The sequence below is a fragment of the Bacillus sp. LQ01 genome, from assembly GCF_057624735.1.
In genome coordinates, this window is sequence record NZ_JBYEZL010000001.1 from 1034930 (window position 1) to 1092600 (window position 57671).

At 33.9% G+C, this 57671-nt stretch carries 55 protein-coding genes and 1 pseudogene; 44 read left to right on the plus strand and 12 right to left on the minus strand.

What is annotated here, in order from left to right:
• The first annotated feature begins 88 nt into the window (after positions 1-88).
• The 5 genes from AC22L0_RS05530 (at position 89) to AC22L0_RS05550 (ending at position 4076) form a co-directional block, all read left to right on the plus strand.
• Positions 89-1270: a NupC/NupG family nucleoside CNT transporter gene (locus AC22L0_RS05530; RefSeq protein ID WP_000876173.1), complete on the plus strand. Its 1182-nt coding sequence runs from the start codon at positions 89-91 to the stop codon at positions 1268-1270.
• Positions 1271-1306: 36 nt separating this feature from the next.
• On the plus strand, positions 1307-2608 hold the full coding sequence (locus AC22L0_RS05535; RefSeq protein WP_001983022.1) for a pyrimidine-nucleoside phosphorylase: 1302 nt from the start codon (positions 1307-1309) through the stop codon (positions 2606-2608).
• 33 nt (positions 2609-2641) lie between these two features.
• A complete protein-coding gene (locus AC22L0_RS05540) occupies positions 2642-3037 on the plus strand; it encodes a cytidine deaminase (protein ID WP_000516778.1) in 396 nt (131 codons plus the stop codon).
• Between the two features lie 146 nt (positions 3038-3183).
• Positions 3184-3579, plus strand: a complete 396-nt coding sequence (locus tag AC22L0_RS05545) for a DUF2871 domain-containing protein (protein WP_000737863.1) — start codon at positions 3184-3186, stop codon at positions 3577-3579.
• 17 nt (positions 3580-3596) lie between these two features.
• Entirely contained in the window at positions 3597-4076 is a 480-nt protein-coding gene (locus tag AC22L0_RS05550) for a CcdC family protein (protein WP_000561046.1), read from the plus strand.
• A 47-nt stretch (positions 4077-4123) separates the two neighbouring features.
• Here AC22L0_RS05550 and AC22L0_RS05555 read toward each other — a convergent pair whose 3' ends face one another.
• Complete coding sequence (locus AC22L0_RS05555; protein WP_000789773.1) at positions 4124-4354, minus strand: DUF896 domain-containing protein; 231 nt, start codon at positions 4352-4354, stop codon at positions 4124-4126.
• Between the two features lie 245 nt (positions 4355-4599).
• Between AC22L0_RS05555 and AC22L0_RS05560 the strand changes: the two genes are divergently transcribed.
• Positions 4600-5508, plus strand: coding sequence for an HPP family protein (locus tag AC22L0_RS05560; RefSeq protein WP_000994719.1), 909 nt, complete (start codon positions 4600-4602; stop codon positions 5506-5508).
• 65 nt (positions 5509-5573) lie between these two features.
• Here the strand turns inward: AC22L0_RS05560 and AC22L0_RS05565 are convergent, their stop codons facing one another.
• Together AC22L0_RS05565 and AC22L0_RS05570 are read right to left on the minus strand one after the other, a co-directional pair.
• Entirely contained in the window at positions 5574-6302 is a 729-nt protein-coding gene (locus tag AC22L0_RS05565) for an urease accessory protein UreH domain-containing protein (RefSeq protein WP_002061125.1), read from the minus strand.
• A gap of 15 nt (positions 6303-6317) precedes the next feature.
• Positions 6318-7301: a F510_1955 family glycosylhydrolase gene (locus AC22L0_RS05570; protein ID WP_061654543.1), complete on the minus strand. Its 984-nt coding sequence runs from the start codon at positions 7299-7301 to the stop codon at positions 6318-6320.
• Between the two features lie 220 nt (positions 7302-7521).
• Between AC22L0_RS05570 and AC22L0_RS05575 the strand changes: the two genes are divergently transcribed.
• Entirely contained in the window at positions 7522-8805 is a 1284-nt protein-coding gene (locus tag AC22L0_RS05575) for an aminopeptidase P family protein (protein ID WP_087968050.1), read from the plus strand.
• Positions 8806-8899: 94 nt separating this feature from the next.
• Here AC22L0_RS05575 and AC22L0_RS05580 read toward each other — a convergent pair whose 3' ends face one another.
• Positions 8900-9535: a pentapeptide repeat-containing protein gene (locus tag AC22L0_RS05580; RefSeq protein WP_000687271.1), complete on the minus strand. Its 636-nt coding sequence runs from the start codon at positions 9533-9535 to the stop codon at positions 8900-8902.
• Positions 9536-9897: 362 nt separating this feature from the next.
• Here AC22L0_RS05580 and AC22L0_RS05585 point away from each other — a divergent pair, with 362 nt between their 5' ends.
• On the plus strand, positions 9898-11538 hold the full coding sequence (locus AC22L0_RS05585) for a multicopper oxidase family protein (RefSeq protein ID WP_087968047.1): 1641 nt from the start codon (positions 9898-9900) through the stop codon (positions 11536-11538).
• A 51-nt stretch (positions 11539-11589) separates the two neighbouring features.
• On the opposite strand, the gene AC22L0_RS05590 is transcribed toward AC22L0_RS05585, so the two are convergent.
• Positions 11590-12141: a hypothetical protein gene (locus tag AC22L0_RS05590; RefSeq protein ID WP_087968045.1), complete on the minus strand. Its 552-nt coding sequence runs from the start codon at positions 12139-12141 to the stop codon at positions 11590-11592.
• Between the two features lie 322 nt (positions 12142-12463).
• Here AC22L0_RS05590 and topB point away from each other — a divergent pair, with 322 nt between their 5' ends.
• Together topB and AC22L0_RS05600 are read left to right on the plus strand one after the other, a co-directional pair.
• A complete protein-coding gene (topB, locus tag AC22L0_RS05595; RefSeq protein WP_000766766.1) occupies positions 12464-14608 on the plus strand; it encodes a DNA topoisomerase III in 2145 nt (714 codons plus the stop codon).
• Positions 14609-14807: 199 nt separating this feature from the next.
• The gene (locus tag AC22L0_RS05600) at positions 14808-16055 is read left to right on the plus strand and encodes a DUF4153 domain-containing protein (protein ID WP_001087654.1); all 1248 of its coding nucleotides are present in this window, start codon (positions 14808-14810) and stop codon (positions 16053-16055) included.
• Between the two features lie 187 nt (positions 16056-16242).
• On the opposite strand, the gene AC22L0_RS05605 is transcribed toward AC22L0_RS05600, so the two are convergent.
• Complete coding sequence (locus AC22L0_RS05605) at positions 16243-17208, minus strand: arsenic resistance protein (protein ID WP_087968041.1); 966 nt, start codon at positions 17206-17208, stop codon at positions 16243-16245.
• Positions 17209-17500: 292 nt separating this feature from the next.
• Between AC22L0_RS05605 and AC22L0_RS05610 the strand changes: the two genes are divergently transcribed.
• The 5 genes from AC22L0_RS05610 to AC22L0_RS05630 all read left to right on the plus strand — a co-directional run bounded on the left by AC22L0_RS05610 (position 17501) and on the right by AC22L0_RS05630 (position 22926).
• The gene (locus AC22L0_RS05610) at positions 17501-18193 is read left to right on the plus strand and encodes an FMN-dependent NADH-azoreductase (RefSeq protein ID WP_000522502.1); all 693 of its coding nucleotides are present in this window, start codon (positions 17501-17503) and stop codon (positions 18191-18193) included.
• A 238-nt stretch (positions 18194-18431) separates the two neighbouring features.
• Positions 18432-19790, plus strand: a complete 1359-nt coding sequence (brnQ, locus tag AC22L0_RS05615; RefSeq protein ID WP_001284783.1) for a branched-chain amino acid transport system II carrier protein — start codon at positions 18432-18434, stop codon at positions 19788-19790.
• An 83-nt stretch (positions 19791-19873) separates the two neighbouring features.
• Positions 19874-20293 (plus strand): VOC family protein, encoded by a 420-nt coding sequence (locus AC22L0_RS05620; RefSeq protein WP_087968039.1) that lies wholly within the window; start codon positions 19874-19876, stop codon positions 20291-20293.
• A 328-nt stretch (positions 20294-20621) separates the two neighbouring features.
• Positions 20622-22271, plus strand: a complete 1650-nt coding sequence (locus AC22L0_RS05625) for a copper resistance CopC/CopD family protein (protein ID WP_139894407.1) — start codon at positions 20622-20624, stop codon at positions 22269-22271.
• 34 nt (positions 22272-22305) lie between these two features.
• Positions 22306-22926 carry a YcnI family copper-binding membrane protein gene (locus AC22L0_RS05630; protein ID WP_000821400.1) on the plus strand — a complete coding sequence of 207 codons (621 nt, stop codon included), beginning with the start codon at positions 22306-22308 and terminating at the stop codon, positions 22924-22926.
• Positions 22927-22968: 42 nt separating this feature from the next.
• Here AC22L0_RS05630 and AC22L0_RS05635 read toward each other — a convergent pair whose 3' ends face one another.
• A complete protein-coding gene (locus AC22L0_RS05635) occupies positions 22969-23874 on the minus strand; it encodes a DMT family transporter (RefSeq protein WP_000192814.1) in 906 nt (301 codons plus the stop codon).
• Between the two features lie 97 nt (positions 23875-23971).
• Between AC22L0_RS05635 and AC22L0_RS05640 the strand changes: the two genes are divergently transcribed.
• The 7 genes from AC22L0_RS05640 to AC22L0_RS05670 all read left to right on the plus strand — a co-directional run bounded on the left by AC22L0_RS05640 (position 23972) and on the right by AC22L0_RS05670 (position 29913).
• On the plus strand, positions 23972-24841 hold the full coding sequence (locus AC22L0_RS05640) for a LysR family transcriptional regulator (RefSeq protein WP_000156749.1): 870 nt from the start codon (positions 23972-23974) through the stop codon (positions 24839-24841).
• A gap of 120 nt (positions 24842-24961) precedes the next feature.
• Positions 24962-25393, plus strand: a complete 432-nt coding sequence (locus tag AC22L0_RS05645) for an Rrf2 family transcriptional regulator (RefSeq protein ID WP_000704064.1) — start codon at positions 24962-24964, stop codon at positions 25391-25393.
• A 71-nt stretch (positions 25394-25464) separates the two neighbouring features.
• Positions 25465-26115, plus strand: a complete 651-nt coding sequence (locus AC22L0_RS05650) for a DsbA family oxidoreductase (RefSeq protein WP_087968037.1) — start codon at positions 25465-25467, stop codon at positions 26113-26115.
• A 57-nt stretch (positions 26116-26172) separates the two neighbouring features.
• On the plus strand, positions 26173-26775 hold the full coding sequence (locus tag AC22L0_RS05655) for a nitroreductase family protein (RefSeq protein ID WP_001277011.1): 603 nt from the start codon (positions 26173-26175) through the stop codon (positions 26773-26775).
• Between the two features lie 126 nt (positions 26776-26901).
• Complete coding sequence (locus AC22L0_RS05660; RefSeq protein ID WP_053514117.1) at positions 26902-27033, plus strand: hypothetical protein; 132 nt, start codon at positions 26902-26904, stop codon at positions 27031-27033.
• 111 nt (positions 27034-27144) lie between these two features.
• Complete coding sequence (locus tag AC22L0_RS05665) at positions 27145-28755, plus strand: amidase family protein (protein ID WP_087968035.1); 1611 nt, start codon at positions 27145-27147, stop codon at positions 28753-28755.
• A 144-nt stretch (positions 28756-28899) separates the two neighbouring features.
• On the plus strand, positions 28900-29913 hold the full coding sequence (locus AC22L0_RS05670) for an AI-2E family transporter (protein ID WP_001006597.1): 1014 nt from the start codon (positions 28900-28902) through the stop codon (positions 29911-29913).
• 86 nt (positions 29914-29999) lie between these two features.
• Here AC22L0_RS05670 and AC22L0_RS05675 read toward each other — a convergent pair whose 3' ends face one another.
• Complete coding sequence (locus AC22L0_RS05675) at positions 30000-30944, minus strand: L-lactate dehydrogenase (RefSeq protein ID WP_000715321.1); 945 nt, start codon at positions 30942-30944, stop codon at positions 30000-30002.
• 200 nt (positions 30945-31144) lie between these two features.
• On the opposite strand from AC22L0_RS05675, the gene AC22L0_RS05680 reads away from it, so the two are divergent.
• The 7 genes from AC22L0_RS05680 (at position 31145) to AC22L0_RS05710 (ending at position 38518) form a co-directional block, all read left to right on the plus strand.
• Entirely contained in the window at positions 31145-32581 is a 1437-nt protein-coding gene (locus AC22L0_RS05680; RefSeq protein ID WP_097796768.1) for a flavin monoamine oxidase family protein, read from the plus strand.
• Positions 32582-32687: 106 nt separating this feature from the next.
• Complete coding sequence (locus AC22L0_RS05685; RefSeq protein ID WP_001044941.1) at positions 32688-33611, plus strand: CobW family GTP-binding protein; 924 nt, start codon at positions 32688-32690, stop codon at positions 33609-33611.
• A gap of 262 nt (positions 33612-33873) precedes the next feature.
• On the plus strand, positions 33874-35091 hold the full coding sequence (locus AC22L0_RS05690; protein WP_000062005.1) for a substrate-binding domain-containing protein: 1218 nt from the start codon (positions 33874-33876) through the stop codon (positions 35089-35091).
• Positions 35092-35180: 89 nt separating this feature from the next.
• Positions 35181-35954: an ABC transporter ATP-binding protein gene (locus tag AC22L0_RS05695; RefSeq protein ID WP_087968031.1), complete on the plus strand. Its 774-nt coding sequence runs from the start codon at positions 35181-35183 to the stop codon at positions 35952-35954.
• Entirely contained in the window at positions 35932-36633 is a 702-nt protein-coding gene (locus tag AC22L0_RS05700) for an ABC transporter ATP-binding protein (protein ID WP_001196696.1), read from the plus strand. The genes AC22L0_RS05695 and AC22L0_RS05700 overlap by 23 nt, the downstream gene beginning before the upstream one ends.
• Positions 36634-36654: 21 nt before the next feature.
• Complete coding sequence (locus tag AC22L0_RS05705) at positions 36655-37515, plus strand: branched-chain amino acid ABC transporter permease (RefSeq protein ID WP_000382787.1); 861 nt, start codon at positions 36655-36657, stop codon at positions 37513-37515.
• 49 nt (positions 37516-37564) lie between these two features.
• A complete protein-coding gene (locus AC22L0_RS05710) occupies positions 37565-38518 on the plus strand; it encodes a branched-chain amino acid ABC transporter permease (RefSeq protein WP_002102967.1) in 954 nt (317 codons plus the stop codon).
• A 62-nt stretch (positions 38519-38580) separates the two neighbouring features.
• Here the strand turns inward: AC22L0_RS05710 and AC22L0_RS05715 are convergent, their stop codons facing one another.
• Complete coding sequence (locus tag AC22L0_RS05715) at positions 38581-39369, minus strand: LysR family transcriptional regulator (RefSeq protein WP_087968029.1); 789 nt, start codon at positions 39367-39369, stop codon at positions 38581-38583.
• 120 nt (positions 39370-39489) lie between these two features.
• On the opposite strand from AC22L0_RS05715, the gene AC22L0_RS05720 reads away from it, so the two are divergent.
• From AC22L0_RS05720 to AC22L0_RS05790, 15 genes and pseudogenes are all read left to right on the plus strand, one after another.
• Entirely contained in the window at positions 39490-40038 is a 549-nt protein-coding gene (locus AC22L0_RS05720; protein ID WP_000579894.1) for a DUF4865 family protein, read from the plus strand.
• 42 nt (positions 40039-40080) lie between these two features.
• Positions 40081-40494 (plus strand): annotated as a pseudogene (locus AC22L0_RS05725) (tautomerase family protein); the annotation flags it as partial.
• A 27-nt stretch (positions 40495-40521) separates the two neighbouring features.
• On the plus strand, positions 40522-40806 hold the full coding sequence (locus AC22L0_RS05730; RefSeq protein ID WP_223272771.1) for a carboxymuconolactone decarboxylase family protein: 285 nt from the start codon (positions 40522-40524) through the stop codon (positions 40804-40806).
• A gap of 153 nt (positions 40807-40959) precedes the next feature.
• Positions 40960-41403, plus strand: coding sequence for a MarR family winged helix-turn-helix transcriptional regulator (locus AC22L0_RS05735; protein WP_001205528.1), 444 nt, complete (start codon positions 40960-40962; stop codon positions 41401-41403).
• 119 nt (positions 41404-41522) lie between these two features.
• The gene (locus tag AC22L0_RS05740) at positions 41523-42578 is read left to right on the plus strand and encodes an LLM class flavin-dependent oxidoreductase (RefSeq protein ID WP_000417539.1); all 1056 of its coding nucleotides are present in this window, start codon (positions 41523-41525) and stop codon (positions 42576-42578) included.
• Positions 42579-43173: 595 nt separating this feature from the next.
• Positions 43174-44577 carry a cytochrome ubiquinol oxidase subunit I gene (gene cydA / locus AC22L0_RS05745; RefSeq protein ID WP_000448869.1) on the plus strand — a complete coding sequence of 468 codons (1404 nt, stop codon included), beginning with the start codon at positions 43174-43176 and terminating at the stop codon, positions 44575-44577.
• Complete coding sequence (gene cydB / locus AC22L0_RS05750; RefSeq protein WP_000950083.1) at positions 44564-45580, plus strand: cytochrome d ubiquinol oxidase subunit II; 1017 nt, start codon at positions 44564-44566, stop codon at positions 45578-45580. The genes cydA and cydB overlap by 14 nt, the downstream gene beginning before the upstream one ends.
• Positions 45580-47301, plus strand: coding sequence for a thiol reductant ABC exporter subunit CydD (cydD, locus tag AC22L0_RS05755; protein ID WP_000824027.1), 1722 nt, complete (start codon positions 45580-45582; stop codon positions 47299-47301). Before cydB ends, cydD begins: the two co-directional genes overlap by 1 nt.
• On the plus strand, positions 47298-49022 hold the full coding sequence (gene cydC, locus AC22L0_RS05760; RefSeq protein WP_087968027.1) for a thiol reductant ABC exporter subunit CydC: 1725 nt from the start codon (positions 47298-47300) through the stop codon (positions 49020-49022). Before cydD ends, cydC begins: the two co-directional genes overlap by 4 nt.
• Before the next feature lie 133 nt (positions 49023-49155).
• Entirely contained in the window at positions 49156-50304 is a 1149-nt protein-coding gene (locus AC22L0_RS05765) for a hypothetical protein (protein WP_000664247.1), read from the plus strand.
• A 107-nt stretch (positions 50305-50411) separates the two neighbouring features.
• Positions 50412-52973: a glycosyltransferase gene (locus tag AC22L0_RS05770; protein WP_087968025.1), complete on the plus strand. Its 2562-nt coding sequence runs from the start codon at positions 50412-50414 to the stop codon at positions 52971-52973.
• A gap of 19 nt (positions 52974-52992) precedes the next feature.
• Positions 52993-54123 carry a DegT/DnrJ/EryC1/StrS aminotransferase family protein gene (locus AC22L0_RS05775; RefSeq protein WP_000427968.1) on the plus strand — a complete coding sequence of 377 codons (1131 nt, stop codon included), beginning with the start codon at positions 52993-52995 and terminating at the stop codon, positions 54121-54123.
• Complete coding sequence (locus AC22L0_RS05780) at positions 54116-54682, plus strand: acyltransferase (RefSeq protein WP_087968023.1); 567 nt, start codon at positions 54116-54118, stop codon at positions 54680-54682. Before AC22L0_RS05775 ends, AC22L0_RS05780 begins: the two co-directional genes overlap by 8 nt.
• 184 nt (positions 54683-54866) lie before the next feature.
• Entirely contained in the window at positions 54867-55088 is a 222-nt protein-coding gene (locus AC22L0_RS05785; protein ID WP_000459099.1) for a hypothetical protein, read from the plus strand.
• A 90-nt stretch (positions 55089-55178) separates the two neighbouring features.
• Entirely contained in the window at positions 55179-55625 is a 447-nt protein-coding gene (locus tag AC22L0_RS05790; protein ID WP_000695229.1) for a DUF6376 family protein, read from the plus strand.
• Positions 55626-55669: 44 nt separating this feature from the next.
• Here AC22L0_RS05790 and AC22L0_RS05795 read toward each other — a convergent pair whose 3' ends face one another.
• The 3 genes from AC22L0_RS05795 to AC22L0_RS05805 all read right to left on the minus strand — a co-directional run bounded on the left by AC22L0_RS05795 (position 55670) and on the right by AC22L0_RS05805 (position 57488).
• On the minus strand, positions 55670-56008 hold the full coding sequence (locus tag AC22L0_RS05795) for an EamA family transporter (protein WP_001089876.1): 339 nt from the start codon (positions 56006-56008) through the stop codon (positions 55670-55672).
• Positions 56001-56342 carry an EamA family transporter gene (locus AC22L0_RS05800; protein ID WP_000805132.1) on the minus strand — a complete coding sequence of 114 codons (342 nt, stop codon included), beginning with the start codon at positions 56340-56342 and terminating at the stop codon, positions 56001-56003. Before AC22L0_RS05800 ends, AC22L0_RS05795 begins: the two co-directional genes overlap by 8 nt.
• Before the next feature lie 144 nt (positions 56343-56486).
• Entirely contained in the window at positions 56487-57488 is a 1002-nt protein-coding gene (locus AC22L0_RS05805) for a S66 family peptidase (RefSeq protein ID WP_087968021.1), read from the minus strand.
• Between the last annotated feature and the right edge of the window lie 183 nt (positions 57489-57671).

Sequence of the window (57671 nt, forward strand, 5' to 3'; positions counted from 1 at the left end):
AAGAGCAATAGATACACAAAGTAAAGTGTATCTATTGCTTTAATAATTGAAAAAAATGTAAGCGGATACGAATGGGAGGAGACGGCTTATGAAATACTTAATTGGTATTTTTGGCCTCGTATTGATTTTAGGTATCGCTTGGCTTGCTAGTAATAATAGAAAGAAAGTCAAATATCGCCCAATCATAACGATGGTTATATTACAATTTATTTTGGGGTTTTTATTATTAAATACAAGTGTAGGGAATATATTAATTAGCGGAATAGCAGATGGTTTTGGAGAGTTATTAAAATATGCCGCTGATGGTGTGAATTTCGTATTTGGTGGATTAGTAAATCAAAAAGAGTTTTCGTTCTTTTTAAGTGTATTAATGCCAATCGTATTTATATCAGCTTTAATAGGTATTTTGCAACACATTAAAGTATTACCTATTATTGTGAAATCTATCGGTCTAGCATTAAGTAAAGTAAATGGAATGGGGAAACTAGAATCATATAATGCAGTTGCTTCTGCGATTTTAGGACAATCTGAAGTGTTTATTTCAGTTAAGAAACAATTAGGGTTATTGCCAGAGAAAAGAATGTATACATTATGTGCATCTGCAATGTCTACCGTTTCAATGTCTATCGTCGGATCATATATGGTGTTATTAAAACCGCAATATGTTGTAACCGCTTTAGTGCTTAACTTATTCGGTGGCTTCATCATTGCTTCTATCATTAACCCGTATGAAGTTACTGAGGAAGAAGATATGTTAGAAGTACAAGAAGAAGAGAAAAAGACTTTCTTTGAAGTATTAGGGGAATACATTATTGATGGATTTAAAGTTGCGATTACAGTAGCAGCTATGTTAGTCGGTTTCGTTGCTCTTATCGCATTCATTAATGCAGTATTTAAAGGTGTAATCGGTATTTCATTCCAAGAAATTCTTGGTTATGTATTTGCACCATTTGCATTTATTATGGGTGTACCTTGGCATGAAGCAGTTAATGCCGGAAATATTATGGCAACAAAATTAGTATCGAATGAATTTGTCGCTATGACAGATTTAGCACAAGGAAACTTTAATTTCTCAGATAGAACGACAGCGATTATATCTGTATTCTTAGTTTCATTTGCAAACTTCTCTTCAATTGGGATTATTGCAGGGGCGGTTAAGAGCTTAAATGAAAAGCAAGGGAATGTAGTCGCAAGATTTGGTTTGAAATTACTATTCGGTGCAACATTAGTAAGTTTCTTATCAGCAACAATCGTTGGCTTATTATTTTAATAGATTCGTATCATATAAAAAGGAATGGTGATTGTAATGAGAATGGTAGATATTATTGCAAAAAAACGTGACGGCAAAGAATTAACGACTGAAGAAATCAAATTCTTTATTAATGGATATACAGACGGAAGTATTCCTGATTATCAAGTGAGTGCGCTTGCAATGGCAATCTTCTTTAAAGATATGACAGATCGCGAACGTGCAGATTTAACGATGGCGATGGTTGAGTCTGGTGAAACGATCGACTTGTCAGCAATTGAAGGAATTAAAGTAGATAAACATTCAACTGGCGGTGTTGGTGATACGACAACATTAGTATTAGGACCATTAGTAGCTGCTTTAGATGTACCAGTAGCAAAAATGTCTGGTCGTGGTTTAGGACATACAGGCGGAACAATTGATAAATTAGAAGCGGTAGAAGGATTCCACGTTGAAATTACGAAAGAGCAGTTCATTGATATTGTAAACCGTGACAAAGTAGCTGTTATTGGACAAACAGGAAACTTAACACCTGCAGATAAAAAGATTTATGCATTACGCGATGTAACAGGAACGGTTAACTCAATTCCTCTCATTGCAAGTTCAATTATGAGTAAAAAAATTGCAGCAGGTGCTGACGCAATCGTACTTGATGTAAAAACAGGTGCTGGTGCATTTATGAAAACAGAAGAAGATGCAAAAGAATTAGCACATGCAATGGTACGTATCGGAAATAATGTAGGACGTCAAACTATGGCTGTTATTTCAGACATGTCACAACCGCTTGGTTTTGCGATTGGTAACGCTCTAGAAGTAAAAGAAGCGATTGATACGTTAAAAGGTGAAGGTCCAGAAGATTTAACAGAATTAGTACTTGTATTAGGTAGCCAAATGGTCGTACTTGCGAAAAAAGCAAATACGTTAGAAGAAGCTCGTGAAATGCTAATTGAAGTGATGAAAAACGGAAAAGCAACTGAGAAGTTTAAAGAGTTCTTAAGCAATCAAGGCGGAGATAGCTCAATTGTAGACAATCCAGAAAAAATGCCACAGGCGAAGTATGTAATTGATGTACCTGCAAAAACTTCAGGTGTTATTTCTAACATTGTTGCAGATGAGATTGGTATTGCAGCTATGTTACTTGGTGCAGGTCGTGCAACGAAGGAAGATGAAATCGATTTAGCAGTAGGATTAATGTTACGTAAAAAAGTTGGCGATGCAGTAAAAGAAGGCGAGCCATTCGTAACAATCTACGCAAATCGTGAAAATGTAGAAGATGTAAAAGCAAAAATTTATGAGAACATCTCTATCGCTGAAACAGCAGTGGCTCCTAAATTAGTTCATACAGTTATTACTGACTAATCATCATTTCGTTTACTTTGAGGGGGAAATAATATGGGTAAGAAAAAATATATTGAAGAAGCAAACAAGATGTTATCGAAAGCGTATATTCCGTATTCTAAATTTCCTGTTGGCGCAGCGTTAGTTACGAAAGAAGGGAAAATCTATACTGGTTGTAATATAGAAAATGCTTCTTACGGTTTATGTAACTGTGCAGAAAGAACAGCAATATTTAAAGCAGTATCAGAAGGTGAGCGCGATTTTAGTTACTTAGTTATTACAGGAGAAACTGATGGACCGATTTCACCATGTGGTGCGTGTAGACAAGTAATTGCTGAATTCTGTGATCCGAAAATGCCTGTATTATTAACGAATGTAAAAGGTGATGAAAAAGAAGTGACTGTTGAGCAGTTACTGCCAGGTGCTTTCTCAATAGAAGATTTAAAATAAATTGAAAAGCCATTCTACAATTATTATTTGTGGAATGGCTTTTTTATTTTCAAAAATTGAATGTAATATTTTGTTCATACTCCGTTCATAAACTTTGCTTAAAATAATTGCAGCGAATATAGAAAGTTTACAACAGGAGGAATAGAATGAAGAAATTATATAATGCGGCATTTATTTACTTAATTATTGGTTTATTATCAGGTGTATTTGCAAGAGAGTATTCGAAAGCACAAGGAATTAAAGGATCCACAATGTTGCAATTAGTGCATACACATGTATTAGTGCTCGGTTTTGTATTCTTTTTAATTGCTTTAGCCTTATGTAAAGTGTTTCATGTACAAGAAACAAAGAGCTTTTGTGCATGGTTTGTTGTTTATAATGTAGGAGTAATCTTTACTATTGCTACAATGCTATGGAGAGGTCTTCTACAAGTAAATGGAACTGACTTTTACGGTTTAAGCCATATGGCTGGATTAGGTCATGTTATTATAAGTGTCGGGCTCGTTTGGTTTATGATTTTGCTCAAAAAGTCTTTTAAATAGATAGGAGTGGGAAGAGTATGATAGCACTTTTATCAAGTATTTTAGCGGTTTGTATGGCTGTTGGTGTCATGTTTCTGCGCTTTAAAGCAGCGAAAAAGCCGGTAACGAAAAAGAAAATTATATTGCCGCCAATTTTTATGAGTACAGGCGCAACGATGTACTTTTTACCAGAGTTTCGATTAACATCGTTAGAAATAGTTGAGGCAATTAGTATAGGGCTTATCTTTTCTATTTTTCTTATTAAAACAACTAAGTTCGAAATAAAAGGCGAACATATATTTATGAAACCGTCAAAAGCATTCATATTTATTTTAGTAGGCTTATTAGCTGTACGCGTGGCATTAAAGTCATATTTAAGCCAATCAATTGATTTGGCAGAGTTAAGCGGCATGTTTTTCTTACTTGCATTTGCGATGATTGTGTCGTGGAGAATTGCGATGTATCGCTCGTTTACTAAATTAAAAAAGACAATAAAAAGAGCTGGAATTTCTATATAGGAAATCCAGCTCTTTTTATGTTTTATTAGAATTCTTTAGCGCGGAACTCATTTGCTTAATTTTAAACGTATTTGAGCATCTTGTAATGCAGCAGGTGTAACGTTAAGACCATTTTGATCAACAATTTTTGTGTTTAATAAAATGGAATCTAAGCTTCCACGAAATGTTTGTGTATAGTTTTGGCGCAACATTTGTTGTTCTTGTTTTTCATCAACTGTTAATCCATTCGCTTTTTCTTTTTTTGACAATTCGTTAATACGGAATAAAATGTTTTTCATTTGTTTCACCTCTAGTTAGATGTAATTACATTAGCTACTTACTAATGTATAGTTATTGTAACCTATCTTTTAATAAGTGTCAATGTCTATAAAATGCTTTGTTTTGTATGTGTATGGATGAGAGAGGATGTAAATGAATACTAATACTTGAAATAGAAAAGATGCTAATATACAATACTATGGTAGGGTATAAAGAGTTGTTGTTTTACATTATGAAAGTAATAAGTAAAAAGGAGTATGCAATAATGAATGCAGTAATTTCAAAGAAAGAAACAATCATCTCATATACGATTGCTATTTTATTTATTTTAGCTATGGTAACAGCTGGTGTGTTATTAAATGATCCGGAAGTCATTTTGCCGGAAATAGCAGCGATGGCAATTGCTTTATGGGCGTATCGCGAGCCAGGATGGTTAAGACAACCAGAAAAAATCTTTATTGCACCGTCAATAACAGCTGTTATTGGTTTTGCAGTGAATCAAATGGATATTTCCTATATAGGAAAAGTTAGCTTAACACTTATATTAATGATGTTGTTTTTATGTGTTATTCAATCCAATTTAGCACCATCCATTGCGACAGGTTTATTACCGTTAGTAACAAATGCGACGGAATGGTCATTTGTTATCGCGGTATTTGCTTTAACATTTATTTTAATGATAGGTGTTCTTATATTTAAATTGAACAACGGTATTGAGCGAAAAGTGCAAATACAGTATAAATATATGACTGTATTTCTAATACTAAATTTCGTATGGATCAGTTTATGCTGGATAACTGGTTATGAACAATTAGCAGTTATTCCACCAATATTAGTTGTTGTGTATGAATCACTTCAAAAGCCGATGTATAATGAAAAAATGGCTTTTAAACAAATATTAGTATTAACTGCATCGGCAACTGTTGGAACTTTATTGTATTTTGCAATTGATTCATGGATTGTAGTCACGTTATTAAATATGATATTAATGGTTATTTTATTAAAAATCGTTGGAGTACGTATTCCAGCAGCGTATGCATTTCCATTATTGCCACTCGTATTTCCTGATGAAATGATAAAAATGTTACCAGTAGCTCCATTTGTTGCGGGAGTATTTTTATTTGGTACAGTACTACTGTATAAAAAGTGGGAGATGAAGCAAAAGGACATGTAGAAGAGTTAAATATAATTTTTAAAAAAGGTAAGTTCAAATGAATTGAACTTACCTTTTTGTATGTATTACCAATATAGAGCAGTATCATAAAGTCCGATTAAAATAAGGAGAACACCGGCTATACGTTGAATGTTTTTTCCTATTTTTCGGCTCTTTTTAAGTAGTGCCCCATTTAATCCTAGATAGGAGATGATGGACATTAATACGACGATAGGCAGAGCAGTTCCTATCGAAAAGAATGTAGGAAACAAGTACCCGTAATTATAGGGTAAAGATAAAGGGAGTAACGTTCCGAAAAATAGCACAAACATAGTCGGACAGAAAGCTAAAGAAAAGAAAAAACCAAGTAAAAATGAGCTGACTTCATTTTGTTTTCGAATAAATTTAATAGGGAAAAGGGTAGAGAAGAAATTTCTTCCTCTTATAATATCTGATAATATTAGACCTATTATTATTAATAAAGGTCCGATCAGTTTGCGTAACCATGGGAAATACAAAGTTAATGTTTGTTGAATTTCTTTTCCTAATAACCAGACTAAAAGTCCAAGTGTCGTAAAAGCTATTACTTTTCCTAAAATGAATAACAGTATATGTTTCCAGGTATGTCCCTTTTGTAAAGATTGATTTCCATAAAGTGTAATAGCGCTAATGTTTCCTGTTAATTGGCAAGGAGCAAGTGTACCTACAATGCCTAATAAAAACGCAAATAAAAGAGGTACTGATTTCGTAGCATTCGCGACATCTATTAAAGGAGACATGAGTTGATAGCTCCATTCACTAATTATTGAAAACACGTTATATTCACCCTTCTAATTAATTTGGAATGTTCCTTCTTTAGTAAGCTGCTTCCATGTTTTACCCTCATCCGTAGAAAGGAACACATTTGCTTTCATTGTAGCAAATACAATTTCAGCTGAATTTTGAGGGTTTTGTGATATATACATAATTGTATCTTTAGGATCTAAAGGTGGAATTTGTATGTTTGTCTCCTCATTTGTAGCAATTGATTTCTTCGTTACGATTTGCTTATTGATAGGCGCGTAAATAACATCTTCATTACTTAATGTAATTGCGGTCGATTCAAGTGATTTAGCGAATATTTCAAACGTATTTCCGTAATCTGTAGATAAGTAAACACCGTCTTTGGCACTTACTGCGACTACACTAGATTGATTCGGATGTACGGAAAAGGAATGAATCGTACTTGAAAGACCTTTTAACTTACTATTTTCCCAATCTTGTCCGTTGTTCGTACTGAAATAAAAACCTTGTTGTAATTTAGAATTTGGACGCTCATTGTATAAATAAATTGCTTCTGTATTATATCCGACAGCAAGGTTATGAAAATCAGATTCTCCGTAAAACGCTAGCTTTTCAAGTGTATTACCGCCATCAGAACTTTTCATTAATCCTAAAGGATTTTTTAAATCTGCTCCTGGTTCAGGATGACCGCTGGCAAAGAACCCGTTCTTCGTTGCCTGAAACCCCATATAATCATGTAATCCAGTCTTAGTTTCAAGCCATTTTCCATCTTGATAAACTTTTATCCCGCTATGAGTGGCGATAGAAACCCCAGATATATTTCCTGCATAGCCAATTCCGTGAATGTGCTCGATTTTTCCAGATGTAATTTCTTTATAGAAGTCTTGCGGACTCGTATTTGCTGTTTCTATATTTTTTGACTCAGATTGCACCGTTTCTTTCTTCACGGGTGCTGTTTCGGTGTTGCTAGAACATCCAGTAATTATGAATAAGGAAGTAATTGCTAACCCTGTTGCTACATAATGTTTCAAAGTTGTGGCTCCTTTCCTATATATGAGATTTTAAGTATATGGAATAAATGTCAAGAAATTGTGGAGTGGTATGCATAATGTAGATTAGATGGGCACTAGTAAGGGGGGATTTTCCTTTTTCTATGAGTACTATTAATTGACGAAAAATTGTAACAATAATAAAATGAATTGATTAGATCATTAGTTTTTTAATCATACATAGAACGCTAGGGGGATTATCATGAAATCAACATTTTTTGCTCAAAATAGAGAACGATTAGCAAACACATTACCAGAGGGATCTATTACGATTTTATTTGCGGGACAAGCACCGCATATGTCAGCTGATGCACATTATAAATTTGTACCGAATCGTAATTTTTACTACTTAACGGGAATCGATGAACCAAATGTTATTTTTATGCTGAAAAAGGTTGGAAGTAGTGTTGAAGAAACACTTTTCATTGAAAAGGCAGATCCAGTAATGGAAAAATGGGTCGGTAAAACAGTTTCTAACGAAGAAGCAGAGAAAATTTCAGGTATAAAGAAAGTTATATATTTAGATAGCTTTGAAAAGACAATGTCAAATATACTTTTTACAGAAAATGCGAAGCATCTATATTTAGATATAGAACGTCGTGATTGGAATGGTACGGAGACAAAAACATTAGCATTTGCTAAACATGTAAGAGAAAAATACCCACACGTAACAATTGGTAATGTATATCCGAACATTTGTGAATTACGAGTATTTAAAACAGAGGAAGAAATTGAAATTATTAAAGAAGCGATTGCTATAACGAAAGACGGTATTTACAACGTACTTAAGCATGCAAAAGCAGGCATGATGGAGTATGAATTAGAAGCACAATTTGATTTTACACTGAAGTCATCTGGCATTAAGTACCATGCGTTCAATACAATTTTGGCGAGTGGGAAAAATGCTACAGTTCTTCATTATGAAGATAATGATGCACAAATTCAAAATGGTGACTTAGTATTACTAGATTTAGGTGCTCAAAAAGACTACTATAACGCTGATATTAGTTATACATTCCCGGCAAATGGAACATTCTCTAGTCGCCAAAAACAAATTTATAATATTGTATTAAAAGCATTAAAAGAAACAACAGAGATTATTAAGCCAGGATTAAAGTTCGCTGCATTAAATGAGCATACAAAAAAGGTACTGGCAGAAGAGTGTAAAGCAATTGGTTTAATTCAAGAAGATGAAGAGTTATCAAAATACTATTATCATGGTGTCAGCCATTTCCTTGGTTTAGATACACATGATGTAGGAACATATAAAGATAGAGTGTTAGAAGAAGGTATGGTTATAACAATTGAACCTGGTCTTTATATTGAAGGAGAATCAATTGGAATTCGTATTGAAGATGACATTCTTGTAACGAAAGACGGGTATGAAAACTTGTCAAAAGATATCATTAGGGAAGTTGAAGAAATTGAAGAATTTATGAGTGTAAATAATGAACATGTAAAAGGAAACCAAGCTGTAGCTAAATAATAAAAGAGTCATCACTAATTTATTTGAACTTTATCTCGAATCGTGGACAATTAAAAAATCCATGATTCGGGATAGGGTTCTTTTCTTCGAAATACTAATCTTTAATTATTAATCCTAATAAAGTAGCAAACTGAACAGCTTGATATGTCGATACTTTACATCCTCTTAAATCGCTCACTGAAACTGTAAGTGTATCAAAGGTAGAAGAACTAATATCTATCCCCTTCAGTGATGTCTGATCAAAATTAGCTTCATCAAGACTACATAATTGGAATTCAACTTTTTTAAGTTTACAGTCAAAAAAATCTGCATTATTTAATGAAGTTTCATTGAAGATGATTTTTTCTAGTTTAGAATTTCCAAATGCCGCTAAATTCAAAATTGAATTCTCAAATTTAACATTTCCTAAGCTAGATTCTGTGAAATTTACTCCGATTAATTTACTGTTTTTAAATTCGACTCTGTGAACAGAAGAATTGCTTAAATTAACATTTGATAAATCACAGTTTTCAAAACAAACATCTGTAATATCAATATTGCTAAAGTCTGTATTAGTAAACTTACAGTTTTTTATCACCGCATCATATAACCGCACTCTATCTACAGATTCATTTTCGAAAGTGGAGTCTATAATTTCACACACTTCCAATGTTGGATCTTCTTCATAAAAAATATCTTGAAAATTCTTTGAAGATAACTCTGGTGAAATTTTTGGTCTATCAATTTTCATCGTATATCAATCCTCTTCTATTTGATATATTTGTGTAATTTGAGTCCATTGTCTGTGAGGAACATTAGTTCTTATTATACAAAAATCTAAGTTCTTTTGTGAAGAGCATTTTAGCTACATTTTTCTTATTTAATAATAGCAGTGTTATTGTTTCTTAAGAAATAACGTCAAAACAAATACGAGAACGGCTAATGTAGTCGCTACAAGGAAAGCATTTTGTATTACTAAAATATTCGTCTCTTATAATGTCTCTGCTTTTAGTAATTTTCCAATTAGCTTACGTAAGATCTAATTACATCTCCTTATTTTCTTGAAAATCAACTTCTATAATGATTTTGAAAAAGAATAAGGAGGGATTGTCCATGAAGCGAGTTGTATTAGCAGCCGTTACTGTCTCTGTAATATTTTTAATTGCTGCCTGTTCTGTGACGACAAATACAACAAATGATCATAAAAATATGAATGATAACAAAACACTACAGACTGAAACAGCTACAACACCATTGAAGGTTGAAAAAGGGCCAGAAGTTACTTTAATAGCGAAAGAAGAAAAGCAAAAATTAAGTAACGGTGTTATTGTTCCAGTCTGGACATTTAATGGCTCATCTCCTGGTCCAGAAATTCGGGTGAAAAAAGGTGAAAAGGTGAAAGTGACATTAAAAAATGAATTATCTGCACCAGTATCTATTCATTGGCATGGATATCCTGTCCCAAATAACATGGATGGAATTCCGGGCGTGACACAAGATGCAGTTGAACCAGGAAAAAGTTTCACTTACGAATTTGAAGCGAACGTACCAGGAACGTACTGGTATCACTCGCATCAAGATTCTGTAAATCAATTAGATAGAGGTTTGTATGGAGCGCTCATTGTAGAGGATACAAAGGAAAAATATGATAAAGATTACACATTACTGTTGGATGAATGGGTTACAGATAAAGAAGAAATTAAAAAGCAGTTAAAAGAAATGACAAAAGGGCAAATAGGTAATAAATCTAAAGGTGATGAAAATACGAAAAAGAATGATGATAAGAACGGCATGGATCATTCTGGTATGGACATGGGCAGTGATCAAAAAGACTCTGGCAATATGGCAGGAATGGACCATGGAAATATGAAGATGGAAGGTCATGATATGAGTATGTATGATTTATTCACAATCAATGGAAAAAGCGGTGATTTAGTAGTGCCATTGAAAGTGAATAAGGGAGATAAAGTTCGTCTTCGACTTGTTAATGCTGGTTATCTATCACATGATATACATGTTCACGGTCATGATATAAAAGTAATTGCGACAGATGGTCAACCAATAAACAATCCAAAAGTTATAAAGGATAAAGTAATTTCAATCGCACCGGGTGAACGTTATGATATTGAATTTACTGCTAATAATCCTGGGAAGTGGTATGTTGAGGACCATTCAAAAAATAAAGGTGCAAAAGGAATGAAAGCTGTTATTGAGTATGATGGCAGCAAAGAGATGAAAGATAAAACAGATGAAAAGGGAAAATTAGCGAAATTCGATATGACGAAATATGGTGCTAAAAAATTAGGTAGTTTCACGTTAAATCAAGAGTATACTGCCACATATAATATGGACTTAAATACGCAAATGAATGAAAATGAAATGGTATATACAATTAACGGAAAGGTATTTCCGGATATTGACCCAATTCAAGTGAAAAAGGGTGATTTAGTAAAAGTGAAATTGGTAAATCGTTCTAAAATGGATGATCACCCAATGCATTTACATGGTCACTTCTTCCAGGTGTTGAGTAAAGATGGAAAACCGGTAGAAGGTTCTCCAATTGTAAAAGATACATTGAACTTAAAACCAGGAGAAGAATATGAAGTAGCCTTTGTAGCAGACAATCCCGGTGAGTGGATGTTCCACTGTCACGACCTACATCATGCTTCAGCAGGGATGGTAACGGAAGTGAACTATACAGATTATAAATCTGACTATGTTCCAAACCAAAACATTCCTAATAAGCCAGAATAATAGGAAGCAGTTATCCTATGGATAGCTGCTTATTCATTTTTGTTGCAAGTACTAATGTATATGTTGATTATGCCCAGGTGAAGGTGAAGGTGCAGGAGTATGATCTGGGAATGTCGCGAATACGGCAACGATAATTACTACACTAATTGAAAGGAATAACAAAAAACGACGTTGGATAAAAGTAGAAAAGTTCTCCGATAACAATTGAATCACACAGGACATAGTAATCGTTATAGTAAGTAAAAGGCTAATGAACAATATACTATGAGCTTGTTGAGCGTTTAACATTTCTGTAATCATTGCTCCCATCATACTTGCCATTAATCCAGAGAACATTCCTTCTAAAGCAGTATATAGGTGAAAACGTAGACCCACTAAAAAACCGATAAAACCACTAATTAAAATAGCAAGTAAAGTAGAATATAGTAATTCCCCCTTAAAGAGAATGCCTAAATAAAAACCAATACTTAAACCGATACTCATACTAAAAGACATAATAAATACCATATACTCCATTAGGGTACCCTTACGTTTAGAAATATTGGATACAATAAGAATTGAGGTACAGCAAAGTGTTAAGGTAGTTAACGTATAAGCAAACATTATGATACCTCCTTGTCCTATCGTTCATTTCATCATATGTGTACTTATGATAATTTATATCTGCATATTATCTGCACAATTTCATAGATGTAAGCAAAGGAACGCTTGATTTTTTAGGGCGTCTTTTTTAATTGTAAGCATGTGAAAGAAATTGTTATATTATGAGTTTCTATTGTGAAGCCATAAAGAATAAGCGTATAATATTATAGGTCTCACATTTGCGAGACAAACCGCGAATGATAAATAAGATTGTTGTTTTATCATCGCTTCTAAACATATAGACAATGAAAGTAACACTGGAATACAGATAGGGAGTTATAAAATGAAATTAATTATTGCCGAGAAACCAGATCAAGGGTTGGCTCTTGTTTCACAGTTTAAATATCGCCGGAAAGATGGATATTTAGAAGTAGAAGCAAATGAGTTATTTCCAAATGGAGCGTACTGTACATGGGCAATTGGTCATTTGACGCAGTTATGTAATCCAGAGCATTATCACGCAGAGTGGAAAAAATGGTCACTTAATACATTACCGATGATTCCAGAGCGTTTTCAATTTGAAGTAACAAAGTCAAAGTATAAGCAATTTAACGTTGTGAAACAGCTGTTACATAATCCACAGGTAACAGAAATTATTCACGCAGGCGATGCTGGGCGTGAAGGGGAACTAATCGTACGAAATATTATTAATCTTTGTAATGTGCAAAAGCCGATGAAGCGTCTATGGATTTCGTCTTTAACGAAGCAAGCTATTTATCAAGGGTTTAAAAATTTACTTGATGAATCAGATACAATTAATACGTATTACGAAGCATACACAAGATCTTGTGCTGACTGGGTTGTTGGTATGAATGCATCACGTGTGTTTAGTATTTTGCTAAAGAAAAAAGGAATGAATGATGTATTTTCTGCTGGTCGTGTCCAAACACCAACGTTAGCATTGATTGTAAAGCGTGAGAAAGAAATTGAAAACTTTAAGTCAGAGCCTTTCTGGGAAGTGTTTGCAACCTTTAATATAGAAGGAAAGAAATATGACGGGAAATGGGAGAAGGATAATGAATCCCGCTTAAAAGACCCTGATATGGCGAATAAAATTGCGGCATTTTGCCAAGGGAAACCGGCTGTTGTGAAGGAAATGAAAACGGAGCGTAAAGAGTTTCAGCCGCCGCTTTTATTCAACTTATCATCACTGCAAGCAACGGCAAATAAAGCCTTTAAGTTTTCACCGAAAAAGACGCTTGATATAACGCAAGCACTCTATCAAAAAGGGATTGTTTCTTATCCACGTTCAGATTCTAACTATGTTACACAAGGAGAAGCAGCGACGTTCCCTGATATTTTACAGAAGTTAAGTCAATTTGATGAATATAAAGGCTTATTACCGGCGCCAATTGAATCCATTATGAACAATAAGCGTTATGTGAATGAAAAGAAAGTAACAGATCACTACGCAATTATTCCGACAGAGCAAGTTACAAACCCAAGCAGACTATCAGGTGATGAAAAGAAAATATACGATATGATCGTAAGAAGGCTTATTGCAGCTCATTATGAAGTTGCAATCTTTGACTATACAACGATTGTAACGCTTGTAGATGAACGTGCTGAATTCATTTCAAAAGGAAAACAGCAAATTCAAGAAGGTTGGCGTAAAGTTATTTTCCAAGACGATAAAGATGACGAAACCATTCTTCCAATTGTAGCTGAAGGTGAAGAAGGAAAAGTTGTAAAGGTGAAAGTGAAAGAAGGAAAAACACAGCCACCGAAGCGTTATACAGAAGGACAACTTATTACGTTAATGAAAACAGCCGGTAAGTATTTAGAGAATGAAGAGCTAGAGAAGGTATTGAAGAAAACAGAAGGTTTAGGTACGGAAGCGACCCGCGCGGGTATTATTACGATGCTGAAAGACCGTAAATATATAGATGTAAAGAAAAACCAAGTGTATGCGACTGATAAAGGAAAAGTATTAATTACCGCAATTGGTGACAAAATACTAGCTTCACCGGAAATGACTGCGAAATGGGAACAACGTCTTGCGGAAATTGGTGAAGGTACAGCTTCACCAGCTACATTTATGGAACAGACGAAAAAGCTATCAGCTAAAATTATTGAAGACGCAGTGGAAATGTCTGAGAAGTGGGATTTCACGGGACTACATGTTGAATCGATTGAACGAAAAGGATCGAAATTTACAACGGGTAAAAAGGTTGGTAGCTGTAAAAAATGTGATGGCGATGTAATTGATAAGTCAACGTTTTACGGTTGTTCTAACTATAATACAACGCAATGTGATTTCACCATTTCAAAGAAGATATTAAGTAAAACAATTTCGCAAAAGAATATGACAAAGCTCTTAAAAGGTGAAAAGACTGATTTAATTAAAGGCTTTAAAAAGGGCGAGAAAACGTTTGATGCGAAATTAGAGTGGAAAGATAATAAGATTAATTTTGTATTTGAGAATTAATTTGTTAAAAGAGCATGACATAAAACTGTCATGCTCTTTTGTTTTTTCTTTTATATAAAATTTAACAATAAAAAAAATCCTTTAAATAATAATTTTTTATTGTAAAACGATAAATTTTGTATTAAAATCATAATAAATGAGTGAAGTACTTTTGTTAAAAGGTAACAATCTTATTTTTTTAATTAGAGGAGGTATAATTATGAACAGTAACAATTTGATTGTTAAACATATGGATAACCCCCATGAGTTGGAGAAGATGTATAGAAAAGATCCGAAAGCTTTTAAAAAAGCATTCTCACAAGCATGGGACCAAAACCCTGATTCTCAAATTCTAGCTGCTTGGTATGAAAGGTTGCATTTCAAGGAGAAAGTAAATAAAGAAAAAACATCTTTGTTTCAAAAAGGTTTCTTATTCATGGGCCTTTTAGCTATTCTGGCCGGCATAAGCACCAGGATCATTTTCCACTTTGTTGAGCAGGAAGCAATTGCTCCAATAAACTTGGCTTTTGGTGTAATTCCCTTTATTGCTGCTTATTTTGTTTACAATAATAAGCCGAAAAAAAGTATTATTTATTCCCTTATAGCGTTATTCCTAGTTTCCGGGGTGTATCTTAATACGTTGCCAATAAATTATAAAGACAGTACCATACTTGCTTATTTACATCTTCCTATATTTTTATGGGTCTTAGTAGGGCTTGCGTTTACAGGAAATGAATATTCAAAAGGCGGTACAAGATTAGCCTATATTAAATTTAATTTAGAATATTGTCTTCTCTACGGGAGCATGGCAGTGAGCGGAATGATACTAGCAATATTCACCATGCGTTTGTTTAGCTTTGTTGACTTAGATATAGGAGAATTCTATTTTAGTAATGTTGTTTTATTTGGAGCAGCGGCTCTCGCTATTGTGGCTGCATACTTAGTATCAATGAATCTTAAGCTTGCTAAAAATATTACACCATACATATCTAAAATCTTTAGTCCGCTTGTCCTGGTCACATTGTTTATTTATCTTATAACGATAATTTTGGTCGGGAAAAACCCGTTCTTGGATCGTAATTTCCTAATGGCATTCAACGGAATACTGCTTGGTGTATTGGCTGTTACTATATTTTCTATCGTTGAGAGTGACTCGGACGAGAAAAAGAACATTTCAGATTATATAAATTTTTCCTTAATTGTTCTGGCGCTTATTATTGACACTGTCGCATTGTCAGCCATAGTATTCAGACTTTCTTCTTACGGGATTACACCTAATAGACTAGCTGTTTTAGGTGTAAACATACTGATCTGGGCAAATCTAATTTGGATTATGTTTTCCTATATGCGTTTCTTGCAAAACAAATCAGGACCGACAGCTATCCAAGATGCCATTACGAAGTATTTGCCAATCTACGGACTTTGGGCAGCTTTCGTTATATTTACGTTTCCTATCATTTTTAATTAGAAAGGATCTGTTAATGTAACGAAAGGTTAATTCTCTATAACATATAAAATTTTTAGAGCCCATCGATTTATAATTGGTAGTATTATGTTTGTAGTTTCGGTAATTTCATTTGTAATGATAAATAAGAAATAAGTGTTGTATGTAATCTTTCCATAATAAAAAACGTCCCAAAATGGGACGTTTTTTATTATGCGTATTGCCGTTTTTTCTTAATAAGCAACAAAACTTGTGACACACAAGCTAGTACTGGTAACTCAATCAATGGTCCAATAACGAGTGCAAGTGCGATAAGAGGCTCATCTGGAAAAGCGGTCACAGCGATAGCGAGTGCAACAGGTGAGTTTCTTGCTAACGTTGTTAAGCTTAGACTTACTGTATCTTTGTAAGATAAATGCATCATGCGCCCGATAAATTGTCCTAGTAAAAAATTAATGATGAAGAACAATAGAACAGGGACGAGTAATAATAAAACAACATTCATATTTTGTAGTAAATATTTACCTTGTGATGCAAACATCGCTACTATTGCTAAACTTAAAAATACAATTTGAGCAGAGCTAAAAAACGGAATGAGTTTATTCTCGAGAGTTTCAGTTTTTTTTATTTTATTCATAATGAATTTTGTAGCGTGTGCAAGTATAAATGGTAAGACGATTACGATAACAATACTTTCTACTAAAACAGAAACCGCTACAGTTTTCATGACACCAGCAAATAAAAATAAATAAATGGGAAGGAGTAGAACTTGCAAAATTAAATTTACAGGTAAAATTGCAGTAGAAAGTGCTACATTACCTTTCGCTATTTCAGTAAAGATTAAGTACCAATCTGTACATGGAGTAACCATTAACATTATAAATCCAACCCAAAGTGCTGGATGATCGGAAAGAAATAGTGCCCCTAACCCCCAAGCGAGTAAAGGTGTCCATAAGAAGTTAATAGTAAGACTTGTTCCAGCAAATTTTAAATTGCGAAATCCTTTTTTTATTTCTTTTAATGGGATGCTGAGGAATAATCCATATAGCATGAAAAATAAGAAGGGGACAATAAATTTGTCTGAATACGTATGTATCATATTAAATTGTCCGAGTACGATGCCGCATGTAACAGCAAAAAGAATAATAAAAGCTTGAATCTTTTCTATAGTGCTCATGAATAAATCCTTTCTATATATGAATTTTCCTCTCTAAGTTTATTATACAAGTAATAAAGATGTATTTGGTGTTCAATTGTATTTTAGTTAATATTTTTAAATTGAGATAATATTTTTTATTGAAAGCTACTTGACTAAAGTAAGTTACTATATTACAATCACTTATATAAGGTAATTAAATAACAAAAAGTTGCAATGGCGTAACTTAAGGTATCTATTGGAACTTTTTCTTAGAATAAGAATTTTTATGATGATGAATAATGAATATGAAAAGAAAGATTAGGTGAAGAAAATGGGACTATTTAGCTCATTATTTGGTAAAAAAGAAGAAAATAAGAATGTAGAGGGGAATAAAAAAATGTCAAAAGTATTATTTGTAAAAGCAAACGATCGTCCAGCGGAGCAAGCAGTTAGTTCAAAAATGTATGAAACATTTGTAAGTACTTATAAAGAAGCAAATCCAAATACAGAAATTACGGAATTAGATTTATTTGCATTAGATCTTCCTTATTACGGAAATATCGCGATTTCAGGTGGATATAAACGTAGCCAAGGCATGGAGTTAACAGCTGAAGAAGAGAAGGCAGTTGCTACAGTAGATCAATATTTAAATCAGTTTTTAGAAGCTGATAAGGTTGTATTTGCATTCCCATTATGGAACTTTACAGTACCAGCACCATTAATCACATATATTTCATACTTGTCTCAAGCTGGAAAAACGTTTAAATATACAGCAAATGGCCCAGAAGGTTTAGTTGGTGGTAAGAAAGTAGTTGTGTTAGGTGCTCGTGGTTCAGATTACTCTTCAGAACAAATGGCTCCTATGGAAATGGCAGTTAATTACGTAACAACTGTACTTGGATTCTGGGGAATTACAAATCCAGAGACAGTTGTAATTGAAGGACACAATCAATATCCAGATCGTTCACAACAAATTGTTGAAGAAGGTCTAGAAAACGTTAAAAAAGTAGCAGCAAAATTTTAATTCATGATAGTAAATGGAAAAACCAACATGGATGACCATGTTGGTTTTTTAGTCTATTTTTCATGTTAAAAAATGTATATTTATAAAATAAAAGAAAAGTTCGAAAATAGTATTGCAAAATATTATATAGCAAACTATAATGAATTCAAGAATAGTTGATACTTAAATTAAATATTCAGAAAATTCAATTAGTTAAAATTGGAAAATGAGATAAGGAAACTTGAATGGGGGTTATATTATGGCGAATAAAGTACCGTTTTCGTTCATAGTAGTTATTGGATTAATGTTATTTGCACTATTTTTTGGAGCGGGAAATTTAATTTTTCCAGCGATGCTTGGTCAATCAGCTGGAGAGAATGTATGGATTGCTAACGCTGGATTTTTAGTAACTGGTGTTGGATTACCATTACTAGGTGTGCTAGCATTTGGTTTTTCAGGTAAAGATGATTTGCAGTCGTTAGCTAGTCGTGCTCACCCAGTGTTTGGGATTGTGTTTACAACAGTTTTATACTTAGCGATTGGTCCGTTATTTGCAATACCAAGAACAGGAAATGTTTCTTATGAAATTGGTCTTAAGCCGTTTATGCCAGAAGGAGTAGGTTCTACACCTTTAATTCTTTTCACAATTATATTCTTTAGTATCACTTGTTTTTTTTCGCTAAATCCCGCGAAAATTGTCGATATTGTTGGAAAAATCTTAACGCCAATTAAGTTGACTTTCATCGGTATTTTAGTAATCGTTGCTTTTATACATCCGATTGGAGATATGCAAGCACCAGTGGAAGCTTATACATCACATGCATTCTTTAAAGGATTCCAAGAAGGATACTTAACGATGGATACGCTAGCATCATTTGTATTCGGGATTATCATTATCAATGCTATTAAAGAAAAAGGTGCGAAAACGAAAACACAAATTATGGTCGTTTGTGCAAAAGCGACAATTATTGCAGCATCTATTTTAGCAATTATCTATACAGCACTTTCTTATATGGGTGCTTCAAGTGTTGCAAAGCTTGGACATTTAGAAAACGGCGGAGAAGTATTAGCGAAAGTTTCTAACTACTATTTCGGATCATATGGCGGAGTATTATTAGGATTAATGATTACAGTAGCTTGTTTAACAACTAGTGTGGGACTTGTATCAGCATGTTCTTCATTCTTCCATAAGTTATTCCCAAATGTTCCTTACAAAGCAATTGCAATTACGCTATGTGTATTTAGTGCAATTGTTGCAAACGTAGGATTAACACAATTGATCGCAGTTTCTGTTCCAGTATTAACAGCAATTTATCCACTAGCAATCGTATTGATTTTCTTAACATTCTTCCATTCATTATTTAAAGGAAGAGCTGAAGTTTATCAAGTAAGCTTAATCGTAACATTTATCATCAGCTTATTTGATGGATTAAGTGCAGCTGGAGTTAACATTGAAGTAGTAAGCCAAGTGTTCACTAAATTCCTTCCGATGCAGGAAGTAGGATTAGGCTGGATCTTCCCAGCGATTATCGGTGGATTTATCGGATATGGCATTAGCATTTTAAAAGTGAAAAACCAAGTTCAACCAGCAACTAGAGCGGATAAGAAAATAGGTTAAATAAAAAAAGTTATAGACTTGTTTCTATAGCTTTTTTTGTTACTATTAATAATGAGAAAAAATAAAGTAGTAGGGGAAATAAAATGAAAAAAACAATTGATCATATCGGAATCGCAGTTCGAGATATAGATAGTACGATACGTTTTTATGAAAATGTGTTACTAGGAACTTTAATAGATCGTTACGTAAGTGAAGCTCCTGGTGTGGAAAGTGAAGTAGCCATTCTTGAAGTGGCTGGAGATAGAATTGAATTACTTGCACCGACAAATAATACAACATCTCCAATTGCCCGTTTTATTAAACAAAAAGGTAAAGGTGTTCATCACGTTGCGTATCGTGTCGATGATTTAGAAGTGGCTCTAGAAGAGTTAAAAGAACAAGGTATTCGGACATTAGAGCATACACTACGCATTAATAAGCACGGTAGAAGGTTAATTTATCTTAACCCAGCGGATACAGAAGGAACGATTATCGAGTATTGTGATTATCCGGAAGAGAAATAGAAGAGGGATATTTTTTTAAAGGTGTTACGTAATAACGTAATACCTTTTTATTTATGTATTTCACATTTTCTTCACAAATGATTCACGATAACTTTTCTTCTTTGATAACTTACATAAATATATTTTATGATATAATAACAATCGGCTTTAAAAATGTAAGTTGTATCTATCGTGATAGTTACTATTATATTAGAAGTTTAGAGGTGGAAGAGAAATAAGAGTTATACTTTATAGAAGTTTATATTTAATCAGGTTAATATTTCGCCCGAGAATCAAACTTCGGAAGTTAAAGTAATGAAAATAGAGCAATGAGGAAGAAAGAAGTGAAATGAGTGTGAAAGTAATGAAAAGATTAGGGACATGGCTATTACTTGTGTGTGTGCTTATCATATTGATACCGCAAAGTGCATCTGCTCATGCGTACGTTGTGAAATCAAACCCTACTGAAAATGAAACATTGAAGAAAGCACCATCTGTTGTAAAAATCGAATTCGATGAGGACATACAAGTTTCAAGTTTTAATACATTGTACGTGAGAGATACATCAGGTAAAAGGGTCGATTTAAAAGATGCTCATATTGATAAAAAAAATAAAAAGCTATTAGAAGCTGGATTAAAAGACAATCTCAAAAATGGTCTTTACTCTATTCAGTGGAAAGCTATTTCAGCTGATGGACATCCAATTCAAGGAGTTATCCCGTTCCGGGTTGGATTAGCGGAAGCGGAAACAGACGATATACAAGTGGAAGAGATGGGCTACGTCCCACAAATCGATATGATTATGGAACGTGGAATTTTATATACAAGTTTCTCACTATTTATAGGAGTGCTATTCTTTAATCTTATTATGTATAAAGGCAATGCAACCTCGGTTCGATCAAGGAGTAAGAACATAATATGGATCTCTTTATTTGGGATATTGATTAGCTTGTTATTCAATCTACCACTGCAAGCGAAAATAAATGCTGATGTTTCATGGCTAGAAGCATTCAATCCTTTACTATTAAAAGAAACATTACAGCTTTCTGTTTTTGGTTATGTATGGATTACTCAAATGGTTCTCATTAGTACGCTTATAATTGTTACGTATTTTGCGGTGAAGCATGAGAAGTTTTCGTCGTTTAAAGTATGCAGTATTCCAATACTATTGTTTATAGGGCTACTTGTTATGAAGGCCTTTAATAGTCACGCATACGGTTTAAAGTTTAAAGACATTGCTGTCGTTATGGATTTTCTACATTTATTAGCAGCTTCATTATGGGTTGGTGGTTTATCATCTATTATTCTTCTTTTATGTAAAGAGGATAATAAGTGGCATATGTATTGGGATATGATTAAGCGTTTTTCACCGTGGGCAACAGGTGCTGTCATTGTGATTTTAATAACAGGCCTTTTTAATAGTACATTTTTTATTCCAACAATCCACTCGTTATTTGATACGAAGTATGGATTGGCTTTATTAGCAAAGATACTATTATTTATTTTCATGGGGATATTGGGAATTATTCATTATGTGAAAGGGAGAATAAGAGCGCAGCAAGGATTAGGAGCTACGGTGAAAGTAGAGTTTGTCATTGGAATTATCATTTTCGTAATCGTAGCTTTTATGACAAACGTACAAACACCACCGATGCCTCCTACTGGACCATTTACAGAGAGTAAGCAATTAGATAATGGATATGAACTTACACTAAATGTAAGTCCGAATAAGGTAGGACAAAATAAATTCCATATTACACTAAAGGACGAAAAGGGACAGCCTGTTACTGATATGGAACAAATGATATTGACGACTCAATCATTAGATATGAACATGGGAAAAGGTTCATTTAAAGTTTCAGTAGTTTCACCAGGAGAATATGAAACAGAAGGTATGTATATTAATATGACAGGAAACTGGAATATACATGTTCATGGATTAACAAAATCTCTTGATAGTCTCGATACAGATTTTAAATTTATTGTCGGTGGCAGATAAAAAGAAGCTATGTATGAAAAGGAGCTAATAGAAAATGAAACGTATAAAAAAATTAGGAACAACAATGATCGCAACAATTATTGCAATGGGAATGTTTTCGTTACCTGTTAGTGCGCACGTCACTGTAAAACCAGCAACTTCTGACGTTGGTTCTTGGGAGACATATACGATAAAAGTACCAGTTGAAAAAAATGTAGCAACAACAAAAGTTACACTGAAAATACCGTCTGGAGTAGAGTTCCAGCAGTATGAACCAGTGCCAGGATGGAAAGTTGAGGAGCAAAAAGATACAGCTGGAAAAGTTAAAACTGTAGTATGGGAAGCAACAGGAGAAGGGATCTTACCCGGTCAGTTCCAGCGATTTACTTTCGTCGCTAAAAATCCGGATAAAGAGCAAAAAATAGCTTGGGACGCATATCAACAATATAAAGATGAAGAAATTGTTGAATGGACAGGCGATGAAAAAGCTGAAAAACCGCATTCACTTACTACAATTGCAAAAGGTACGTCATTAACAGGAGAACATGGTGAAGTGTCTAGTGTAGAAAAAAATGAAGGTACTAGTAATATGCAATTGATAGCAATTGTCTTATCTATTTTTGCCATAGTATCGTCGGTAAGTGCGTGTGTTTTTGTAGTACGTCGTAAAAAGTAAGACGTAAGAAAGAGCCTACAAACAGTAGGCTCTTTCTTACGTTTATTTCAATTCAACTTGCTGCCTTACAGCAAGTGTTTTCGGTTTTATATTTACAAAACAAATACTCACAACAATAAATAATAGTCCGATGAATAAGCTAATGGTAATAGCCTCATGTAAGAAAATTGAACTTACAATAATAGCTATTAGTGGAATGAGGAATGTATAAGCCCCAACTTTACTTGCTTCACCAGCTCCAACAAGTGTGAAGTATGCAAGCCACCCCATTGCAATAACAAAGAATGAAATAAAGAGAAGTACGCTAACAAATGGCATACTCCAAGCGATACTAGACCAGCTTTCAAACTCTGAACCAAATCCAATTAAGCAAAGACCACCAATAATAAGCTGAAGTGTTACCATCCAAATGGCATTAACACGGTGACCAGTCTTCTTAATGAATACTGTGCCAAGTGCCCAGCCAATAGCGCATCCTAACGCGAGAAGGATTCCAATAACAGAAATATGTCCTGTTAAACTGCTTGAGCTAATAACGCCTACACCAATAAATCCGAGAACAAGCCCGAAAATTTTCAAGCCGTACATTGATTCTTCAAGCCATATCCACGAGAAAATACCGAGTAAAACTGGTTGTAGAAATACAATGGCGGAAAATAACCCAGCAGGCATATATTGAAGGCCGACAGTTTGTAATCCGTAAAATATAATGATGTTAAGTAAGGAAGAAATAACGTATAAATGCCACGTTTCTTTTAAATGTAACTCTTTGTATTTCGGTAATGCGAACAGAAGTAAAATGAATCCTCCAATTAAAGTTCGAACGCCTGCAAATAAAACAGGTGGTGTATAATGCAGGGCAAACTTTGATAAAGGCCAATTGATTCCCCACATGAAAACGAGAAAGGTAAGGATGATGGCCGTCTTAGTTCGAGAAAGCTGTGTCACTGAAAGACCTCCTTGTTGTTATTCATTTCACTATGATATGATATCGACTGTAATAAATAAAATGAATCTTTTTTATGAGGAGTATAAGTGATTAGTTATGACCATTACACAACTGCAAGTATTAATAAAAACTGTTGATTTAGGTAGTTTTACGAAGGCTGCCAGGGTGTTAAATATGACGCAGCCAGCTGTTAGTCATGCGATTTCAAGTATTGAGTCAGAGTTAGGAGTTACGATTCTTATACGTGATAAACGAAAAGGGCTACTCGTTACGGATGTAGGAAATAGGATTCTTGTACATATTAGAGAGATTTTGAACGGTGTAGCGAAGATTGAACAAGAAGTTGCGATGGAGAAAGGACACGAAGTTGGGACGATTCGAATTGGGAGTTTTCCGAGCGCTTCTGCACATTTCTTACCCAAAATGATAAACCTTTTTAAGGAAAAGTATCCGAACTTAGAAGTAGTTCTTTGTGAAGGGACGATTAAAGAAGTTGAAGATTGGTTAGTATCGAGGGTTATTGATATAGGGATTGTTATTTTGCCTAATAAAGATATGGAGATTGTTCCATTAACGAAGGGGAAAATGGTTGCTATCTTAAGAGAGGATCATCCTCTCTGTAAGAAGGACGCTCTTACAATTTGTGATTTAGAGAATGAACCGATCATATTATGTAAGGGTGGATACGAACCACCCATTATTGATATGTTTAAACAAGCAAACGTACCACTTCGGGCCGAATATGTAATTTCGACAGTTACTACAGCTTTAAATATGATTCAAGAAGGATTGGGCATTGCAATATTAGCTGAATTATCTTTAACGAATTTACCAAAAAATGTGCAAACGAGAGAATTGGAACCACAAGTATGGAGAGAAATTGCTTTAGCTGTTCCTTCATTAAAGGATTCTTCAATCGCTGTGCAGCTATTTATTGAAGAATTTCAATCGCTATTTGCAGAATAAAAAGAGGTGTCTCATATATCATAATGGGACACTTTTTAATTTACTTATAAAAAATCTATGAAAAGGATTGACTTATTTTTTAGTTGTAACTATAATGATTACATCGAGGTGGTGATTACGATGAAAATTAGTAGCCGCTTTTCCATAGCTGTTCATATTTTATCTATTTTGAAAAACAATCCATCTTCACATTGTACTTCAGACTATATGGCTGAGAGTGTTAATACAAATCCAGTAGTCATTCGTAAAATCATGTCGTACTTGAAACAAGCTGGCTTTGTTTACGTAAATCGTGGACCGGGTGGCGCGGGATTACTAAAGGATTTATATGAAATCACATTGTTAGATGTGTATCATGCAGTGAACGTAGTCGAAGAAGACAAGCTATTTCATATTCACGAGCAACCGAATCCAGATTGTCCAATTGGGGCGAATATTCAAGCGGTGTTAGAAATCATTTTAATTCAAGCACAATCCGCGATGGAAGAAGTTTTGAGAAATATTACAATGGGGCAGTTGTTTGAAACTTTGCAAGAAAAAATGAATGCTTAAATCATATTTATATTTTTTTGTCATTAATGTAACCGATTTGATTACAACAATAAAGGTAAGGTGTAAAAGTTATGACTGTAAAAATGAAAGTATACTCAGATTTTATATGTCCGTTTTGTTTTTTAGCAAAAGGTCCATTAGATGAGGTAGCGAAAGAGAAAGATGTAGAGATTGAATGGATGCCATTTGAATTACGTCCAAGTCCATATTCAAAAATAGATCCATGGAATGAACCAGAAAAATTAGGTTCATGGGATGCTTTCATTCTTCCGACAGCGAAGAAGTTAGGAATTGATATGCGCTTGCCACGTGTTTCACCGCATCCATATACACATTTAGCTTTCGAAGGATGTCAATTTGCGAAAGAATGTGGACTAGGTAATGAGTATCATCACCGCGTATTCACAGCATTTTTCCAAGAAGAGCAAAACATTGAAGATATTGATGTGTTAACAAAATTAGCGGTAGAAGTAGGACTTCCTGAGGGGGAATTTAAAGATGCTTTAGTAACTCGTAAATATAAAGAAAAGCATCAAGAAGCAATTCAACACGCATATGATGAAGCGAATATTATGGCTGTTCCAACTGTCATGATTGGAGATGAAGTCATTCAAGGGCTTGCTAGTAAAGAAACACTAGAAAGGGTCATTGATAAAGAAATTGAAAAGGATAAAACAAATTCATTTGAAGGTATGCAATGTAATACCGATGGATATTGCTAATTCGCTTGTTATGAAATAACAAAATAAATTATAAAACAAACATTTGGAGGAATTAAAATGTCAGCAACTACAACAAACTTAAAAGAAGCGATCGTGAACCGCCGTTCAATTCGTAAAGTAGCAAAAAACGATGCAATTACGAAAGAAAGAATTGAAGAAGTGTTAAAAACAGCTTTACACGCACCAACATCTTTCAATATGCAAAGTGGTCGTATGGTTGTATTAATGGATGGAGAGCATGAAAAGTTTTGGGATATCGTTAAAGAAACACTAAGAGCCCGCGTACCAGCAGAAAACTTTGAAGCGACTGTAGAAAGACTAAAAGGCTTCCATGCAGGTGTAGGAACAGTTCTATTCTTTGAAGATCAAGCAACTGTAGAAAAAATGCAAGAAAATGCCCCATTATATAAAGATCAGTTCCCATTTTGGTCTCATCAAGGAAATGCGATGTTACAACATACTGTGTGGATGCTATTATCTGCTGAAGGAATTGGAGCGTCATTACAACATTACAACCCAATCGTAGATGCTGAAGTGAAAGAAACTTGGAACATTCCGGCAGAGTGGAGCTTAGTAGGTCAAATGCCATTTGGTGAACCAAACGAACAACCAGCAGAAAGAACGTTCTTACCTACTGAAGATGTAGTGAAATTTTATTAAGAAATACAATATGTAACGAGAAGGAAGCTGTGCTTAAAAACAGCTTCCTTTTTTGTAGTGGTGTTAATTTATGCGTATTTAGGGAAGAAATATAAGAAATAATACGGTGAGAAGGGAATTAGAAAAATGAATGATGAGAAAAAATATACAGTGGTAGGTACTGATGTTGAGGAAGTAAAGCGTTTAAATAAAAATTCAGGGTTAACGTATAATCAAGCGAAAGAAATGTTAGCAAAGCAAATGCAAAAAAAGAAGTAATTAGATTGAAATCTTTCATTTTTTCATTTAGCATTTTGATTGGAGAGAGTTAAGTAAAAGGTAACTCTCTTTTTTGTATAGCTAAGCATCTTATAGAGTGGAGGAAGCAACATGAAGAAATGGGTAAAGGTAACGCTGTCTATCACTGGAGGCATTGTCTTATTAGCGTGTGCTGGTGGATATTACGTGTATAAAAATTATTTTCCAAAGGAACCTGAGCGTATTGTATATGATAAAGAAAGAGTGCTACAACCGATACATAATCAGCTTAAAGGAATCAATATAGAAAATGTAAAGATAAAAGAAAAAGAAGTCGTAAATGCGACTGTAGATGAGCTTCAAAAAATGATTGATGATGGAAAGTTGTCATATGAAGAATTAACGAGTATTTATCTCTTTAGAATACAAGAACATGATCAAAATGGAATAACATTAAATTCTGTTACAGAGATAAATCCTAATGCGATGGAAGAAGCAAGAAAGTTAGATCAAGAGCGGGGTAGAAACAAAAATTCGAATTTATATGGTATTCCTGTCGTTGTAAAAGATAATGTACAGACGGAAAAAGTGATGCCGACTAGTGCAGGAACTTATGTATTAAAAGATTGGATTGCAGATCAAGACGCAACAATTGTGAAGCAGTTGAAAGAAGAAGGAGCATTTGTTTTAGGAAAAGCGAATATGTCTGAGTGGGCGAACTATTTATCTTTTACAATGCCAAGTGGGTATAGCGGGAAGAAAGGACAAAATTTAAACCCGTACGGTCCGATTACATTCGATACTTCAGGATCAAGTTCAGGATCTGCTACAGTAGTTGCAGCAGATTTTGCACCGCTTGCAATTGGAACAGAAACGACGGGATCGATTGTTGCACCCGCGGCGCAGCAATCAGTAGTTGGGTTACGTCCATCTTTAGGTATGGTAAGCAGAACAGGAATTATTCCGTTAGCTGAAACTCTTGATACAGCAGGACCTATGGCAAGAACGGTAAAAGATGCAGCAACATTATTTAATGCAATGATAGGTTATGACGAAAAAGATGTTATGATAGAAAAAATGAAAGATAAAGAAAGAATTGATTATACAAAGGATTTATCGATAGATGAATTAAAAGGGAAAAAGATAGGGCTTCTTTTTTCTGTAGACCAACAAGATGAAAATAGAAAAGCAGTAGCAGAAAAAATTAGAAAAGACCTTCAAGATGCAGGTGCGATATTAACTGATAATATCCAGTTAAGTGCTGAGGGTGTAGATAATTTGCAAACATTAGAATATGAGTTCAAGCATAATGTAAACGACTATCTTTCACAGCAAAAGAATGTACCGGTAAAATCGTTAGAAGAGATTATAGCGTTTAATAAAAAGGATAGTAAAAGACGAATAAAATACGGACAAACATTAATTGAAGGGTCTGAAAAATCTGTTATAACGAAAGAAGAGTTTGAAAACGTAGTGCAAACGAGTCAAGAAAATGCAAGAAAAGAGCTAGATAGGTATTTAGTAGAAAAAGGTTTGGATGCTCTAGTTATGATTAATAACGATGAAGTTCTTCTATCAGCTGTAGCTGGTTATCCGGAATTAGCGGTTCCTGCTGGATATGATAAAAATGGAGAACCAATCGGTGTAGTGTTTGTAGGGAAACAGTTTGGTGAAAAAGAGCTTTTCAATATTGGATATGCGTATGAACAGCAGTCTAAAAATAGAAAATTACCTAGTTTATAAAAGATTATATGAAAAATAACTGGAATCTAACAATATGAAAAGAAAAAAAGGATTCTTCTCAATTAGTAAGAAAGATTGTCTATAGGAGTTCATAAAATGTAATATATTCAATTTCCATCCATTGAAGGGGGAGGTTAATTCTTAATGAATGAAGTAAAGAGTTTTTTTCGAAGTAGAGGGTTTCAACGGTTTCTCGTTTTAATAATAGTAGCGCTTGTATTATACGCATTAAAAAGTATGATTAATTTAATATTAATTACGTTTATACTGACGTTTTTAATGGATCGATTTCAACGTTTTATTTCAAGAAAATTGAAAGTAAACCGGAAAATTGTTATTGCATGTTTATATATAATATTGGTTTCCTTTATAGGCACAACGTTATATAAATATTTACCTGTGCTGACGATACAAATTTCACAATTAATTTATCAGTTTAAACTATTTTTTCAAAATCCACCTGATAATGAAATCGTTAAATATGCACTTTCGACAATTAATGGGATGGAAGTATCAAAATATATAGAACAAGGTGTAGATGTCATCTATCAATCGATAGCAAATATAGGGAAGGTAAGTTTACAAATATTATTATCTCTAATTTTAAGCTTATTTTTCTTATTAGAAAAAGAGCGTATTATTACATTTACATCTAAGTTTAAAGATAGTAAGTTAAAAATCTTTTATGAGGAAATTGCATATTTTGGTGAAAGATTTGCAAGATCGTTCGGCAAAGTAATTGAGGCTCAGTTTTTAATTGCCGTTGTAAATTGTATTCTTACTGTCATTGCATTAATCGTTTTAGGATTTCCACAGCTACTTGTATTAGCTGTTATGATTTTCTTACTAGGGTTGATTCCTGTTGCAGGTGTGATTATTTCTTTGTTTCCACTTTGTATCATTGCTTACAACGTAGGCGGAGTTATGTACGTAGTATACATACTCGTATTCATAACAGTAATCCATGCTCTTGAAAGTTATTTTTTAAATCCGAAGTTTATGTCTGCAAAAACAAATTTACCAATATTCTACACATTTATGATTCTTATCTTCTCAGAGCATTTCCTCGGAATATGGGGGCTTATTATCGGGATACCAATCTTTATCTTTTTATTAGATGTACTTGATATAAATAATGAGGATGCGACTAAAAAATAAGAAATGATAGAAAATCACTAAAAAGTCATAGGAGATAATGAAAATAAAAAGCAATCCAAAATAAATTGGATTGCTTTTTATCTTAATTAAAGAACCGGAGCCATTGTTTCTTTCAATACTTGAACAGAGTGGTCGAATTTTAATTCTTCATCTTCACTTAATTCAACCTCTAAAATTTCACGAACACCGCCGCGATTTAAAACAGCAGGTACCCCGATATAAACATCTTTTTGACCGTATTGACCTTCTAAGTAAGCTGATACAGTTAATACACTATTTTCGTCGTTTAAAATTGCTTTTGTAACACGTAGAAGTGACATACCGATACCATAATAAGTTGCGCCTTTACGCTCAATAATATGGTAAGCTGCATCACGGACGTTTATGAAAATTTTGTCTAAATCTTCTTGATTATACGTGTTGTCTTTTTCAAGCAGTGTTTGTAGTTTTTGGATACCAACGGAAACATGGCTCCAAACTGGAAGTTCAGTATCGCCGTGTTCTCCGATAATATAAGCGTGAATGTTGTGTGGACCAATATCGAAGTACTCACCTAACATATAGCGGAAACGAGCAGAATCAAGCGTTGTACCAGAACCGATTACACGTTCTTTCGGTAAACCAGATTCTTTCCAAGTTACATAAGTTAAAATATCTACAGGGTTTGTTGCGATTAAGAAGATGCCATCAAATCCGCTATCCATAATACTGCGAACGATTTGTTTAAAGATTTTGGCGTTTTTCTCAACTAAATCTAAACGTGTTTCGCCTGGCTTTTGTGGTAATCCAGCTGTAATAACTACAAGGTCAGCATCTTTACAATCTTCGTAGCTGCCTTTCCATACTCTAGTTGGAGCTGGGGCGAATGGAACAGCATGACTTAAATCCATTGCTTCCCCTTCAGCTTTTGCTTCATTTACATCGACTAAAACAAATTCTTCAGCTACGGCTTGGTTAATCATGCAGTAAGCATAACTACATCCAACTGCTCCTGTTCCTACTAATACAACACGGTTAATACCTTTTTTCATTTCAAAATTCCTCGCAATTTCATTGGTTTTGTTATGTAAGATAATACGTCTTACTTCTATAGAGTCATATCTAGTTTATTACATTTTATAAAAGATATTCAAGTATTTGAAAATGTATCCGTGCAAATCTGCGAACAAAACATAGGAATTCAGTGAACCGAATATAATTCAGTAAAATCCTTTGTAAAAGGGGAAATGGTATGGGGAACCCATTAACAATGGAAGAAATGCTTCATATTATTCATGCAGGGCTTGTTACAAAGAATAACCCAAAACGGATTACGATTGCAGGTGCAGGGATTTCTGGATTAGTTGCAGGTTCTTTATTAAAAGAGGCTGGGCACGAAGTAACGATTATAGAAGCAAATAACAGAATAGGTGGCAGAGTGTATACGATTCGGGAACCATTTAGTGTGGGTTTATATTTTAATGCGGGACCGATGAGAATCCCTGACACCCATAAGTTAACCTTAGCGTATATTCATAAATTTAAACTACCTTTAAACCTTTTTATAAATAAAACTTTTGCAGATATCATTTATACGAATAACATTCAAACGAGATTGAATGTGTTTGAAAATGATCCAAGTGTACTTGAATATCCGGTTTTGGATAAAGAAAGAGGAAAAACGGCAGAAGAGCTAATGATTGAGGTATTAGAACCAATACTAAATTATATTAAGAAGGATCCTGATAAAAACTGGCTTATCGTTGAAAAAAAGTATAAAACGTATTCGCTTGGTTCATTTTTAATGGAGTATTATTCAGATGGTGCAATAGATATGATTGGGGTACTTCTTGATATGGAAGCTTATATGGGAATGTCCTTAATTGAAGTATTACGTGAAATGATTTTCTTTACTTCAACAACGAAATATTATGAAATAACTGGTGGAATGGATAAGTTATCGAATGCATTCTTACCACAATTAAGGGAACATATTTTAATGCAGTATAAGGTTGATAAAATTATACAAGAAGATAATAAAGTAATGTTACAAGGAAATCATGAACAAACGTTAGAGCAATTTACAATAACAAGTGATTTTGCTATTATTACAATTCCATTTTCAGCGTTAAGGTTTGTAGAAGTTCAGCCATACTATTTATTCTCTTATTTTAAAAAAAGAGCAATTCGTGAATTAAATTATATTGCTGCAACTAAAATTGCAATAGAGTTTAAAAGTAGATTTTGGGAGAAAGCGGGACAGTGTGGAGGTAAATCTATTACTGATTTACCGATACGTTTTACATACTATCCGAGTTATGGCATTCATACTCCAGGACCAGCTATCGTTATAGCAAGTTATACGTGGGCAGATGAGGCGTTAACATGGGATAGTCTCCCGCAAAGAGATCGTATTCGTTACGCATTAAAAAATTTAGCGGAAATATACGGTGACATCGTCTATAGTGAGTTTGTCACTGGAACATCTTTTAGCTGGAGTAAAAATCCGTATTCTTGCGGTGCATTTACAGCTTTCGAACCAGGCCAAGAGCTCGAGTTATTTCCGTATATTACACCACCATCTGGAAAAGTACACTTTGCAGGAGAGCATACGACATTAACACATGGGTGGATGCAAGGGGCAATTGAGTCTGGAGTTAGAGTTGCATATGAAGTAAATGAACAGTGAATCTCTTATATTTACAAATGGTCATTCTTTTAATAAAATAATAAGTATAAATCGTAATTATTACGCTTTGAATACATTTGAAGTAAAGAAATGGATGGTCGGTTGAATGAATAAAGTGGAGATTCATATATTAGGTGGTTTTTTAGGTAGTGGAAAATCAACATTATTACAAAATTTATTGTTAGCAGAGAAAAAGAAGAATAGAAAAGTTGCAGTATTAATGAATGAAATTGGTGAATACTCAGTAGATACAGATATTATTGGAAAAGAGAATGTTTTAAGAGAACTTCTTAAAGGATGTATTTGTTGTACGTTAAAAGAAGAGCTTGAAATACAATTACATTCGTTATACCAACAAGAAAGACCAGATGTAATTTATATAGAAACGACAGGTGTTGCGCATCCAATTGAAGTGTTAGACGCGTGTGTCTCGCCAATTTTAGCTCCTTTTCTGGAAGTGAAATCAATTGTAGTCGTCTTAGATGCAGTAAGGTGGTTAAACCGAAGTATATTAAGTGCAAATGTACAACAGCTATTGCATGAGCAACTGAAATTTGGTAGTCACATTCTTGTTAATAAAGCAGATTTACTAACAGATGAAGATAAGAACACAGTATTTGAAGAAGTAAAGGCAATAAATGATCATGCGAAAATGTATGAGACAAAGTATTGTAATATATCTTTAAAAGATATAGAAGAAGCAGAATTTCCAAATGATGAGGAACATGAGACACTACATGTCAAACAGCATTTACATATACAAACGATGACATATCAATTTACGAAACCGATTGATCAAGACAAATTATATGAATGGCTTTCGAATTTACCAGATAGTATTTATCGAGTGAAAGGTTTTGTGAAATTCCGTGGAGATAAATACCCTCACCTATTCCAATATTCGTTCGGAGTACCAACTTTATTAGAACAAGACTTCGGTTTCCCGACAAACTTAGTAGTAATAGGAGAAGGACTAGATAAGAAACAATTGGCTGAAGGGTTAGAGAAAGTCGAACTTAACTCTAATTAAGGGGAAAAGACTAACTTAAAAATAAGTTAGTCTTTTTGTATGGTCATTACTGAAATGAAACAGTATTTTCAATTGGATTGCAGAATATATATTGATTGTATGTCCGTTTCCATTACATAGGAAGGTGATTATATATTTGTGCCGAATGTAGAGGGTACTACAAGAGTTTTCCATTATCTATCGAATTAGTTAGTCATGATTACGGACAGGGGATTTTGGCGTGTTTGATTCTATCAGAAAGTAAAGTATGGGGAGGATCACAATGTCGATGAAAAAACGTAAGTGGCTAAAGACAATGTTTACTGGTTGTGTTTTAGGTTCGTTATTAATAACGGCAGCTTGTTCAGGAAAGAAAACAAGTACAGAGGATGAAAAAACGATTAAGGTAGGAGTTCTTGCTTCTTTAACAGGACCGCTAGAATCGTATGGAAAACAAACAGTGAACGGATTTGAATTAGGGTTAGACTATGCAACTGGTGGAACTGGGAAAGTAGATGGGAAAAAGATTAAGTTTGTTGTAGAAGATACAGAAACGAAAGCTGATGTAGCAGTTAAAAAAGCTACGAAGTTATTAGAAGAAGAGAAAGTTGATTTTTTAGTTGGATCGTCTAGTTCAAGTGATACGTTAGCGGTTTTACCACTGGCCGGGGAATATGAAAAGATTATGGTTGTAGAACCGGCAGTTGCGGATAGTATTACCGGGAAGAACTGGAATAAATATATTTTTAGAACTGGAAGAAGTTCCTCACAAGATGCGATTGCAGGAGCAGCGGCAATTGCGAAAAAAGGTGTAAAGATTGCGACATTTGCCCCAGATAACGCTTTTGGTCGTGAAGGGATTGCTGCATTTAAAGCGGGTGCGAAAAAATTAGGTGCGAGCATTGTGAATGAGCAATACGCGGATACAAATTCAACAGATTTTACAGCGAATATTCAAAATATCATTAGTTCAAAACCAGATTATTTATTTATCGTTTGGGCAGGGGCAAATTCACCTTGGAAACAGTTGAAAGATATGAATGTGGAAGCGCAAGGTATTAAAATTTCTACAGGTGCGCCAGATATACCAGCATTAAAAACAATGGATGCATTAGTAGGTATGCAAGGTTTTTCTGTATATTATCACACACTTCCAAAAAATAAAGTGAATGATTGGCTAGTTGAAGAGCATAAAAAACGTTTTAATGGTGTAGTGCCAGATTTGTTTACAGCGGGAGGAATGTCAGCAGCAATTTCTATTGTAGAAGCCTTAAAGAAAACAAAAGGTGATACAGATGTAGATACCTTGATTAAGAAAATGGAAGGAATGGAATTTGATACACCGAAAGGAAAGATGAAGTTTAGAGAGAAGGACCACCAAGCGATGCAGACGCTGTATTCTATCACATTGAAAAAGCAAGATGGTGTTGATTATCCGGTGCCAGTGTTAGAGCGAGAATTAACGATGAAAGAAACAGAACCACCAGTTCAAAATAAATAGACTGAATTTTCTGTTGTTTTTGTATAAAGAGGGGGGACCCTCTTTATACATATTTCCTTCATACTCACGGCTTTAAAGGGAGGGATTTCGTGACACATTTGCTAGAGACGAAAAATCTTAGTGTATCTTTTGGTGAACATCAAGTTATTAAAGATGTAAATTTAACTGTCCAAAAAGGAAAGCTCATTTCTATTATCGGGCCAAATGGTGCGGGGAAGACAACATTATTTAATTTACTAAGTGGACAGATTTCACCTACAACAGGTGAAGTGTATTTTAAAGGGCAAGATATTACAAAACTATCGATTCCAGATCGAACACGCTTAGGAATCGGTCGCTCTTTTCAGCTTACAAACATATTCCCAGAATTAACGGTACTTGAAAATGTCCGTTTAAGTGTTCAATCATTCGTACAAGATTACTATAGTTTTTTCCCGAGTTCAGCAAAATTAAAGCAACAAGTTGGAGAGGCGAGACGTTTCTTAAAAACAGTATTACTTCACGAGAAAGAGAACATATTAGCGAAAGATTTGGCACATGGAGAGAAAAGAAAGCTAGAACTTGCGATGTTATTGGCTTTAAAAACGGATGTGTTATTACTTGATGAGCCGACGGCAGGTATTTCGGTTGAGGAAGTCCCTGCTATATTACAAGTGATTGAAAATATTAAGAAACATCCAGAGAGCACAATTGTACTTATCGAACACAAAATGGATATGATACTAGGTTTGTCAGATCATCTTATCGTTTTATTTCATGGAGAGTTATTGGCTGAAGGATTGCCAGAAGAAATTATGAAAGATGAGCGTGTACAAAGTGCTTATTTAGGGGGATTATATAGTGGCACTATTACAAGTGAATAATATAGAAACGTATTTAGATCAGTTTCATATTTTGCAAGGAGTATCTCTTGCTGTTGAGAAAGGGACGATTACTGTACTGTTTGGTAGAAACGGGGCAGGGAAAACAACGACATTACGTTCAGTTATGGGATTTCACCGCATTGCAGATGGTGAAATTTATTATGATAGTGCAAAAGTAAGTGGATTACCTACACATTTAATTTCAAGGAAAGGAATAGGGTATGTACCAGAAAATCAAGGTATTTTTCATGATTTGACAGTAGAAGAAACATTCGCTCTTGCTAGGGGAAAAGGTGAGGAAGTAGAAGGGAAAATAGAGTGGATGCTGGAACTATTTCCGGATTTAAAGCAGTTTTGGAATAAGAAAAGTGGGCTCTTGAGCGGAGGGCAAAAGCAAATGTTGGCTATTTCAAGAGCGTTTATTAATAGTGATGGATTATTACTTATTGATGAGCCGAGCAAAGGGCTATCCCCGATAATGGTGGAGAAATTAATGGTAGCTATTTTGAAGATGAAAGAGAAAACAACAGTTTTACTTGTTGAGCAAAATTTTATGATGGCTAGTCAAATTGGTGATTATTTTTACATTATGGATAACGGACGAATTGTTCATAACGGTTTTATGAATGAATTAAAAAAGGATAAGGAAATGTGTCATAAATATTTAGGAATCTCTTAACATGAATCCGAGGTGAAAAGGATGGATGTGTTAATCAATTTATTTGTAAATGGGATTTCAACAGGGATGCTCATTTTTTTGTTAGCATCAGGTCTTTCACTTATTTTCGGTCTAATGAGCGTTTTAAACTTTGCACACGGTGGTTTATTTGCATGGGGAGCATTTACAGGTGTTTGGTTATTTAATATGACAGGAAGTTATATATTAGCTTTAGTTGGAGCAGTAGCCATGGGAATGTTCCTAGGATTTATTTTAGAAAGGTTTCTTATTAGACCGGTATATGGAAATCATGTTCGACAGCTGCTCGTTACGCTTGGAGGAATGCTCGTTCTTAGTGAGTGTATTAAAATATTTTGGGGGCCAAACCCTATTAGTGCAAAATTACCGTTATGGTTACAAGGAAGTTTTACATTCGGAGGTATTATATTAATTAAATATCGTCTATTTGTTATTTTGATTGGGATAATTATTTACATCGCACTACTACTATTACTCAAAAAGACGAAGATAGGTCTTATGATCCGTGCAGGTGTAATGGATAAAGAAATGGTTCAAGCGCTTGGTATTAATGTAAAAGCGATATTTTCTTTCGTCTTTTTATTAGGAGCAGGGATGGCAGCTTTGGGAGGATTCTTATTAGCACCGTATTCGGGCGTTATTTTCGCCGAGATGGGCATGCAGTATGCAATTTTAGCTTTTATAGTAGTAATTATCGGTGGATTAGGAAGCGTACAAGGTTCAGCTATTGCTTCTTTAATTGTCGGATTAGCTGGTGCTTTTACAGCGTATTTTATACCAGATTTATCACTTGCAATTAATATGTTAATGTTACTATTTTTCTTAATAGTGAAGCCAACTGGACTTGTTGGTGAAAAGGGGTGAAATGGTGAACAACACATCGGACCGAATTAAAGTATACTTCGGAGTATGTATGCTCATTTGTTTAAGTGTATTTCCGTTCGTAAATGATTCACGGAGCCTGTTAATTTTGTTCACTCAAATCTTCATCTTTGCTATTTTTGCAATGAGTTTTGATGTATTGCTTGGGTATACAGGAATTGTATCGTTCGGTCATTGTATGTTCTTTGGGATAGGAGCATATGGGGTAGCGCTTTTATTTGATCGACAAGGCGTATCAATAACGAACTTTTTAATTGGAATAGTAGCTGCAATTATCGTTTCAGCAATCGTTAGTTATATAATTGGTTTGCTTTCTTTACGATTGAAAAGTCATTTTTATGCAATGTTAACACTTGCTATTTCACAGTTGTTTTTCGTCCTTGCTGAAAAATGGCGTGGGCTCACTCACGGAGGAGATGGTTTTACATTTGGGGTACCAGAAATATTCCGTGATCGTTTTACTTTTTATTATGTATCACTTGTATGTTTATGCTTCATTTTTATTCTATTACGTCTTTTTACAAAGTCTTCTATTGGGAAAGTATTAAAGGCAATTTCACAAAATGAACAACGTGTTGAAGCACTTGGATATAAAGTCCTCCATTATAAAATAATCGCAAGTGTAGTGGCAGGAATAGTAGCTGCAATTAGCGGTGGTTTATTTGTTATTACATTACGCTTTGTCAATACGACTGTATTTTCAATTGAAATGACACTAAATGCACTCTTGATGACAATGATTGGAGGAGTCGGAACATTAATTGGAGCTATTGCTGGATCTGGGATTATTGAATCCCTAAAATATTATTTATCAGAACTAGCGACGGAATATCCGATTTTTGAAAGATGGACGATTATTCTAGGTTTATTGTATATTATCGTGCTACTCGTTTTTCCGAAAGGATTGGTTGGGACGGTTAAGGGACTGAAGAATATGAAACGGAATAAGAAGGAGAAAAGTGCAGAAGTGGAGCAAAATGTGTGAAAAATCAATTGTATAGAATATGAAAATCCCTCTTTTAGATTCATAAAGGAGGGATTTTTTTATTAACCAAATAGTTCATCAGGGATTTGTTTGAAAGAGTTTTGATTTGTAAAAAAATGAACAGCTAATTTCTCAACTGGAACATCTTCAATTGGTACCAATTTATCATTTTTAATCGGCAAAAAGGCTATCCCTTTTCCGTCCTCAATAAACTCTTCCATAAGCGAATAAGAATCTAATTGTTGAAGTTGACGCTGAGATAAATTATTTTCTTTTAGAAATTGTATCGTCTTATTTCTAAAAGGACACTTTTTGTCATTACTAACGAAGAAGAGTTCCTTTGAATAGTCAATGATACATTTTTCTTGATCTTTTAGTAAGCCTATAGAAATTGAAGTAGTAAATACTTTTTTAAAACCTGCACCAGAATCATCCTCATAAGTGATGACCATATCAACTTTTTGTTGCTGCAGTAATTTTGGCAAATGACTACTATTTTCTACATATATTTGATAATTCATGAAATTTTCTTTAATACGCTTACTTAAATAATTAGTCAAAATCGATTGTGACGTCGCGATTATATAAGAAGACCCACTTGTTTTAATTTTATCTTTCGCTTCTTCTAATAGAGTTAATATTTGATTCGTGTAATCTAATAAAATGTCACCAGAAGGTAATAAGGAAACGCCTTTGTTATCTCTATGTAGTAAAGGCGTTTCTAATTCTTGTTCTAATTTTTTGATTCGCTCAGTTACGTTCGGTTGAACATAACCTAACTCTTTAGCAGCTTTACTAATAGAACCCTCACTGGCTACAGTTTTGAATATAATAAGATCATTTATTTCCATATATCTCAGCCCCTTATGCACTATCATTATAAATGATACCAAACATAATTTATACCTATTTTACGTTAGCTACTTATCGATTTATCATAATGTATATAAGATTGAAAGCGAGTGATAAACATGATTGGAATGCAATATAAGGTCATTTTGCCAAAGGATTATGACATGGAAATTATTAAGAAAAGGGTAAAGGATAATGGTTATAAAACTGATGGTTTCCAAGCACTAAATTTTAAAGCTTATTTAATTACGGAAACGGAGAAAGACGGGAATTTTTATAACTGCTATGCACCTTTATATATTTGGAATGGTCATGAAGGGATGAATAAATTTATCTTTGAAGGGTATTACGATAACATTTTACAATCTTTTGGATGGCAACAAATACATATAGGTGTTCCATTAGTGGTTAATCTAAGTGATGGATTTAAGAAAAGTAGATATGTTGTTGAATATGCAGGAAGTATTTCTCAAAGTAAAACACTGATTGGGACTCAATTAAGCACTATGAATGAAGATGTACAAAACAACGAAAAGTGTTTAGGGAATGTAATCGTTTATAATCCGGATAAATGGGGGTATAGTAGGTTTAATTTTTATGAGGAGAAGCCTGAAATTGCAGTGAATAAAGGTGTTACAGTATATGAGATTTTACACATTTCACGATGAAATTTTGTTGCATATTAAAAATAAGAAAAGGAATGAAAGTCTATGCCTTTTGTGAAGATTTATTATCCTGAAAACATATTAAATGAAGAAGAGTTGGAAAAAATGGGTGAATGTATCCATCTTTCATTAATTGAACATTTTAACATCCCTGAAAATGATTATTTTCAAATGTTCTTACCTTACCAAGAAAACAAATTTTTATATAATCCATATTATTTGTTGGAAAGAGGAGAAAAGAGAACAGAGAATATGATTTATGTTTCTATTACATGTGGACCGGGAAGAACAGTGCAACAGAAAAAAGATTTGTATCAATCGGTATCCTTAAAAATTACGGAATATTCCGATGTTAAAACTTCGGATATTTTTATTACATTAAATGAGACAGCTGCTGAAAACTGGTCATTTGGTCAAGGAATAGCACAAATGGTGAAAATAAAGGGAGAAAAAAATGAACTTATTGAAGTACATATTAAAAAGAAAATGAGAGAAATGTCACCTGCATTTGCTCATTATAGTGAAAAGATATTATTTGAGGAAGTGTGGCGGGATGCCACTTTAACATTAAGAGAAAGAAGCTTGTGTACTGTGTCAGCACTAATCAGTCTCGGTAATACAGAACAATTACAATTTCATCTGAAGCTAGCTAAACAAAATGGGGTTATGGAGAATGAATTGGTTGCATTAATAACACATATGGCTTTTTACGTTGGTTGGCCAAAAGCTATGGCAGCTTTAAATATAGTAATGAATGAAAGGCAAAGTTAAGAATAATGATAAGTAAGAATTCATGTTTATATGAATTCTTACTTATCATTATTTATGCAATACTCTATCGATATATTTATTACATTTTTTCTTGCTTTTTTATCACTTGCGTAGTAAAGTGATAGTAAGATGAACGCTAGGAAGTGACAAAACATGCGTGATAATACGATAGGATCATTAATATGGTTACGTTTAATACGATTTACGAACCAAAGTAATCAAATGTCAAATGAGTTTTTAAAACGTTTTGATTTAACGACAGCTCAATTTGATGTGCTTTTGCAAATACGTACGTATCAGCCACTAACACAAATGGAGTTAGCTGAAAAGGTAACTGTTACACAAGGTGGTATTTCTCGAATGTTAACTCGTCTTGAGAAAGAAGGATATATTGTACGAAAACAAGATTGGAAAACGAAAACAATTAGTCTTACAGAGCAAGGGGAATCGGCCTTAGAGAAAGCATTGCCAGAGCAACTTGCATTTCAATCTTCGTTTTTTGATGATGTATTAAATGAAGAAGAGCAGAAAATATTATACGAGCTAATGACGAAAGTTCATAAGCATAGTGAAAAAAAAGAATTACCGCAAGAGTAATTTTTTTTACACTATCAATTGACTAATCAAGTGAAGGCGTAGGTAATACGGAGATATACCTGACTTACCAACGTTTTTAGAAAAAAACTAATACTACTTTATTAAAGGGGAGAGTAACTATGGAAAAATACCGTATAGATATAAGAAAAGGAATTGAGTTTGGATTATATTCAATTGGTGATCATGTTTTAAATCCACATAATGGGGAGAAAATTACGCCAGAGAAAAGAATTCACGAACTAATTGAAACAGCTAAGTTAGCAGATGAGGCAGGGCTTGATGTGTTTGCTGTCGGTGAAAGTCATCAAACGCATTTTACAACACAAGCTCATACAGTTATTTTAGGAGCTATTGCACAAGCTACGAAAAATATAAAAATTGCAAGTTCAGCAACGATATTAAGTACATCTGACCCAGTTCGAGTATATGAGGATTTCGCTACAATTGACTTGATTTCTAATGGACGTGCAGAAATTGTGGCTGGTCGTGGATCTCGTATTGGGGGATATAGTTTACTTGGTTATGACGTGAATGATTATGAAGAATTATTCGAAGAGAAGATGGATCTTTTATTAAAAATTAATAACGAGGAACATGTAACATGGAATGGACAGTTCAGAGCACCGCTCGCACATGCATCGGTTATTCCGAGAGCGAAAAATAATAACTTACCAATTTGGCGTGCGGTTGGAGGTCCACCAGCTAGTGCAATTAAAGCGGGACGCGCGGGTGTACCAATGATGATAACAACACTTGGTGGTCCAGCAATTAACTTTAAAGTGTCAGTAGATGCTTACCGCGAGGCGGTTGTACAAAGTGGATTTGATTCAGCTAGTTTACCAGTTGCGACAACGAGTTTATTTTATACGGCAAAAAATTCACAAGATGCACTTAGTGAATATTACCCTCACATTAATGCTGGTATGCTTACACTGCGCGGTGGTGGGTATCCGAAACAGCAATTTACAAATGCAATAGATTACCGTGATGCTTTAATGGTTGGTAGCCCACAACAAATCATTGAGAAAATGCTGTACCAATATGAATTATTTGGCCAACAACGCTTTATGGCACAAATTGATTTTGGCGGTGTACCATTTGATAAAATTGAGAAAAATATTGAATTAATTGCTACTGAAATTTTACCAGCCGTTAGAAAACATACAGCAAAATAAATAAAAAAAACTGAGAGTCTAATCGACTTTCAGTTTTTTTTATTTGTTCTGGAAAAATGACAAAAAAATGAACTTTTAGTCGAGGAAGAGGGAAGTTATTTTCTATTTTTGAATAACATTATTTCGAGTTTGAATTTTAAAAATACATTTTTCACTTGACAAAAAACAAGCGTTTATCGAGGGTAGTTTCGAGGACATTTTTTCGGGTAAAAGTCAAGTGTATGAAGAGAAAAACGATTGTTTTATAGATATAAAAGTAAGAAGTATATTGAAAAAACACATTTTGCTAATGAGAAAAATCTGATTCAAAAAAATGACAAAAGACATATTTCAGACAAAATGATGTCAATAATACGTCAAAAATAACCTGAATTTACTATGCAGGTATATTATACAATTCGATTAACGAATAAAACACTACAGAAATAGTGAAAAGGTAAAAAATAGCATTACAATAGTTTGAAAAACTGAAACTTCATATTTTTCGACAATACATACAAAATGTTTTTGTCTTTTCGTATTTCTTAATAATTGAGTTTGATAAGATTGCTCAATTAACTTTTATTATAAAAACTATGAAGGAAGTGATTTTAGTATGGAAACGCTCGAATTGGCACGAATACAGTTCGCATCAACAACGATTTTCCATTACTTTTTTGTTCCGCTGTCAATTGGTTTAGCTTTTATTATTGCGATCATGCAAACGTTGTATGTGGTAAAAGGGCAAGAAGTATATAAGAAGATGGCAAAGTTTTGGACGCAATTATTCCTTATTAACTTTGCAGTAGGTGTAGTAACAGGTATTTTACAAGAATTCCAGTTTGGTATGAACTGGTCAACGTATTCACGTTTTGTAGGTGATGTATTTGGTCCATCACTTGCGATTGAAGGATTACTGGCATTTTTCATTGAGTCTACATTCCTGGGTTTATGGGTATTCGGTGAGGATAAATTACCGAAGCGAATTCACTTAATGTGTATTTGGCTCCTTTCAATTGGAACGATGTTATCAGCATTCTGGATTTTAACTGCAAGTGCATTTATGCAGTCACCTGTCGGGTATGAAATGGCAGCTGATGGTCGTGCGCAAATGAATGATTTCTTAGCCATTATTCAAAACCCACAACTATGGGTACAATTCCCGCATACAATTACAGCGGCAATTGCAACAGGTGCATTCTTTATTGCTGGTGTAAGTGCATGGAAAATTACAAAAGGACAAGAAACTGTAGTATTTAAAAAATCTTTCCGAATTTCTATCATTGTTGGAACAATTACAACGGCGCTTGTATTATTCTTCGGTCATGCACAAGCGCAACAATTAATTAAGACACATCCAATGAAGATGGCGGCAGCTGAAGCGCTATGGAATACAAGTGAGGATCCAGCACCATTTACAGTATTTTCGAAAATTGATACAGAGAAGAAAGAAAATTCGTTTGAAATTCAAATCCCTTATATGCTAAGTCTATTATCGTATGATAAGTTTAGCGGTCAAGTTGAAGGGATGAATCAAATTCAAAAACAATATGAGGAAAAATATGGACCTGGAGATTATATTCCTCCAGTGCATACAATGTTTTGGAGTTTTAGAGCGATGGTAATGAGTGGAACATTCATGCTTCTTCTAGGAGCTTACGGATGGTTCTTATCAAGAAAAGATCGTTTAGCGGAAAAAACGTGGTATTTAAAATTAATGGTGTATGCAATTTCTCTTCCATTCATTGGTAATACAGTAGGGTGGATTATGACTGAAATGGGTCGTCAACCTTGGGTTGTATTTGGTGTAATGAAAACAGAAGATGCTGTATCACCAAATGTAACATTCGGTGAAGTATTATTCTCACTTATTTCATTCACATCAATGTATTTAATTATGGGTGGAATTTGTGTGTACTTATTTGTTCGTACCATTAAGGGCCACAAGAATAAGAAAACGAAAAAGGATTATCAAAGCCATGATCCATTTGATAAGGAGGAAGAGTATGTTATCTCTTAATGAGTTATGGTTTTTAGTTATTGCAATCTTATTTGTTGGATTCTTCGTACTGGAAGGTTTCGACTTTGGGGTAGGAATGGTTTCGAGGTTTTTAGGAAAGAATGATTTTGAAAAACGAGTTTACTTAAATACAATAGGACCGTTCTGGCACGCGAATGAAGTATGGCTTGTTTGTGCTGGTGGAGCGATGTTTGCGGCATTTCCGCACTGGTATGCAACTTTATTTAGTGGTTTTTATATTCCGTTTGTATTTATGCTTCTTGCTTTAATTTTAAGAGGTGTTTCCTTTAAATTTCGTGCGAAAATAGATAATCATAAATGGAAGAGTGCATGGGATTGGGGAATGTTTATTGGAAGTATGTTACCTCCTATCCTTTGGGGAGTTGCGATTGCAAACTTTATGGTAGGTGTACCTATTGATGAGAGTAAAAATGTTGTAGGTGGATTCTTGCAATTACTTCATCCATTTGCGTTACTTGGAGGAGTAATGTTTCTCCTACTATGTATTGTTCACGGATTACAATTTCTTACGATACGTACAACTGGTAAATTGAGAGAACGTGCACGAATTGCTGCAATAAAAATTGCACCATTTTCATTAATTACACTTCTTGTTTTTGCTGGTGTGGGGTTATGGAAAACCGACATTTTCACTGCTCATGGAACAGAATGGATTATGGTGCCAATCGGAGCTTTTGTAGCACTATTAGTGTCCACTTTATTAAATAAAAGAAGAAGAGATGGTTGGGCTTTCTTTATGACGAGTTTAACAATCATTTTACTAAGTGCGAGTGTATTTATCGGTATGTTCCCACGTGTTATGATTAGCTCTTTAGGAGCAATGAATGATTTGACAATTTACAACGCAGCATCAGGAGCTTATGCATTAAAACTTATGACTTACTTTGCGATTGCTATTTTGCCTTTCGTTATCGGAAGTCAAATATGGAGTTATTATGTATTTAGACAACCTGTTAAGTCAGACAACGATTTGGAGTACTAATGAAAAGAAAAAGAGGACTTCCGTCTTATCCCGGTAGCCGTATTTTATATGTAGCGTTAACGATTATTAGTATTTTAGAAGCTTTTAGTATTATTGCGCAAACAATCTTTTTAGCACGAGCTATTACGTTTTTATTTCATGGAGAGACAGTACAAACAATATTAAGTGAAATTGTTTATTTTGGTATCGCGTTTGCAGCGCGTCATATAGTAGTTCGAACATCACAAATATTAGTGGAACGTTTTGCTGAAAAAACAGGGTCGTTACTAAGAAAACAACTAGTAGAGGCATATTTCACATTAGGTCCAAGGTATGTTCAAACTGTTGGGACTGGTCATCTGGTTACCTTATCAATTGAAGGGATTGAGAAATTTAAAACATATATTGAATTAACGATTCCTAAAATGATTAGAAGTAGCATCGTTCCAGGTCTAATTGTACTATATGTTTTTACGCTAGATATTGAGTCTGGAATCATTTTAGTTGTAACGATTCCTATCGTGATCATATTTATGATTCTTCTCGGATTAGCAGCGCAAAAAATGGCAGATAGTCAGTACGAGATATATCGTGTACTTTCGAACCATTTTGTAGATACGTTAAAAGGTTTAGAAACATTAAAGTATTTAGGGAAAAGTGAACAGCACGAAGGAAAGATTGAAAAAGTAAGTAAAAGGTATAGAAAAGCAACGATGCGTACTTTGCGAGTTGCTTTTCTTTCTTCTTTTGCATTAGATTTCTTTACGAGTTTATCAATTGCGTTTGTGGCAGTTGGATTAGGGATACGTTTAATAGATGGAACGATTATACTATTACCAGCCCTTACAATTTTGATTTTAGCTCCGGAATATTTTCTGCCGATTAAACAAGTGGGAGCAAATTATCATGCGACATTAGATGGACAAATTGCGATGGAGCAAATAGAAGAGATTTTGCAACAACAAAAAGGAATACAAAAGAAAGATTTAAATGAAGATATAGTATGGAATGCCTCTAGTAGCTTGAAATTACAAGACATCAAAGTTAATAATACTGAATCTGAAAAGGCTATATTAGAAGGAATTAATTTTACTTGGGAAGGTAACGGTGCTATTGGTGTTATTGGTGAAAGTGGTGCAGGCAAATCGACGTTAATCGACGTATTAGCAGGTTTTTTATCTCCTTCGAGTGGAAAGATGTTAGTAAATGGTGTAGAAGTTGATGGATCTACTCGTGAAGATTGGCAAAAAAATATCGCTTATATTCCGCAGCAACCTTATATTTTTCCGCTTTCATTAAAGGATAACATTCGTTTTTATGAAACAAATGCAACAGATGAAGAAGTTGAAAGAGTTATTAATGAAGTCGGCCTTCGTTCACTCGTTACATCACTTCCAAATGGGATGCACGAAAGAATTGGAGAAGGTGGACGTATGCTAAGTGGCGGACAAGAACAGCGTGTTGCTATGGCGCGTGCGCTTTTAAGTAAAAAACCAATCATTTTATTAGATGAGCCTACGGCACATCTTGATATTGAAACCGAATTTGAAATAAAGCAAGCGATGTTACGTCTATTTAATGGAAAGTTAGTATTTTTAGCAACCCACCGTCTACATTGGATGAAACAAATGGACCATATTCTTATTTTAAATAAAGGGGAAATGAAAGAAAGTGGGACGTATGAAGAACTTTTAGAGAATGAGACATTACATTTTCATAGGGAAGAGAGGGGAGAGAAATGAGTAACTGGGTTAAACCTTATATAAAACAAAATAAAGGTAGAATGACTTTAACTATTTTCCTTGGTCTTCTTGGAGTTAGTTCAGGAGCGATGTTACTTTTTATTTCAGGTTATTTGATCTCAAAATCTGCCCTTAGACCAGAAAATGTAATGGCTGTATATGTTCCTATTGTTGCAACAAGAGCGTTTAGTATAGGGCAAGCTGTATTTCATTATATAGAGCGCTTAGTCGGACATGATGTCGTACTACGTATATTAGAAAAAATGAGAACGAGGCTATATAGAATAGTAGAACCACAGGCGTTATTTTTCCGTTCTCGATTTCAAACGGGTGATATGTTAGGAGTGTTATCCGAAGATATAGAGCATTTGCAAAACCTATATTTACGTACAATATTTCCTAGCATATTAGCGCTAGTTGTTTATAGTATCTTCGTACTTGTTATCGGTGCATTTGATTTTGTTTTTGCACTTATTGTAGGTTGTATGTTAGCTATTATCGTTTTTCTTCTTCCGTTTGTATCATTACTTTTGATGAAGAAACATCATGTTATTTTAAAGCAAGGACGAAACCGTTTGTATCAACAACTGACAGATGCTGTTTTTGGATTATCTGATTGGCAAGCAAGTGGTCGTAAAGATGAATTTATTAATGAGTATGTAAAACAAAATGATCAGTTGTTAAAAATCGAAAAGAGAGTGAAACGCTGGTATCATATTCGGGACAGTATCATTCAATTAGTAGTAGGTATTGTAGTTATTTCGATGATCATATGGACTGGGAATGAAGCGGCAAGTGAACAAATTGCTCCTACAGTTATCGCAGCTTTCGTATTAATGACTTTATCTGTAACGAACGCGCTTATTCCTATTGCAGATGCCATCGATCGAATACCGTCGTATGTAGAATCTACCCATCGTCTTAATGGCGTAGAAAGTGATAGTGTTTTACATGATGAAACGGATTTGCATGGAGAGAAAGATTATATTGAACCAAAACATGTAGATATTGAACTGAATCACGTATCGTATAGTTATCCAGATAGTAATGAGATTGTATTAAAAGATGTATCATTACAAATAAAAACAGGGAAGAAAATTGCTATTTTAGGGAGAAGTGGGACAGGGAAATCTACTTTACTAAAATTGTTAACAGGGGCGTTAAGCCCAGTAAATGGCCAAGTTGTACTAAATGGTGAACGAGCTCATACGAATCTTTTATCTAAATATATTTCTGTATTAAATCAAAAGCCGCATTTGTTTGATACGACAATTGGAAATAATGTACGAATTGGCAAACCAGAGGCGACGGATGAAGAGATATGGAAAGCTTTAGAGAAAGCACAATTAGCTTCACATGTTACTTCTCTTCCAGACGGATTACAAACAAAAATGCATGAAATGGGAAAGCGGTTTTCTGGTGGGGAAAGACAAAGGGTTGCTTTTGCTAGAACTCTTATGCAAGAAACACCAATTATTGTACTTGATGAACCGACTATCGGTTTAGATCCAAAAACAGAATTGTCTTTAATTGAAACAATGTTTTCTGCAACGGAAGAAAAGACGGTTATTTGGATTACGCACCATCTTGTAGGAATAGAACATGTAGACGAAGTTATATTCCTTGATCGTGGCCAAATTGTCATGCAAGGTAGTCATAAACAACTTCTGAAAGAAAATGAAAAGTATCGTAAACTTTATGAGTTAGATAAAGGAATATAATTTGAATAAGCAATAATTGTAAAAATAGCTACGCCTAATGGTGGAGCTATTTTTTTTGTTAGATTGCAGGTGTATATGATTGTTACGAATTAAAAATGAATTTCATATTATACATATAATGGAGGGGATGTACATGAAGGAGCAATATAAAATCATTGTTTTAAGTGATGAATTATCAGGGGATAGGATTCGAAATACGTTAGACAAAAATAAATGTAAAACAATAGTTCATGTTGTGGACGTTTCAGATGTTGTTCGTATAGAAAGTTCTTTTCAATATATAGTCATTTGGAGAGGGGACGCAGAAAAACTTACAAATGACTTGATAAATCGGGGCGTGCAAAGTTCAAAAATTATTAATTTAACAAAATACATGTATGAATGGAAGGATAAATTAATTTCTATCTATCAAATAAATCCGGATCTTATGTCTTTATACATTTCTATGAAAAAAGCAAAGAGTGATCCGACGTATGAATTGTTTGCTACCGGTTTGTCTTATCCGCATTGTGGCATAAGTACGGAGCTTCTCTCAAAAAAGTCAATAAAATTAACACTTCCATCGCAAGATCTATACTATGATTATTTAATAGCGTCACAACTTTTATCAAACAATCATTCATTTCAATATTGTTTAATAGGAATAGCCTATTTCTCGTTTTACTTTGATATGTCGTTATCCTCCGAATCATATAGAATTCACAAAGTATATTATCCATTGTTTCAAGATGGTCATCATACTGTAGTTCACTCTCCTCTACCCACTGATGGATTCTCACATCTAAATACTCCGAAACCACTTCTTTCTATTTTTAATTTGCATTTTGAATATATTTTATTAGATGAACTAAAAGATGAATCATTGATACTGCCTTGGATAAATGCTGAGTGGAATACCACTCCTCTTCACATTCCTTTTGAAGAACACGGGAAAATAAGAGCAGCTTCACATGCTAAATTGGCGTATCCTCAAACTTTAGTTGAAAATAAAATAATTTTTAAAAAATATTTAGAATTACTGTTAAAAAATGATATAAAACCATTAATTGTTGTATTCCCAGTTACTTCACATTATTTCAATTGTAGTAGTAAGAAATTAAAAGAAGATTTTTATAAAGTTATAAATGATTTTCAAACTCAATATTCTTTTCAAATTATAGATCTATTTGATTCACCATTATTTTGTGATGATGATTTTTATGATAGTGATCATATGAATAAAAAAGGTGCAAATAAAATGTCCGCATTATTAAATATGTTTATTCAGGAACGAAAAGTATGATAATTTGTTTCATGTTTGCATAAAAGTATATAGGCTCCATACAGTTAAAGTAATGTGATTTTTGTGTCGCGTATATAAATAATATGCGAAGAGGTGAGAGAGTTAAAATGAGAACTCGTATTGAAAGAACTGAAGAGGTGGTAGAGCAACTTCCGTTGGTAAGTGTATTAATTCCTACGTATAATCGTCCTCGTTACTTTGAAAAGGCGTTATGTAGTGTGTTAGAACAAACGTACCCTAATATAGAAATTATAGTCGGAGATGACAGCACGAATGATGAAACAGAAATAGTGTTACAAAAATACTTATGTGATCATTCAAATATTATTTATATAAAAAATAAATCAACTCTCGGACAGTTTGAAAATGCGTTAATGTTATTTAATGAAGCGAACGGTGAGTATATAAATTTTTTAATGGATGATGATGTATTTCATGTAAATAAAATTGAAAAAATGATGAAGTATTTTTTCAATGATTTAGATAATGAAATTAAGCTTGTAACATCTCATCGTCAAGTCATTGATGATAAAGGGAAAGAACTACGACATATTTATTCGACTGTCCGTTTATTTGAAGAGGATACCATTATAGAGGGAACAGAATTAGGAAATAAGGTAATTGTGGATCAAAAAAATTATATTGGAGAACCGACAACAGTTTTATTTCGTAAAAATGATTTACAAGAACCATATGGGATTTTTGATAAGAGGCGGTATTTATGTAACGTAGATATAGCTTCATGGTTATCTTTATTAAGTAAAGGAAAAGCAGTATATATAGCAGAGACACTTAGTTACTTTCGATTACATCCAGATCAACAGTTAAATGAATCTAATAAAATGATGGATGGGTTAGAAGATTTTTCGCACAGTATTATAGTAGGTGAAAAATATGGTTTCTTATCCACTGAAAGAGAGTTAGACAAAGCGATAACTAATTTTCTAGATTATGCAAGAAGGATAGTTCCATCATCGATATTATATACATTAGACTATTACCAAAAAATTAGAGCGAAGAAAATAAACATAGAAAAGAAAAAACAACATATAAATAATAATTCTTCTTTACCGAAAGTAAGTATACTTATTCCTGCGTACAATAGACCTTATTACTTGGAATTAGCACTCAACAGCGCTCTCAATCAAACATATGAAAATATTGAAATTATTATTTCTGACGACAGTACAAATAATGAAGTCAATGCTATGATTCAACCGTACTTACGTGAATATGAGTGTATTACATATGTTAAAAATGAAACGCCGTTAGTTGCCGAAAACTTTAATAAGTGTGTAGAACTTGCGAATGGGGACTATATAAACTTTTTATTAGATGATGATTTATTTCATCATGAAAAGATCGAGAGAATGATGAAATACTTTTTGACGTTAGAAAATATTTCATTTGTGACGTCATATCGTGAACTGATTGATGAGAATGGAGAGATATTACCACCTTCAACATTAAATATGAAAATCGCGAAAGAAACTACACTTTTTGAAGGAAAAGAATTAGGAAATTATATGTTAAAAAACTTGAAAAATGTAGTTGGTGAGCCGACAACAGTTTTGTTTAATCGGGATTTGTTTGACGGGAAGTTTGGATATTTTAAAGGAAAGGCTTATTCTGCTATTAATGACATTGTAACTTGGCTAGATATGATGAGGAAAGGAAAAGTAGTTTATATACATGAACCTCTTAGTTATTTTAGACAGCATAGTGGACAAAATCAAAAACAAATGCATTTTATTTTAATGACAATTGAAGAGTGGATTGAATTAATTATAGATGCATATAATAGTGGGTTTTTAAGCTCCGAAAGTGAGTATAAAGAGAGTTTATCTTATTGTTTAGAAAATGCGGGATTTATAGTTAAGGATGCAGTAAGAAATGGCGAACTAGATCAAATTTATAATGAAAAGATAAAAAAAGGCTTAAACAAGTTAGTTGCTCATATGTTCGAGAAAGAATGTTGTTATTGTCAATATTGCAATCAACAATTTGAAAAATTTTCACCTTGGCCAGCACATTATGATTTTCCGAAATATAAATTTGAAATGTGGAATAAAGATACAGGGATATGTCCAGTTTGTAATTCGATGGATCGTGAAAGATTGTACCGTGCGTACATTGAAACGGAAACGGACTTGTTAAATAGAAACTATACAATGCTTCATATTGCACCTGAAGCAAAGTTAAGAGATTGGTTTAACGAGTATAAAAATATTACGTATGTATGTGGTGACTTAGAACCAAAGGATCCATTAATGAAGGAAATTGATGTTACAAGAATTACATATGATAGTAATACTTTTGATGTAATATTATGTAGCCATGTGTTAGAACACGTTCCTGATGATGACAAAGCAATGCGAGAGTTATATAGAGTGTTAAAGCCAAATGGATGGGGAGTTATTCAAGTACCAATCGTAATGAATGTAGATTTTATTATAGAGAATGAATTAATTGTAACACCACAATTGAGGAAATTAGCTTTTGGTCAAGAAGATCATGTGAGAATTTACAATCAATCGGGATTTATTCAACGATTAATGAATGCAGGATTTAAGGTAGAATTATATAACATAGCGGAAAAACAAGGAATGAAAAGTGCTAGGAAATTTGGATTATCTGAAACAGATATGCTCTATATTGTCCGAAAATGATAGGAAGGAATAGATAGATATGGAGAATATTCCTTTTTTACGTGCTTCAACTGTACCTGTAAGTGAGTATTTGGACGAATTGAAGGAAATTGATACATCTCACATATATACGAATTATGGACCTATAAATCAACGTTTTGAGGAAACAATTATGTCGTCATTTTTTCAAAACAGGGGAGCTGTTACAACAGTAGCAAACGCAACGTTAGGGTTAATGGCGGCTATTCAACTAAAGAAAAGAAGAAAGGGAAAGTATGCTCTCATGCCTAGCTTTACATTCCCTGCGACTGCCTTAGCCGCTATTTGGTGTGGATTGGAACCTTACTTTATTGATATTTCAATAGATGATTGGTATATGGATAAAACCGTACTTTTGGATAAGATAGAAGAATTAAAAGAAGAGGTTGCGATTGTTGTCCCGTACGCCACTTTTGGATCATGGATGAACTTAGAAGAATATGAAGAATTAGAGAAGAAGGGGATTCCGGTTGTCGTAGATGCGGCGCCGGGATTTGGATTAATGAATGGAGGGATGCATTACGGTCAAGATTTTAGTGGAATGATCGTATATAGCTTTCATGCAACAAAGCCGTTCGGAATTGGTGAAGGAGGGCTCATATATAGTAAAAACGAAGAAGATATACAACGTATTAAAAGAATGGGGAATTTCGGATTTGATAAAAATCGTGAATGTACGATGATGGGGTTTAATTGTAAAATGTCTGAATACGCAGCAGCTATTGGGATTGCGACTATAAAAAAGTGGGATCAAAAATTAAAAGAACGTACCCGTATTTCTGAATGGTATAAACAGTTGTTACAAAATACTGGGTTAATGAAAAAAGGGTGGAAAGTCCAAAAGACAGAAGCAGTTATTCACCAATTTATGCCTATCATTTGTCCAGAAGAAGTTCGCAACATACAAGTAATTGAAGAACTGAAAAAACAGAAAATAGAAGCTAGATTATACTTTTCACCATCTTGCCACCAACAAGTTCTTTTTAAAAACTATAAGTCGACAGATTTAACAAAAACGAATAAAATAGCAAAACGAATCGTAAGTTTACCTTTATGGGAAGGAATGACGAAAGAACTAGTAGAGCAAATTGTAATCTGTTTAGAGCAGAAGGTGGTGTCGGTAGATGAATAGTTTTTATAGTCAAGAAGAACTAAAGAAAATTGGATTTTTATCTGTTGGGAAAAATGTATTGGTTAGTAAAAAAGCAAGTATATATAATTCGAGTGCTATATCAGTTGGCAATCATGTAAGAATTGATGATTTTTGCATTTTAAGTGGTAAAATCACAATTGGAAGTTATTCGCACATATCAGCGTATACAGCGTTATATGGAGGGGAAGTTGGAATTGAAATGCATGATTTTGCAAACATCTCAGCTAAAACAATCGTATATGCAGTACTTGATGATTTCAGTGGAAATACATTAATGGGGCCAACCGTCCCGAATCAATATAGGAATGTGAAAGCAGAAAAAGTTATTTTTAAAAAACATGTGATTATTGGTGCTAATTCTATTATTTTTCCAAATGTAACGGTAGGAGAAGGTACGGCAGTCGGTGCGATGAGTATGGTAAAAGAGAGTTTAGATGATTGGTATATTTACGCTGGAGTTCCCGTAAGGAAAGTAAAACCTCGTCAAAAAAAGATGCTAGAGTTAGAAATTGATTTTTTAAAAAGCATTCATTCTTAACAAAAAAGAATGAATGCTTTTTATTTTTATCCCGCTATTTGCCGATAAAGAGTCGACTTGTGAGGGCTAATTAAAGTTTCACTTTATGATAGAGCAGAGTGTATCTTAACTTATTATGTTTTAAATTTTGCTGACCAAGGCAATACTGAGCCATAGTGAATGTAAAGTTGGAGGGCGAGCGTATATGTTTGATGAGGATGGGATTGTTTTAATTATGGAACCAGCTGATGAAAGAAACTTAAGGAGATTTATTTTTTCAGTGCCAAAGTCAGTGTATGAAAAGAAGGGGCTTACATTACACTATGGAACAGCTATAGGACAAGGGTATATGGATATAATTGAAGATATTATAAGTGTACATATAGAAATAGATGTTGTAACGATAATAGGGCATGTAAGAGGGTAAATAGCTATTTGAAAAAGGTTATAAACAATTTAGCTAGAAGTTATGTATAGAGAAAATTACAGACAATTATAAGGACGAAGGGGGTCTAAAATGAAAATAAAATCAATTGTATTAGTATTCATAGTTTCAATTGGTTTAATGGGATGTTCAATAGTGGAAGAAGGAAAGAACTCCATAGATTATGCTCAAAAGGCGACAGACTATGTAAATGAAATAAGTGCATTTGCAAATGATGCACCAGCATTAGCAGAAAAGGCCGTTAATGATAGCGAGGCTCGAAAAGAATTAGAAACGAAGCTTAGTGAAATTAAACAAGATATACCCGCATTCAATGAATTAACGCCACCTGATGTAGCAAAGGATCTTCATCAACAAATCGTCGGATATAACGAAAAGTTAAATACGTTAATTGATACGGCGAAGACAAAGATAGAAGAAGGCAAAGTGGATGTAGAGCAATTTAAAAACTCTGAGCTTATGCAGACGGTAGATCAAGTTCGAGATTTGAAAGATAAAGTGCAAAATTTAGGTCAATAGTAAAAAGCTCCGTTTGTGATAAACGGAGCTTTTTGTATAAGTGATTACTTAATAAAATACACCACAACACCCATTAAAATGATAGTATTCCCAATTACTTTTCTTTTCGTTACTTTTTCACCTAAAAAATACCAACCGAAAATTAATATGATGATATAACTTAATGATTCTAATGCAGAGACTTGATTTATTGTCAGTCCCTTTAAGGCGATAATATTGAATCCTGCGTTAAGTACAAATAAAGAGTAACCGATGATTACATATGGATTTACATATTCTTTTAATTTAGAATCATATTGCTGTAAAGTAGCCTTTTTTAATAAAATTTGTGAGTAATTGGCCAATACGATTCCAAAGATCAATAACAACATATAACTATTCATCTTTTGTCACCACCACAATTCCGACGATAATAATAGCCGCACCAAGTAAATGATTCCACTGTATCGTATCTCCAAATAGAACTACTGACCAAAGCATTGACCACAGTATAATAATTCCGCGATGTGAATATGCTTTCGATATTTCGAAATGCTTAATTACTTGTTGCCATAAAATTGCATATCCGAATAAAAGTACAACTAGTCCGAAATAAGCAATAAAAAATGAGATGGAAGCAATGGGAAACTTAGCTGCCCATTTCATGTAAACCACAATGATAGAATATATCAAAAAAGCTACATGTAAAAATACGTAATTTTTAATAGTTGGTTTCATTTATTCACTCTCTTTTACATATAAATATATATTTATATCTATCTTTTCCTAATAATAGATATTGGAACGTATTTTGTTTAATCTTTCACATTCCAAATTATATAGTATCATGGCTTTTATTGTAAAACAATAGAAGCTATGCATTCATTTTTTCCAAGGTTCTACAACATGTATCGTTTTATTTGTTGCATCCAACTTTACTTGAATACCGATAGGCATAGTAATCATGGGATGTGTATGACAACAATCGAAGTCAGCTAGAAAAGGAATTCTTTGATTTTGAAGTACTTCTAATAGTATTTCAAAAGGTTTTCGATTTGTACCACAATCATCAAATTGCTCATGTTTTCCAAGAATGATACCTGAAATTTTATCGAATACACCGTTAATTTTAAGTAATGAAAAGCTTCTTTCAATAGTAGCTGCATCTTTTGAACTGTCCTCAATGAAGAGAATGTCGCCTTCTTGAATATGTGGCATATAGGGGCTACCCAAAATTCCTTGTATCGTGTTTAAATTCCCGCCAATAATACGCCCAGTAGCTTTTCCATCAATTACTGAAATCCAATCGTTTGGTCGAAGTTCTTTCTCCTTCGTCTTTTCTTCCCAATTAATAAATTCATCTGACCAAAATAATGGTTGTTTTATATGATAAGGAAGAGAATGATCATGTAGTAAAGTTTCAGCAAAATATTTGTATGTGCAATCAACAAAAGGTTCAAATTCGCCAAAGGAAGGGACGAGAGCTGGTCCATAAAATGTAGGGATTCCTGTTTTGGCGTAAATTGCTAGTAATAAAGCAGTTGCATCTGAATACCCAATCATTATTTTAGGGTTCTTTAGAAAAGCATCATAATCAATATAAGGTAATATTGAATTTGAATTCATCCCACCAATTGTTGACATAATACAAGAAATATTAGGATTTCTTATTAAGACATTTAGCTCCTCAGCACGCTCTTGTATACTACCAGAACGATAAAAATCATATCGACCTGTTAATGAACCTTCTAATATATGAAACCCTTTCTGTTGTAAGTAAGATTTTGCTCGTTCAAATCTTTTTGGAGAAGTGTAGGTTACTGGTGAAGAAGGGGAGTAGATCCCAATTGTGTCTCCGTATTTTAATGATTTTGGAAGTAGCATTTGTATGAATCCCTTCTATTAAATAGTTTATCTCGCTATTTGACGGGTAGCCCGATTGGGGGGCTGATTAAAGTTTCGCTTTATTTACGAGATTTTATTATTGAATATTCTTACGTTTCAATATTGTAAGTTTAACATAAATAAATTAAAATAATCATTGCTGTACTATGAATAAATATACCT

Excerpts from the sequence above, each read along its gene's own strand:
- AC22L0_RS05530 (WP_000876173.1), top strand. The coding sequence starts at position 89 with ATGAAATACTTAATTGGTATTTTTGGCCTCGTATTGATTTTAGGTATC.
- AC22L0_RS05535 (WP_001983022.1), top strand. The coding sequence starts at position 1,307 with ATGAGAATGGTAGATATTATTGCAAAAAAACGTGACGGCAAAGAATTA.
- AC22L0_RS05540 (WP_000516778.1), top strand. The coding sequence starts at position 2,642 with ATGGGTAAGAAAAAATATATTGAAGAAGCAAACAAGATGTTATCGAAA.
- AC22L0_RS05545 (WP_000737863.1), top strand. The coding sequence starts at position 3,184 with ATGAAGAAATTATATAATGCGGCATTTATTTACTTAATTATTGGTTTA.
- AC22L0_RS05550 (WP_000561046.1), top strand. The coding sequence starts at position 3,597 with ATGATAGCACTTTTATCAAGTATTTTAGCGGTTTGTATGGCTGTTGGT.
- AC22L0_RS05555 (WP_000789773.1), bottom strand. The coding sequence starts at position 4,354 with ATGAAAAACATTTTATTCCGTATTAACGAATTGTCAAAAAAAGAAAAA.
- AC22L0_RS05560 (WP_000994719.1), top strand. The coding sequence starts at position 4,600 with ATGAATGCAGTAATTTCAAAGAAAGAAACAATCATCTCATATACGATT.
- AC22L0_RS05575 (WP_087968050.1), top strand. The coding sequence starts at position 7,522 with ATGAAATCAACATTTTTTGCTCAAAATAGAGAACGATTAGCAAACACA.
- AC22L0_RS05580 (WP_000687271.1), bottom strand. The coding sequence starts at position 9,535 with ATGAAAATTGATAGACCAAAAATTTCACCAGAGTTATCTTCAAAGAAT.
- AC22L0_RS05585 (WP_087968047.1), top strand. The coding sequence starts at position 9,898 with ATGAAGCGAGTTGTATTAGCAGCCGTTACTGTCTCTGTAATATTTTTA.
- AC22L0_RS05590 (WP_087968045.1), bottom strand. The coding sequence starts at position 12,141 with ATGTTTGCTTATACGTTAACTACCTTAACACTTTGCTGTACCTCAATT.
- topB (WP_000766766.1), top strand. The coding sequence starts at position 12,464 with ATGAAATTAATTATTGCCGAGAAACCAGATCAAGGGTTGGCTCTTGTT.
- AC22L0_RS05600 (WP_001087654.1), top strand. The coding sequence starts at position 14,808 with ATGAACAGTAACAATTTGATTGTTAAACATATGGATAACCCCCATGAG.
- AC22L0_RS05605 (WP_087968041.1), bottom strand. The coding sequence starts at position 17,208 with ATGAGCACTATAGAAAAGATTCAAGCTTTTATTATTCTTTTTGCTGTT.
- AC22L0_RS05610 (WP_000522502.1), top strand. The coding sequence starts at position 17,501 with ATGGGACTATTTAGCTCATTATTTGGTAAAAAAGAAGAAAATAAGAAT.
- brnQ (WP_001284783.1), top strand. The coding sequence starts at position 18,432 with ATGGCGAATAAAGTACCGTTTTCGTTCATAGTAGTTATTGGATTAATG.
- AC22L0_RS05620 (WP_087968039.1), top strand. The coding sequence starts at position 19,874 with ATGAAAAAAACAATTGATCATATCGGAATCGCAGTTCGAGATATAGAT.
- AC22L0_RS05625 (WP_139894407.1), top strand. The coding sequence starts at position 20,622 with ATGAGTGTGAAAGTAATGAAAAGATTAGGGACATGGCTATTACTTGTG.
- AC22L0_RS05630 (WP_000821400.1), top strand. The coding sequence starts at position 22,306 with ATGAAACGTATAAAAAAATTAGGAACAACAATGATCGCAACAATTATT.
- AC22L0_RS05640 (WP_000156749.1), top strand. The coding sequence starts at position 23,972 with ATGACCATTACACAACTGCAAGTATTAATAAAAACTGTTGATTTAGGT.
- AC22L0_RS05645 (WP_000704064.1), top strand. The coding sequence starts at position 24,962 with ATGAAAATTAGTAGCCGCTTTTCCATAGCTGTTCATATTTTATCTATT.
- AC22L0_RS05650 (WP_087968037.1), top strand. The coding sequence starts at position 25,465 with ATGACTGTAAAAATGAAAGTATACTCAGATTTTATATGTCCGTTTTGT.
- AC22L0_RS05655 (WP_001277011.1), top strand. The coding sequence starts at position 26,173 with ATGTCAGCAACTACAACAAACTTAAAAGAAGCGATCGTGAACCGCCGT.
- AC22L0_RS05660 (WP_053514117.1), top strand. The coding sequence starts at position 26,902 with ATGAATGATGAGAAAAAATATACAGTGGTAGGTACTGATGTTGAGGAA.
- AC22L0_RS05665 (WP_087968035.1), top strand. The coding sequence starts at position 27,145 with ATGAAGAAATGGGTAAAGGTAACGCTGTCTATCACTGGAGGCATTGTC.
- AC22L0_RS05670 (WP_001006597.1), top strand. The coding sequence starts at position 28,900 with ATGAATGAAGTAAAGAGTTTTTTTCGAAGTAGAGGGTTTCAACGGTTT.
- AC22L0_RS05675 (WP_000715321.1), bottom strand. The coding sequence starts at position 30,944 with ATGAAAAAAGGTATTAACCGTGTTGTATTAGTAGGAACAGGAGCAGTT.
- AC22L0_RS05680 (WP_097796768.1), top strand. The coding sequence starts at position 31,145 with ATGGGGAACCCATTAACAATGGAAGAAATGCTTCATATTATTCATGCA.
- AC22L0_RS05685 (WP_001044941.1), top strand. The coding sequence starts at position 32,688 with ATGAATAAAGTGGAGATTCATATATTAGGTGGTTTTTTAGGTAGTGGA.
- AC22L0_RS05690 (WP_000062005.1), top strand. The coding sequence starts at position 33,874 with ATGTCGATGAAAAAACGTAAGTGGCTAAAGACAATGTTTACTGGTTGT.
- AC22L0_RS05705 (WP_000382787.1), top strand. The coding sequence starts at position 36,655 with ATGGATGTGTTAATCAATTTATTTGTAAATGGGATTTCAACAGGGATG.
- AC22L0_RS05710 (WP_002102967.1), top strand. The coding sequence starts at position 37,565 with ATGCTCATTTGTTTAAGTGTATTTCCGTTCGTAAATGATTCACGGAGC.
- AC22L0_RS05715 (WP_087968029.1), bottom strand. The coding sequence starts at position 39,369 with ATGGAAATAAATGATCTTATTATATTCAAAACTGTAGCCAGTGAGGGT.
- AC22L0_RS05720 (WP_000579894.1), top strand. The coding sequence starts at position 39,490 with ATGATTGGAATGCAATATAAGGTCATTTTGCCAAAGGATTATGACATG.
- AC22L0_RS05730 (WP_223272771.1), top strand. The coding sequence starts at position 40,522 with ATGAGAGAAATGTCACCTGCATTTGCTCATTATAGTGAAAAGATATTA.
- AC22L0_RS05735 (WP_001205528.1), top strand. The coding sequence starts at position 40,960 with ATGCGTGATAATACGATAGGATCATTAATATGGTTACGTTTAATACGA.
- AC22L0_RS05740 (WP_000417539.1), top strand. The coding sequence starts at position 41,523 with ATGGAAAAATACCGTATAGATATAAGAAAAGGAATTGAGTTTGGATTA.
- cydA (WP_000448869.1), top strand. The coding sequence starts at position 43,174 with ATGGAAACGCTCGAATTGGCACGAATACAGTTCGCATCAACAACGATT.
- cydB (WP_000950083.1), top strand. The coding sequence starts at position 44,564 with ATGTTATCTCTTAATGAGTTATGGTTTTTAGTTATTGCAATCTTATTT.
- cydD (WP_000824027.1), top strand. The coding sequence starts at position 45,580 with ATGAAAAGAAAAAGAGGACTTCCGTCTTATCCCGGTAGCCGTATTTTA.
- cydC (WP_087968027.1), top strand. The coding sequence starts at position 47,298 with ATGAGTAACTGGGTTAAACCTTATATAAAACAAAATAAAGGTAGAATG.
- AC22L0_RS05765 (WP_000664247.1), top strand. The coding sequence starts at position 49,156 with ATGAAGGAGCAATATAAAATCATTGTTTTAAGTGATGAATTATCAGGG.
- AC22L0_RS05770 (WP_087968025.1), top strand. The coding sequence starts at position 50,412 with ATGAGAACTCGTATTGAAAGAACTGAAGAGGTGGTAGAGCAACTTCCG.
- AC22L0_RS05775 (WP_000427968.1), top strand. The coding sequence starts at position 52,993 with ATGGAGAATATTCCTTTTTTACGTGCTTCAACTGTACCTGTAAGTGAG.
- AC22L0_RS05780 (WP_087968023.1), top strand. The coding sequence starts at position 54,116 with ATGAATAGTTTTTATAGTCAAGAAGAACTAAAGAAAATTGGATTTTTA.
- AC22L0_RS05785 (WP_000459099.1), top strand. The coding sequence starts at position 54,867 with ATGTTTGATGAGGATGGGATTGTTTTAATTATGGAACCAGCTGATGAA.
- AC22L0_RS05790 (WP_000695229.1), top strand. The coding sequence starts at position 55,179 with ATGAAAATAAAATCAATTGTATTAGTATTCATAGTTTCAATTGGTTTA.
- AC22L0_RS05795 (WP_001089876.1), bottom strand. The coding sequence starts at position 56,008 with ATGAATAGTTATATGTTGTTATTGATCTTTGGAATCGTATTGGCCAAT.
- AC22L0_RS05800 (WP_000805132.1), bottom strand. The coding sequence starts at position 56,342 with ATGAAACCAACTATTAAAAATTACGTATTTTTACATGTAGCTTTTTTG.
- AC22L0_RS05805 (WP_087968021.1), bottom strand. The coding sequence starts at position 57,488 with ATGCTACTTCCAAAATCATTAAAATACGGAGACACAATTGGGATCTAC.